The organism is Peptoniphilus gorbachii (assembly GCF_016908115.1).
GTDB lineage: Bacteria > Bacillota > Clostridia > Tissierellales > Peptoniphilaceae > Peptoniphilus_A > Peptoniphilus_A gorbachii.
Genome location: NZ_JAFBDH010000004.1, coordinates 57,672 through 115,342 on the forward strand (window position 1 = coordinate 57,672; position 57,671 = coordinate 115,342).

At 32.0% G+C, this 57,671-nt stretch carries 55 protein-coding genes (2 of these 55 cut by a window edge); 15 read left to right on the forward strand and 40 right to left on the reverse strand.

What is annotated here, in order from left to right; genetic code table 11:
* The 9 genes from JOD41_RS04870 to JOD41_RS04910 form a co-directional block, all read left to right on the forward strand.
* Positions 1-440, forward strand: the final stretch of a protein-coding gene (locus tag JOD41_RS04870; protein WP_195443494.1) for a sensor histidine kinase. It extends 1,486 nt beyond the left edge of the window; the window shows 440 of its 1,926 coding nt (coding positions 1,487-1,926); its start codon lies off the left edge, out of view; its stop codon occupies positions 438-440.
* Positions 441-620: 180 nt separating this feature from the next.
* Entirely contained in the window at positions 621-1,004 is a 384-nt protein-coding gene (locus tag JOD41_RS04875; protein WP_205051832.1) for a hypothetical protein, read from the forward strand.
* Positions 1,005-1,287: 283 nt separating this feature from the next.
* Positions 1,288-1,518, forward strand: coding sequence for a hypothetical protein (locus tag JOD41_RS04880; protein ID WP_239541043.1), 231 nt, complete (start codon positions 1,288-1,290; stop codon positions 1,516-1,518).
* A gap of 861 nt (positions 1,519-2,379) precedes the next feature.
* Positions 2,380-3,459, forward strand: coding sequence for a cation diffusion facilitator family transporter (locus tag JOD41_RS04885; protein WP_288164819.1), 1,080 nt, complete (start codon positions 2,380-2,382; stop codon positions 3,457-3,459).
* Between the two features lie 249 nt (positions 3,460-3,708).
* On the forward strand, positions 3,709-5,034 hold the full coding sequence (locus tag JOD41_RS04890; RefSeq protein WP_205051833.1) for an aspartate kinase: 1,326 nt from the start codon (positions 3,709-3,711) through the stop codon (positions 5,032-5,034).
* A complete protein-coding gene (locus JOD41_RS04895) occupies positions 5,021-6,001 on the forward strand; it encodes an aspartate-semialdehyde dehydrogenase (RefSeq protein WP_156700219.1) in 981 nt (326 codons plus the stop codon). The genes JOD41_RS04890 and JOD41_RS04895 overlap by 14 nt, the downstream gene beginning before the upstream one ends.
* Before the next feature lies 1 nt (position 6,002).
* Positions 6,003-7,184: a homoserine dehydrogenase gene (locus JOD41_RS04900; protein ID WP_205051834.1), complete on the forward strand. Its 1,182-nt coding sequence runs from the start codon at positions 6,003-6,005 to the stop codon at positions 7,182-7,184.
* The gene (gene thrC / locus JOD41_RS04905; protein WP_205051835.1) at positions 7,181-9,475 is read left to right on the forward strand and encodes a threonine synthase; all 2,295 of its coding nucleotides are present in this window, start codon (positions 7,181-7,183) and stop codon (positions 9,473-9,475) included. The genes JOD41_RS04900 and thrC overlap by 4 nt, the downstream gene beginning before the upstream one ends.
* 133 nt (positions 9,476-9,608) lie before the next feature.
* Positions 9,609-10,112 carry an ECF transporter S component gene (locus JOD41_RS04910; RefSeq protein WP_205051836.1) on the forward strand — a complete coding sequence of 168 codons (504 nt, stop codon included), beginning with the start codon at positions 9,609-9,611 and terminating at the stop codon, positions 10,110-10,112.
* A 54-nt stretch (positions 10,113-10,166) separates the two neighbouring features.
* Here the strand turns inward: JOD41_RS04910 and hslO are convergent, their stop codons facing one another.
* The 5 genes from hslO to hpt are packed head-to-tail and all read right to left on the reverse strand — an operon-like array spanning position 10,167 to position 13,988.
* On the reverse strand, positions 10,167-11,087 hold the full coding sequence (hslO, locus tag JOD41_RS04915; protein WP_205051837.1) for an Hsp33 family molecular chaperone HslO: 921 nt from the start codon (positions 11,085-11,087) through the stop codon (positions 10,167-10,169).
* A gap of 2 nt (positions 11,088-11,089) precedes the next feature.
* Entirely contained in the window at positions 11,090-11,815 is a 726-nt protein-coding gene (locus JOD41_RS04920) for a class I SAM-dependent DNA methyltransferase (protein WP_205051838.1), read from the reverse strand.
* Positions 11,812-12,549 (reverse strand): SIR2 family NAD-dependent protein deacylase, encoded by a 738-nt coding sequence (locus tag JOD41_RS04925; RefSeq protein WP_205051839.1) that lies wholly within the window; start codon positions 12,547-12,549, stop codon positions 11,812-11,814. The genes JOD41_RS04920 and JOD41_RS04925 overlap by 4 nt, the downstream gene beginning before the upstream one ends.
* 10 nt (positions 12,550-12,559) lie before the next feature.
* Complete coding sequence (locus JOD41_RS04930; protein ID WP_205051840.1) at positions 12,560-13,474, reverse strand: type II CAAX endopeptidase family protein; 915 nt, start codon at positions 13,472-13,474, stop codon at positions 12,560-12,562.
* Positions 13,461-13,988: a hypoxanthine phosphoribosyltransferase gene (gene hpt / locus JOD41_RS04935; protein WP_205051841.1), complete on the reverse strand. Its 528-nt coding sequence runs from the start codon at positions 13,986-13,988 to the stop codon at positions 13,461-13,463. The genes JOD41_RS04930 and hpt overlap by 14 nt, the downstream gene beginning before the upstream one ends.
* Positions 13,989-14,085: 97 nt before the next feature.
* On the opposite strand from hpt, the gene JOD41_RS04940 reads away from it, so the two are divergent.
* Positions 14,086-14,604, forward strand: a complete 519-nt coding sequence (locus tag JOD41_RS04940) for a DUF4364 family protein (RefSeq protein ID WP_205051842.1) — start codon at positions 14,086-14,088, stop codon at positions 14,602-14,604.
* Between the two features lie 126 nt (positions 14,605-14,730).
* Here JOD41_RS04940 and JOD41_RS04945 read toward each other — a convergent pair whose 3' ends face one another.
* The 21 genes from JOD41_RS04945 to JOD41_RS05045 form a co-directional block, all read right to left on the reverse strand.
* Complete coding sequence (locus JOD41_RS04945) at positions 14,731-17,232, reverse strand: FtsX-like permease family protein (protein WP_205051843.1); 2,502 nt, start codon at positions 17,230-17,232, stop codon at positions 14,731-14,733.
* Complete coding sequence (locus tag JOD41_RS04950) at positions 17,195-17,872, reverse strand: ABC transporter ATP-binding protein (protein WP_205051844.1); 678 nt, start codon at positions 17,870-17,872, stop codon at positions 17,195-17,197. The genes JOD41_RS04945 and JOD41_RS04950 overlap by 38 nt, the downstream gene beginning before the upstream one ends.
* 88 nt (positions 17,873-17,960) lie before the next feature.
* The gene (locus tag JOD41_RS04955) at positions 17,961-18,833 is read right to left on the reverse strand and encodes a sensor histidine kinase (protein WP_205051845.1); all 873 of its coding nucleotides are present in this window, start codon (positions 18,831-18,833) and stop codon (positions 17,961-17,963) included.
* Positions 18,821-19,474, reverse strand: coding sequence for a response regulator transcription factor (locus tag JOD41_RS04960; RefSeq protein WP_205051846.1), 654 nt, complete (start codon positions 19,472-19,474; stop codon positions 18,821-18,823). The genes JOD41_RS04955 and JOD41_RS04960 overlap by 13 nt, the downstream gene beginning before the upstream one ends.
* Before the next feature lie 196 nt (positions 19,475-19,670).
* Positions 19,671-21,746, reverse strand: coding sequence for a heavy metal translocating P-type ATPase (locus JOD41_RS04965; protein ID WP_205051847.1), 2,076 nt, complete (start codon positions 21,744-21,746; stop codon positions 19,671-19,673).
* Position 21,747: 1 nt separating this feature from the next.
* Entirely contained in the window at positions 21,748-22,059 is a 312-nt protein-coding gene (locus tag JOD41_RS04970) for a DUF6110 family protein (RefSeq protein WP_205051848.1), read from the reverse strand.
* 217 nt (positions 22,060-22,276) lie between these two features.
* Positions 22,277-23,959: a sensor histidine kinase gene (locus tag JOD41_RS04975; RefSeq protein ID WP_205051849.1), complete on the reverse strand. Its 1,683-nt coding sequence runs from the start codon at positions 23,957-23,959 to the stop codon at positions 22,277-22,279.
* A gap of 1 nt (position 23,960) precedes the next feature.
* On the reverse strand, positions 23,961-24,641 hold the full coding sequence (locus tag JOD41_RS04980; protein ID WP_205051850.1) for a response regulator transcription factor: 681 nt from the start codon (positions 24,639-24,641) through the stop codon (positions 23,961-23,963).
* A 4-nt stretch (positions 24,642-24,645) separates the two neighbouring features.
* On the reverse strand, positions 24,646-25,275 hold the full coding sequence (gene phoU, locus JOD41_RS04985) for a phosphate signaling complex protein PhoU (RefSeq protein ID WP_205051851.1): 630 nt from the start codon (positions 25,273-25,275) through the stop codon (positions 24,646-24,648).
* Complete coding sequence (gene pstB, locus JOD41_RS04990; RefSeq protein WP_205051852.1) at positions 25,275-26,030, reverse strand: phosphate ABC transporter ATP-binding protein PstB; 756 nt, start codon at positions 26,028-26,030, stop codon at positions 25,275-25,277. The genes phoU and pstB overlap by 1 nt, the downstream gene beginning before the upstream one ends.
* Positions 26,030-26,911, reverse strand: a complete 882-nt coding sequence (gene pstA / locus JOD41_RS04995; protein ID WP_205051853.1) for a phosphate ABC transporter permease PstA — start codon at positions 26,909-26,911, stop codon at positions 26,030-26,032. The genes pstB and pstA overlap by 1 nt, the downstream gene beginning before the upstream one ends.
* A complete protein-coding gene (gene pstC, locus JOD41_RS05000) occupies positions 26,904-27,821 on the reverse strand; it encodes a phosphate ABC transporter permease subunit PstC (protein WP_420825471.1) in 918 nt (305 codons plus the stop codon). The genes pstA and pstC overlap by 8 nt, the downstream gene beginning before the upstream one ends.
* A 19-nt stretch (positions 27,822-27,840) precedes the next feature.
* Complete coding sequence (locus tag JOD41_RS05005; protein WP_205051854.1) at positions 27,841-28,767, reverse strand: substrate-binding domain-containing protein; 927 nt, start codon at positions 28,765-28,767, stop codon at positions 27,841-27,843.
* A 208-nt stretch (positions 28,768-28,975) separates the two neighbouring features.
* A complete protein-coding gene (locus tag JOD41_RS05010) occupies positions 28,976-30,103 on the reverse strand; it encodes a copper amine oxidase N-terminal domain-containing protein (RefSeq protein WP_205051855.1) in 1,128 nt (375 codons plus the stop codon).
* A gap of 154 nt (positions 30,104-30,257) precedes the next feature.
* Complete coding sequence (locus JOD41_RS05015) at positions 30,258-31,268, reverse strand: aminomethyl transferase family protein (RefSeq protein ID WP_205051856.1); 1,011 nt, start codon at positions 31,266-31,268, stop codon at positions 30,258-30,260.
* Positions 31,269-31,432: 164 nt separating this feature from the next.
* Complete coding sequence (locus tag JOD41_RS05020; protein WP_205051857.1) at positions 31,433-31,942, reverse strand: transcription repressor NadR; 510 nt, start codon at positions 31,940-31,942, stop codon at positions 31,433-31,435.
* Between the two features lie 7 nt (positions 31,943-31,949).
* Positions 31,950-32,795, reverse strand: a complete 846-nt coding sequence (gene nadC / locus JOD41_RS05025; protein ID WP_205051858.1) for a carboxylating nicotinate-nucleotide diphosphorylase — start codon at positions 32,793-32,795, stop codon at positions 31,950-31,952.
* A complete protein-coding gene (locus JOD41_RS05030; protein WP_205051859.1) occupies positions 32,767-34,029 on the reverse strand; it encodes an L-aspartate oxidase in 1,263 nt (420 codons plus the stop codon). The genes nadC and JOD41_RS05030 overlap by 29 nt, the downstream gene beginning before the upstream one ends.
* A 1-nt stretch (position 34,030) precedes the next feature.
* Positions 34,031-34,948: a quinolinate synthase NadA gene (gene nadA / locus JOD41_RS05035; protein WP_205051860.1), complete on the reverse strand. Its 918-nt coding sequence runs from the start codon at positions 34,946-34,948 to the stop codon at positions 34,031-34,033.
* A gap of 183 nt (positions 34,949-35,131) precedes the next feature.
* Complete coding sequence (locus JOD41_RS09290) at positions 35,132-39,133, reverse strand: FtsX-like permease family protein (RefSeq protein WP_205051861.1); 4,002 nt, start codon at positions 39,131-39,133, stop codon at positions 35,132-35,134.
* Positions 39,134-39,140: 7 nt separating this feature from the next.
* The gene (locus JOD41_RS05045; RefSeq protein WP_205051862.1) at positions 39,141-39,842 is read right to left on the reverse strand and encodes an ABC transporter ATP-binding protein; all 702 of its coding nucleotides are present in this window, start codon (positions 39,840-39,842) and stop codon (positions 39,141-39,143) included.
* 197 nt (positions 39,843-40,039) lie between these two features.
* Here JOD41_RS05045 and JOD41_RS05050 point away from each other — a divergent pair, with 197 nt between their 5' ends.
* Positions 40,040-40,414: a hypothetical protein gene (locus tag JOD41_RS05050; protein WP_205051863.1), complete on the forward strand. Its 375-nt coding sequence runs from the start codon at positions 40,040-40,042 to the stop codon at positions 40,412-40,414.
* 21 nt (positions 40,415-40,435) lie between these two features.
* Here the strand turns inward: JOD41_RS05050 and smpB are convergent, their stop codons facing one another.
* Genes smpB through JOD41_RS05080 form a run of 6 tightly spaced genes read right to left on the reverse strand, consistent with a single transcriptional unit; the run spans position 40,436 to position 46,947 of the window.
* A complete protein-coding gene (gene smpB, locus JOD41_RS05055; protein WP_205051864.1) occupies positions 40,436-40,891 on the reverse strand; it encodes an SsrA-binding protein SmpB in 456 nt (151 codons plus the stop codon).
* Complete coding sequence (gene rnr / locus JOD41_RS05060; protein WP_205051865.1) at positions 40,884-42,986, reverse strand: ribonuclease R; 2,103 nt, start codon at positions 42,984-42,986, stop codon at positions 40,884-40,886. The genes smpB and rnr overlap by 8 nt, the downstream gene beginning before the upstream one ends.
* Positions 42,986-44,158: a D-alanine--D-alanine ligase family protein gene (locus JOD41_RS05065; protein ID WP_205051866.1), complete on the reverse strand. Its 1,173-nt coding sequence runs from the start codon at positions 44,156-44,158 to the stop codon at positions 42,986-42,988. The genes rnr and JOD41_RS05065 overlap by 1 nt, the downstream gene beginning before the upstream one ends.
* Positions 44,159-44,162: 4 nt before the next feature.
* On the reverse strand, positions 44,163-45,716 hold the full coding sequence (locus tag JOD41_RS05070; protein WP_205051867.1) for a UDP-N-acetylmuramoyl-tripeptide--D-alanyl-D-alanine ligase: 1,554 nt from the start codon (positions 45,714-45,716) through the stop codon (positions 44,163-44,165).
* A 9-nt stretch (positions 45,717-45,725) separates the two neighbouring features.
* Complete coding sequence (locus JOD41_RS05075; protein ID WP_205051868.1) at positions 45,726-46,496, reverse strand: alpha/beta fold hydrolase; 771 nt, start codon at positions 46,494-46,496, stop codon at positions 45,726-45,728.
* Entirely contained in the window at positions 46,483-46,947 is a 465-nt protein-coding gene (locus JOD41_RS05080) for a hypothetical protein (RefSeq protein WP_205051869.1), read from the reverse strand. The genes JOD41_RS05075 and JOD41_RS05080 overlap by 14 nt, the downstream gene beginning before the upstream one ends.
* A gap of 106 nt (positions 46,948-47,053) precedes the next feature.
* Between JOD41_RS05080 and JOD41_RS05085 the strand changes: the two genes are divergently transcribed.
* On the forward strand, positions 47,054-47,293 hold the full coding sequence (locus tag JOD41_RS05085; RefSeq protein WP_205051870.1) for a glutaredoxin family protein: 240 nt from the start codon (positions 47,054-47,056) through the stop codon (positions 47,291-47,293).
* 33 nt (positions 47,294-47,326) lie between these two features.
* Here the strand turns inward: JOD41_RS05085 and JOD41_RS05090 are convergent, their stop codons facing one another.
* From JOD41_RS05090 to JOD41_RS05120, 7 genes are all read right to left on the reverse strand, one after another.
* Entirely contained in the window at positions 47,327-48,232 is a 906-nt protein-coding gene (locus tag JOD41_RS05090) for a hypothetical protein (RefSeq protein WP_205051871.1), read from the reverse strand.
* Between the two features lie 202 nt (positions 48,233-48,434).
* Positions 48,435-49,421, reverse strand: coding sequence for a 3D domain-containing protein (locus JOD41_RS05095; protein ID WP_205051872.1), 987 nt, complete (start codon positions 49,419-49,421; stop codon positions 48,435-48,437).
* A 382-nt stretch (positions 49,422-49,803) separates the two neighbouring features.
* Positions 49,804-50,433: an NUDIX hydrolase gene (locus tag JOD41_RS05100; RefSeq protein ID WP_205051873.1), complete on the reverse strand. Its 630-nt coding sequence runs from the start codon at positions 50,431-50,433 to the stop codon at positions 49,804-49,806.
* A complete protein-coding gene (locus tag JOD41_RS05105; RefSeq protein WP_205051874.1) occupies positions 50,423-51,463 on the reverse strand; it encodes a patatin-like phospholipase family protein in 1,041 nt (346 codons plus the stop codon). The genes JOD41_RS05100 and JOD41_RS05105 overlap by 11 nt, the downstream gene beginning before the upstream one ends.
* Positions 51,460-51,876 carry a large conductance mechanosensitive channel protein MscL gene (gene mscL, locus JOD41_RS05110; RefSeq protein ID WP_205051875.1) on the reverse strand — a complete coding sequence of 139 codons (417 nt, stop codon included), beginning with the start codon at positions 51,874-51,876 and terminating at the stop codon, positions 51,460-51,462. Before mscL ends, JOD41_RS05105 begins: the two co-directional genes overlap by 4 nt.
* A gap of 10 nt (positions 51,877-51,886) precedes the next feature.
* Positions 51,887-52,306, reverse strand: coding sequence for a deoxycytidylate deaminase (locus JOD41_RS05115; protein ID WP_205051876.1), 420 nt, complete (start codon positions 52,304-52,306; stop codon positions 51,887-51,889).
* Complete coding sequence (locus JOD41_RS05120) at positions 52,303-52,881, reverse strand: ribonuclease H1 domain-containing protein (protein ID WP_205051877.1); 579 nt, start codon at positions 52,879-52,881, stop codon at positions 52,303-52,305. Before JOD41_RS05120 ends, JOD41_RS05115 begins: the two co-directional genes overlap by 4 nt.
* 87 nt (positions 52,882-52,968) lie before the next feature.
* On the opposite strand from JOD41_RS05120, the gene JOD41_RS05125 reads away from it, so the two are divergent.
* The 3 genes from JOD41_RS05125 to JOD41_RS05135 all read left to right on the forward strand — a co-directional run bounded on the left by JOD41_RS05125 (position 52,969) and on the right by JOD41_RS05135 (position 57,214).
* Entirely contained in the window at positions 52,969-53,859 is an 891-nt protein-coding gene (locus JOD41_RS05125) for a fructose bisphosphate aldolase (RefSeq protein ID WP_205051878.1), read from the forward strand.
* 300 nt (positions 53,860-54,159) lie between these two features.
* Positions 54,160-55,803, forward strand: coding sequence for a tryptophanase (locus tag JOD41_RS05130; RefSeq protein ID WP_205051879.1), 1,644 nt, complete (start codon positions 54,160-54,162; stop codon positions 55,801-55,803).
* A gap of 70 nt (positions 55,804-55,873) precedes the next feature.
* A complete protein-coding gene (locus JOD41_RS05135) occupies positions 55,874-57,214 on the forward strand; it encodes a sodium-dependent transporter (RefSeq protein WP_205051880.1) in 1,341 nt (446 codons plus the stop codon).
* A gap of 49 nt (positions 57,215-57,263) precedes the next feature.
* Here JOD41_RS05135 and gloB read toward each other — a convergent pair whose 3' ends face one another.
* On the reverse strand, positions 57,264-57,671 hold the 3' portion of the coding sequence (gene gloB, locus JOD41_RS05140; RefSeq protein WP_205051881.1) for a hydroxyacylglutathione hydrolase. It continues 282 nt past the right edge of the window; 408 of the gene's 690 nt are visible here — the last part of the coding sequence; its start codon lies beyond the right edge, outside the window; its stop codon occupies positions 57,264-57,266.

The window sequence follows — 57,671 nt, forward strand, 5'->3', positions numbered from 1 at the left end:
AGCTAAGCAAAAACTATGATGAAGTAATGTATGAAACCTGCTATCAACTACATAAGCTCCTAAACAAGGTAATAATATTTTATCCTGTTTTCAAAAGCTCGCTTTTGTCGCCAATAATTTATAACCCAAAAAACGTCGCAAATATGAAAGAAATATATTTGCAAGACTCCGAGAAAACTGTAGCAAAATGGGTATTTTTAAATAATGATAGTGCTGGTGCAGGCACAAATACTCTAACTAATGCTAATGGCTTATATTTTGCCATTAGAAAAAATAGTGCAGTCTATGGCGTTGTCGGCATAGATATGTCAGATAAAAGTATCGGTAGTCAATTGTCAGTAAATGATAAATCTCTGCTTATAGCCATGCTAAACGAGATCGCTCTGGCAATTGATTCATTGGAAAATAAGTCTTGCTATATAAACCTTAATAAAATTTAATATTATAACTTCATAATTTTTCTATTGAATACTTTGCTATATTATGGGGGTATTTTTATGTCCGAACTAATGAACAAATAATAAAGTATTAAGATCATTTCATAATCAATATATAAATGGACAAATCAAAACTACCAGCTCAGCTGGTAGTTTTGATTATTATATAAAAAGAGGTATGCAATGGTTATTTTAAAGAAAATTTCATTTTCAAATGAGGAAGTTGTTTATGAATATTATCCGGAAGGAAAAACTGAATTTCCGGGAATAATCGCAGCAGATTTAAAAGAAAGAAAAGTTTTCCTTAAAAAAATCTCACAAAAGGATTTCTATCGAAAAATACTTGGATCAGAACTTAATGATATGAGGGATAGCATAAATAATATGCGAGTTGAAAATGGAGAAGAACCATATACTGAAGAAGAATTGTCCCTTTATGATCCTGATAAAGATTATGGTGGTTATGTATATTCAGAAAAAGCTATATCTAAACTTGAAGAATTTCTTGAAACTAATAATTACAAAGATGAATGTATAGTTGCCTGGTATATGCAAAAATTATGTTAGTAAATTTTATAGATTTTTAAAATTTTAATTCAAATAAATGTAAAGAAAAATTTACAGATATAAGTGGAAATTCAGCCATTCAAATATTTTTTCACAAGTATATTTGTGATAAAATACTAATTAAGGATACTTTATCTTAATAAAGAGAAAGTAATGTAGGAAATTATGATTGAAAAAATTATTGACGACAATGAAAATATATTGTGGCGAGGAAAACCCAATGTCTTTCTTTATATTGTAGGCAACCCAAGCATTTATTTAATTGCATTAATTTGGGGGATTTTTGACTTCTTTTTTATTTCTATGCACAATTATCCTAGTTTATAATGGCGAAGGGGGAAATTCATCTTACAGCTTTAAGGCTGACGCAAATAAATTTATTTCCATTGAAGATCCCTACGATGTCTACAAACTTCTTAAAAAAGTATCTCTCGATGTTGCAACAGATCAAGCCTATCCTAACGCCTATAGACCAAAAGAGAATGAAGGCTACAACACAAAATATAAAAGATAAATAAAAGGCAACAAAATGGTCACTGAGAAAATTTTCATGTCAGAATTTTTATCGGTGACTTCTGATTAATGAGGGAAATTTCTGTAATATTTTATTTTAATAGAGCCTTCTTTGCCTTATTTTTTAATAAATAAGAATAAATAATAAGTTATAAGAAAGAGTTGACAGGTGATGCATATCCTATGTTACCTTCTAAATATTCTTTTACTATTTTTAGTTTGAATTCTAAATTGTATTTTGACATTAAAAAACTGACCTCTTTAAGTTGATTTTTAAATCAAGCTTTTGGGGGGCATTTCACTGCGCCGGTGGTTTTTATTATTAGCTAGATGTATTTTGGCGTTTATATAGAATCTTTATAAATATTATTAGTTTTTGTCCGGTACTGGGATTGGGACGGGACTAAAAATTTGAAAACGTCCTATAATTAGGTGGATTTAGTGATACTCTAAAAAAAAGAATTTAGTATTTTGAATGGATTGGGATGTATCGTACCTTTGGAAAAGAAGAATGGGAATAAAATTAATATAAACTTACAAGACCTTAGTTAATACTAGGGTCTTATTTATTTGTCATTATACGAAATCATAGCTATAAGAATTTTCTATAGTGTGTTATTATATATAGAAAATATAAAGCATTTTTAAAATTAAATTTTAAATGCTAAATCTTGAAGTAATTAAGCTAGATTAGCTTACTTAATAATTTTTTGAAGAGTTAATTTTTTCAAAAACAATTTTAATGTTTTCAACTTAAGTTTATATCTTGAAAATTTAATCCATCAAATCAAAAATAAGGAGTGAAAAAATGTCAAATGACAACTTTGAAGTATTAAATTAATCAGAAATCCGTGGAAAAATTATTGTAAGGACGAGTTTTATAGGAATAATAACCAATGTTTTATTAGCGGTCTTCAAGGCAATACTTGGGGTTTTGGTCAATTCCATTGCCTTAACTCTTGACGCTGTTAATAACTTGTCTGATGCTCTTTCTTCTCTTGTAACTATTATAGGAGAAAAACTCGCAAGCAAGGCGCCAGATAAGAAGCATCCTATGGGTTATGGAAGGATTGAATATATTTCTTCTATGATCATAGCTGCCCTTGTCCTATATGCTGGAATCACTTCTCTAGTAGAGTGTGTTAAAAAAATTATTAATCCAAGCCCTGCTTCCTACACCAAGCTTTCTATTTTTGTAATTGGTCTTGCTGTTGTAGTGAAGTTTTTCTTAGGCAAATATGTCAAAAGACAGGGAAAAAAAGTTAACTCAGGCGCTTTAATTGCATCCGGGTCAGATTCACTATTTGATTCAATTCTTTCACTTTCTGTTTTTCTTTCTGCCATTGTTTTTATGGTTTTTGGACTTTCTCTCGAGTCTTATGTAGGTCTTGTCATTTCTGTATTTATGATTAAAGCTGGAATAGAAATGATTCTTTCTACTATTGATGATTTAATTGGTCATAGATCCGATCCAGAAATGGTGAAAAAGATTAAAGACTTAGTAAAAGAAGAAGACCCTGTAATTGGAGTATATGACCTTGCACTTTTTAATTATGGTCCTAACAAATATTACTGCTCTCTTCATGTTGAGCTTCCAGACCATATGGATGTTGATGAAGTAGATAAACTTACAAGAAAATTACAATATAAAGTCTATAAAAAAACTGGTATTATCTTGATCGCTCTAGGTGTTTATTCCTACAACACAAGGGACAAAGAAGCTGGAGAAATTAGAAGGACAATTGAAAGAAAGATTATGAATCACGATTGGGCCCTCCAAGTTCATGGATTTTATGTTGACACAAAAAATAAAAGTATTAGATTTGATGTTATCTTGAGTTTTGATGTAGAGAGAGATGAAGCATTAAGGGTTATTGAAGAAGAAATTTCTAAACTTTATCCTGATTACAAAATTCACATTGTTCCAGATATTGATTTATAATTATAGGCCGACTCAAGTCGGCTTTTTTTATTTTTAATTTTTTAGTTTTGTTTCCTCCTTCCTCTTTAAATTCTATTCTGGAATATGTCTTTTTAACTTTCTTATAAGTGTCTTTCAATTGACAATCTGACTAAATAATTGTATAATCGAAAAAATTACTTTTTAATTTTTTCTGTTTTTTTGTATTAAACACGAATTTTTTAAACATAATTTTACACACATTTTTAAATTACTAAAAAGGAGAAAAAGATGAAAGTCGCAAAATTTGGTGGCAGCTCCCTGGCAGATGCTGTTCAACTGAAAAAAGTTAAGGAAATTATTGAGGAAGACTCTGCGAGAAAGTACATTGTTGTGTCTGCGCCTGGAAAGGGTGTTAATAACAATCACAAGGTTACTGACCTTCTCGCAATGTGCCACGAGCTAAGTGCGCACGATTTGAATTTTAACGAAGTTTACAAGATCATCGAAAATGTTTTTAAAAATATTGTTGATGATCTTCTTTTGGATATTGACATTGATAAAATTTTAGAAGATGTCAAAAGTGAAATTGAAAGTGGCGCTAGCTACGATTTTGTAATTAGTCGTGGTGAGTTTATTAGCGCACAAGTCCTTGCAAATTACATTGGTTATGATTTTGTTGATGCAAGGGATTTAATTGTATTTAACGAGGGCATTTTGGACCTTTCCAAGTCATGTGAAAACATAAAAAATATTCTTATTAAGCACGATAGAGCTGTTGTGCCGGGTTTTTATGGTTTAGATGAATTTGGAAAGGTCCATACTTTTTCTAGGGGCGGTTCTGATGTCACTGGCTCTGTCATTGCTTCTGCCCTCGATGCAGAGATGTATGAAAACTTTACTGATGTGTCTGGATTTTTAGTTGCTGATCCTAAAATTGTAAAGGACTCCTCTCCCATTGGCACTATTACTTATAAGGAACTTCGTGAACTTTCTTACATGGGTGCAAAAGTTCTTCACAAAGAGGCAATTTTCCCTCTTCGCGATAAAAATATTCCTATAAATATTAAAAACACTAATGCTCCTCATGAAGAAGGCACTTTAATTGTTTCTAAATGTCCTTTTAGAAATAAAAATATTGTAACTGGAATTTCTGGCAAAAAGGACTTCACTGTTATTAATCTTGAAAAGGTAAATATGAACACTGAAAAGGACTTTTTCAGAAAGCTAACTACTGTTTTTGAATCTAATGACATTTCCATTGAACATATGCCTTCAAGCATTGATTCCGTTTCTGTCATTGTTTCTGATTCTCAAATTTCACCAAAGTTAAATAAGGTGCTTGAAGAATTAAAAATTTATTTAAATGTTGATAATATTAGTTGGGAGCGTGATATCTCTCTTATTGCAGTTGTTGGTCGTGGCATGATAAATGAAAAGGGCGTGTCTTCAAGGACCTTTACTGCTCTTGCCAAAAATGGAATTAACATAAAGATGATAAGCCAAGGTTCTAGTGAAATTAATATTATTATTGGCGTTGAAACTAAGGATTTTGAAAAAGCTATTGAAGCTATTTATAGAGAATTTTATAAGGAGGAAAAAGATGAAGAAAATTAATGTAGCAGTTGTTGGTGCAACTGGTCTTGTTGGAAGTATGATGTTAAAGGTTTTGAGTGAGGAAAATTTCCCAATTGACAATTTATTTTTGTTTAGCTCAAAAAAATCTGCAGGAAAAATTATAAATTACTGTGGAAAAGATTACACTGTTGAAGAATTAAAGGAAGATTCCTTTGATGGTAGGGATATAAAAATTGCCCTCTTCTCTGCTGGTGGATCTGTCAGCGAAAAATTTGCTCCCCTTGCTGCAAAGGCTGGTGTAACTGTTGTTGACAACTCCTCTGCCTTTAGAATGGACCCAGAAGTTCCTCTAGTTGTTCCAGAAATTAACCCAGAGGACATAAAAAATAATAAGGGAATTATTGCAAATCCAAATTGCTCAACTATTCAATCAGTCCTTCCTCTAAAACCAATTCATGACAAGTACAAAATTAAAAGAGTTATCTACTCAACTTATCAATCTGTTTCTGGTTCTGGAATCAAAGGAATTTCTGACCTTGAAAAGGGAACAAATCTTGCTTATAAGTATCCAATTGTAAATAATTGTATTCCACAAATCGATGTATTTTTGGACAATGGTTACACAAAGGAAGAAATGAAGATGATTAACGAAACTAAAAAAATTCTTCACGATGATTCCTTACTTGTTACAGCTACAACTGTGCGTGTGCCTGTAAGAAATTCTCACAGCATTTCTATAAATGTTGAAGTGGAAAAGCCTTTTGAAATTGAAGACGTGAAAAAAATCATAGCTGATTATCCTGGCATGATTTTAAAAGATGATCCAGCTAATGAAATTTATCCAATGCCACTAATGTCTGCTGATACAAATGAAGTTTATGTTGGAAGAATTAGAAGAGACTTCACTGTAGAAAATGGCATCAACCTTTGGTCCTGTGCTGATAATATTAGAAAGGGCGCTGCAACAAATGCTGTGCAAATAGCAAAAAAACTTTTGGAGGTTTAATTTGAAAATTGCAATAATGGGCTTTGGCACTGTGGGAACAGGCGTCGAAGAAATTTTGTACAAAAAAAGAAAAGATTTACTGAAAAATAATTTTGATATAGAAATAGAAAGAATTTTAATAAAAAATAAAAATAAAGATAGAAATCCTCATGACAAGACTTTGATTTTCACAGATAATTTTGACGAAATCTTAAATTCTTCTGTAGACACAGTAATTGATGTAACTTCAAATCTAGAGGAAACTTATGAGAGAATTGTAAAACTTATTAAGGCGAAAAAAAATATTGTCACTGCCAATAAGGCTGTTGTTTCAAAATATTTTGAAGTCTTAAATGAGCTTGCTCGTGAAAATGAAGTTTATTTTTCTTATGAAGCTTCTGTCGCTGGCGCAATTCCAATAATTCATCCTCTAATGGAAGAAGTTTTCTTTAATGATATTTCTGAAATCTCAGGAATTTTAAATGGAACTTCAAATTATATTCTCTCAAAAATGGAAAGAGAAGGTTCATCTTATAAAGACGTCCTAAAAGAAGCACAAGATCTTGGCTACGCTGAAGCTGATCCCACTGCTGATGTTGGCGGCTTTGATGCCATGAGAAAAATTAGAATCCTCTCCTCTCTTATTTACAATGCAAAAATTAAGGAAGATGAAATTTTTACCTTTGGAATAAATAATGTAAAAAAATCTGATTTTGATTTTGCAAAAGATTTGGGTTATTCCATTAGACTTCTTGGAAAGTCATCTTTATGTGATGGCAAGATTAATATTTCTGTAATGCCTACATTTTTAAAGGATGATTTTTTTGCAAAAACTTTTGAAGGCACAAATGCCATAAAAGTCCTTGGCGAAAATTTTAAAAAATATGAACTAAAGGGACCTGGTGCAGGAAAACTTGAAACAGCTGATGCAATTATGCGTGACCTTCTTAGAATTCTTGCAAAAAGAGAAATAAAAACTTTTTACAATGCTGAAAATTCCTATCCAGTGGAAAATAATTTAGAAAAAAAATATTATCTAAGATGTGAAAAAGTTTCTGATGAACTTAAAAATTTGATTTCATCAGAAAAAATTCTTGATGAAAATCATCATATAATTACAAAAAAACTCAGTCTAAAAAAACTTCTTCATGCAATAGAAAACTTAGATGATGTCTTTCTTGCAGAAATAGAGGAGGAAATATGAAGTTTTTATCAACTAGAAATTCCAATTTAAAAATATCGGCAAGAGAAGCAATTGTAAGGGGAATCTCTCATGACGGCGGACTTTTTGTGCCAGAATCCTTTCCAAAATTTGACATAAGTGAAAATTTAAATTTAAAATACACAGATCTTGCCCACAAAATTTTATCCCTATACTTGACAGACTTCGACAGCCATGAACTTTTAAAAATAATAGAAGAATCCTACGCAAGTTTTGAAGATGAAATTGCAAAAGTAGCTTATAAAAAAGATTTTTATCTAGAACTTTATCACGGAAGAACTTCTGCCTTTAAGGACTTTGCCCTTTGCCTTCTTCCCAATCTTTTATCCTATGCAAAAAAATCTCTTGGCATAAAGGATAAGACTTTGATTTTAACTGCGACTTCTGGCGACACTGGAAAGGCTGCCCTTGAAGGTTTTTACAACACAGAAAATATAGACATTTTAGTTTTATATCCAACAGAGGGAGTTTCTGCCATTCAAAAAAAGCAAATGACTTCAACTGATTCTCTAAATTCAAAAGTTATTGCCATTGACGGAAATTTTGATGACGCCCAAGCTGCTGTGAAAAAGATTTTTAATGATGAGGACATAAAAGAGAAATTAAAAGAAAAAAATATTTATCTTTCCTCTGCCAATTCAATAAATATTGGCAGGCTTTTGCCACAAATTGTCTATTATTTCTATGTCTATGCCGATTTAGTAAGGGAAGAAAAAATTTCTTGTGGCCATAAAATTTCTTTTTGCGTGCCTACTGGAAACTTTGGCGACATCTTAGCTGGCTACTACGCAAAAAAAATGGGTCTTCCTGTAGAGAAACTCATAATCGCATCAAATTCTAACAATGTTTTAACAGATTTCTTTAAAACTGGGACTTATGATGCCAATAGAGAGCTTAAAAAAACTATCTCCCCTTCTATGGATATTTTAGTTTCAAGCAATTTGGAAAGACTAATTTATCACAAGTCCTCTGATGAACTTGTTAAAGAAAAAATGAAAGAGCTTGCTGAAAAGCACATTTTTGAATTTAAGGATGACTTTAGTGAATTTTTATGCGGTTATGCCTCTGAAGAGGAAACAAAATCTACTATAGAAAAAACTTTTAGAGAAGATAATTATTTAATTGACCCACACACAGCCGTGGCAAAAAATATAGTAGATAAGCTGGGTTTAAAAAATACAGTGATTTTATCTACTGCCAGTCCCTACAAATTTTCTTCATCAGTTTTATCTGCCCTTGGCGAAAATATTTCACAAGATGAATTTGAAAATATTGATGAGCTTTATAAAATTTCTGGAGTGAAAATTCCTTCTGAAATAAAAAAATTAAGGGACAAAAAAATTATTCATAAGACAAAAATTAATAAAGATGAAATTGAAAATGAAGTCTTAGAATTTGCAAAGAGACCTAAAAGAATCTCTGTGCCTGCAACTTCTGCCAATCTTGGTCCAGGCTTTGATAGTCTTGGACTTGCCCTAAACTTATATAATACCTCAGAATTTAAAATTTCTGATGATATAGAAAATTTTAAGGACAATTTAAAAAATAATTTGATTTATAAGGCTTATGCCCACACTTTTGAAGTCTACAAAGAAAAAATTGTCCCAGTGGAATTTAAACTAGAATCAAAAATACCTATGTCCCGTGGTCTTGGATCTTCTGCAACTTGCGTAGTTATTGGAATAATGGCTGCCTTTGATGTCATGAATAGGTCGCTAGACAAAAAAGAAATTTTAAAAATTGCAACAGATTTAGAAGGACATCCAGACAATGTTTCACCTGCAATTTTTGGTGGAGCGACTGCATCCCTTCTTGATGATGATAAAGTCTTTGTAGAAAAATTTAAAATTTCTGATAAGATAAAATTTTTAGCACTTGTTCCAGACTTTAAACTAAGCACAGAACTTGCAAGAAAAGCTCTGCCAGATAGTTACAGCAAAAAAGATTTTGTCTTTAATATTTCTCACCTCAGTCTTTTGATTTTATCTCTTATATCTGGCGATAAAGAAAATATAAAAATTGCCCTAAAAGATAAAATTCATGAGCCTTATAGGTTTAAAGAAATTCCAGAAATAGATGAAATAGAAAAAATTATTGACGAGAGCCCTGCTATTGCCCAATATTTAAGTGGATCAGGTTCAACTATTATGATTTTATTAGATAAAAGGGATAAAGATTCAGAAAAATTTATTAAAAATAAATTAGAGGAATTAAATGGTAAATATTTACTCTTGCCACTTGAAGTAGATAGCCGTGGTGCATTTATTATTTAAAATTTTTGAAATTAAAGATTTTTAAACATATTATAAGTATTTTTAAAAAAAGGTCGCATTGTCGACCTTTTTTTTCTTTTATTATGACGAGAAAAATGCTATTATGTAATAAATAAAATAAAAAGGAGAAAACATGAAAGAATATAAGGTAAAAGACTTAGTTATCACATCACTTTTTATTGCACTTGTTTTTGTTTTTACATGGCTTGTAAAAATTCAGCTTCCCTTTGCACCTAATGGAGGACTCATCCACCTTGGCAATGTTCCCTTCTTTTTAGCTGCAATATTTCTTGACAAAAGAATTGGTATGACAGCAGGAGCACTTGGAATGGGAATTTTTGATTTAACAAGTGGCTGGGCAATGTGGTCTCCTATGACAGTTATATCTGCACTCATCATGGGTTACATACTAAACAAATTTAATTACAAACACTTAAATTTAAAAAATTTATTAATTTCCTTTGTCTTAGTTGCAATAGTAAAAGTTTTGGTTTACTACATTGGAGAAGTTTTTATACTTTCATCCTTTGTAACACCACTTGCATCAATTCCAGGCAACATAATTCAAATTGCAGTTTCATCTGTAATTGTACTTGTAGTATTAAAGCCAATGGAAAAAGTTTTTAAAAATATTTAAGCATGAAAAAAGATAGGTCCTCACCTATCTTTTTTTTGTAAATTTTTACTTTTCTTAAAAATTATCCTCTATAATAACTTTTCTATTTTTATTTATGTCCTCTGCTTTTTTTAACATTCTCTCTAGATCTTTTTCGTCAAAATCATAAACCTTGTCGCAGAAGTAACAGCTAACTTCAGCCTTCTTATCTTCTTTAAGGATTTCTTCAATTTCCCTTGGACCAACTGAAATAATTGCATCTTCAACTTTTTCACGAGAACAATTACATTTGTAGCTTACTTCTCTCTTTTCAAGAATTTTAAAATTAATGTCCTTCATGAGAATTTCAATTAATTTTTCTGCGTCGTGATATTCATCTAAAATAGATGTTACACTTGGAAGGCCCTTTAAATTTTCTTCAAGTTTAGAAATTTGCTCTTCTGTGGCATCAGGCATTAGTTGAATAATAAATCCACCAGCAGCTTTTATTGAATAGTCCACATCAACTAAAACTCCCAGACCAACAGCTGATGGAACTTGATCTGATTGAAGAAAATATACAGCCAAGTCTTCTGCAATTTCTCCAGTCGTAAGATTTACTGTGCCAGTGTAGGGCTTTTTCATGCCCGTATCCATTACAAGAATTAAATTTCCCTCGCCAACAATTCCTGCAACATCAATTTTTCCATCAGTTTCTCTTGTTGGAAGATCAGCCATAGGATTTGTAACATAACCCTTTACATAACCATCATTTTTACAAGTTGCAACAATTTTTCCCGCAGGTCCATTGCCATTAATGGAAAGAGTTATGGAGTCCTTCTCATTTTTTTGCCAGGAACCAATAATTGCTGCTGCAGTTAAAACTCTACCTAGGGCAGCACTTGTAGTTTTTGATAATTTATGAATTTTAGCAGCCTCTTCCACTACATCTGTAGTAATTGCTGCAGAAATTTTTATAGTTTCAGTCTCATCTATTGCTCTTAAAATATATCCCAAATTTACCTCCTTGTGATAAATGTGTACCTAGAAGTTTCATCCCTTACTTCTTTAAATTCGTAATCGTCATAAACTTCTATATCTTTAAATCCTGTTTTTTCCAATAAATTTTTCACGAAGGATAGGTCATATGCCCTTTCTAAATGTTCTTCGTAAAATCTTTTATAGTCATTGTCCTTAATATTTCTAAAAAAATTAACTCCGTAGGTGTTTAATTTTTTCTCTTCATCGTAAATATTTTCCCAAAGGTATAAAACATCTTCCACTTCGTCTACAGTAACTGGAGGAATATTTTTAAATTTGTATTCTGTATTTAGGTCAAAAATAAAAATTCCTCCATCTTTTAAGTGATCGTAGGAAGATTTTATTGCAGCTTCAAAATCTTTAACATCAGTTACATAATTTAGACTGTCGCCAACGGAAAATATTGCATCATAAGATGCTGGTGCAGAAAATCCAACCATATTTTGTTTAAATAATTTTAAATTTTTGCTTCTTATTTTATTTTCACAAACACTTAACATGTCATCAGACAAATCAAAGGCATGAATTTTGTAGTCTCTTGCCAATTTCTCTGTCAGTCCACCTGTGCCACAAGCCATCTCTAAAATTAATTCAGGTTCTAGAGACTTTTTCCCTAGAACCTCTTTTATAAATTTATAAATTTTCTCGTAGTCAAGATCGTACATGAGCTTGTCGTAAAAATAAGCGAAATCTCCATACATCATGATCTTTTTTCAAGCTCCTTTAAAATTTCTTGTAAGACAAGTGAAGAATTTTCGTGAATAACTACATCTGCTCTCCTATCCATTGGCGTAGGGTCGTTATTTATTATAATCAAGTGATCAACATAATTTGGCAAAAAGTTTACTGGAGAAACTGTAAGTGATGAGCCGACAACTATTAGTGTGTCTGTGTCATCAAGCTCTCTTGCTCCCCTTTCAAAATCGTCAGGCATCATGTCGCCAAACATTACAACATTTGGACGAATTGTGCCGCCGCATTTATCGCACTTAGGTGGAATTTCTCCCTTTTCAACTTTTTCACGCATTATAGCAAAGGGATATTCATGTCCACATTTCATGCAGTGAGTGCCACGAGTTTCCCCATGAACTTCGTAAATATTTTTTGAGCCAGCCTTGGCGTGAAGATTATCGATGTTTTGTGTAATAATTCCAGAAAGAAATCCTTCCTCTTCCATTTTTGCCAGTGCCTTGTGTCCTTCATTAGGTTCTTGATCATTTAAGTCCTCTAAAATTTTATAACCTTCCTTATAAAAAATTTCTGGATGATTTATTAGTCTATCCTTGGAAAGGGCAAGCATGGGGTCCATTTTGGAATAATAGCCAGAGGAAGATCTAAAATCAGGTATGCCTGAATCTGTAGAAATTCCTGCGCCAGTTAGGGCAAAAACTTTTTTTGATTTTAAAATTAAATCAGCTGCTTCTCTTATCTTATCCATATCCTACCTCCTAAAAAACAATGTAGTGATAGATGAAATACAAAATCACAAGGGCAATTATTGGCACAAAGTTAAATAAATCTATGCCCTCAACATCTCTATATCTAATTTTTATTTCCACATCCTCATTATTTTCCTTCTTCAAATTTTTAAGAATTAATCTAATTAAAATCACAGAAAAAATTGAAACTACAATTAATAAAATTATAATTGAAAGCTCAAGGGATCCAATTTCACGAGAAAGTTTTGTCTTTCTCAAAAATTCAAAGAGCCTTTCATTTACATATCTTGCCGTCAAAACTGCAATGACATTATTAACAAAGTGAGCCACAATAGCCGGAATAATAGAACCAGTAACTTCTATTAAAGTTGAAAACAAAAGTCCCAACAAGAAGGGGGCTATAAAATTTTGTATGTCAAAGTGAAATAGGGCGAAAACAAGAGCCGATACGATAATGGCAAATTTTTCTCCATAGACATTATAGGCATTAGTTAAGGTTCCTCTAAAGAAAACTTCTTCGCAAATTGCAGGCACAAGGCACATAAATATTAAATAATTAAAAATTGGAACATTTTGTAGCATTAATTCCATTGGAAAATTTTTGTATTCAATAAAATTTGAAAGAAGGGACAAGAAAATTCCATTTAAAAGCAAAATAAGAGGGTAAGCCAAAATCACAAGGATAATAGCCTTTAAAATATTTTCAAAAGAAATCCTTTTTACTTTTAAAACCTCTTTAATATTTCCCGTTGAAGAAATAAAAATTGCAGGAAGTAAAATTATAAAAATTTCCGTTATAAAAGTACCCCAAAAGCTGTATTTCTCTTGAATATTAAAACCAATAGTTAAAAAAATTATTGCTAGGACAAGAGTCAAGGTGTTTACACTCATGACATTTAAATTTTTCTTTTTATATCGTCTCATTTTTTTCCTTATAAGTGTAAATGTATGGCACATTTCTGTAGTAATCGCCATAATTTAAACCATAGCCAACAATAAAAATATCATCAATTTCAAAGCCAACATAATCAGCAGATACATCTGCTTCTCTTCTTGAAGGCTTATCTAAAAGGACACAAGTCTTTAAGGATTTTGGCTTATAACTTAAAAGTTTTTCCTTCACTGCATAAAGAGTGTTACCTGTGTCTAAAATATCATCAACAACAAGAACATCTCTTCCCTCTATATTTGTTCTAAGTTCTGTTAAAAATCTCACTTCTCCACTAGAAGATTCACTATGTCCATAGGATGAAGTTGTGAGAAAATCTATCTCAATTAATTTATCAATCTCTCTAACTAAATCTGCTGCAAAAATAAAGCTACCCCTTAAAAGAGAAATGACTACGAAATTATCGTCGAAGTCTTCTGTAATTTTTTTGCCCAGACTTTCTACTTTTTCCTTTATCTCTTGACGAGAAAATAAAATTTGTCTTTCCATAATTCCTCCAAATACATTATATCAAAAAATGGCAAAAATTCATCTTTAATTGATAATAGAGCCCTAGCTTTGGTATAATTTAAAAGAAGGTGATACTATGGAAAAAAGTTCCTTTGAACTTGCATTAAATAAATTATTAATTCTATACATTATAGATAATTTCAACCATAAGCTAAAGGAAAATGACCTTTCCTATTTTGTACTAGATATAGAGCTTTTTAATTACTTTTACTTCAAACAGTATTTAAAAGAATTAGAATCAACAGGTCTAGTCCTTTTTGACGGCGACAAAAAATATTATCTATCAGAAGATGGAGTTAATACCCTAAATATTTTTTATGAACAAATTCCTGAAGAAAACATAAAATTTTTAGACGAAAAAATAGAAATTTATGGCCACGAACTAGTCCTAAAAAATTCAGTTTTAGCAGAAACTTTTGAAGAAAAGGGTGCAAACTACGCCAATCTAAAAATAAAAGACGACGAAATAGATATTTTAGACTTAAAAATTGAAACATCAGATAAAATAATGGCAAAAAAAATTTCTGCAAACTTTAAAAAGAATGCAGAAAATATTTATTCGGAAATATTAAAAATTTTGACAGAAGAAAATTAGAATCGGAAGGCTCATTGAATTATGGATTTTAGAAAAATTGATTTAGAAAGTCTTTAGGTGGCAAGATAAAAGGCTATGAGTTTTAATACTCACAGCCTTTTTTATTTCTGGTTAACATAAAAATTGTTATTCTAAACTTCTTATTCTATCTACAAGACTGTTATTGCTATGCTTTTTATAGAACCTACCTGTAAATATTATCCCAATAATTATATTTACTGAGTTTACAAGTATAAGTGGCAGAATTACAAATTTATAAGAAGTCCACTGAGTCTGTTCCATAAAATCCATCAAGATAAATTTATCTACAAGAAGCATAATGAGAAAAGAAAATATTAAGCCACATAAAGAATAAATCAAATTCTTTTTCACTAAATATTTTTTAATATTTTTCTTTGTCATTCCAATTGCTTCAAGGATTGATAAGTTCACCATGTTTCGTAGTATTTCAGTAGCAATAACGTTAATAAAGTTAAGCACCGATATTAAGAACAATACTATAGACAAACTATATCCAGCAAATTCTATTAGGCTTTTGAATTCCATTGTAGATTTGATCTGAAGATCCCTTGAATCGTAGGAAAAGTCTGGCTCATTTTCAAAAGTTTTTAATAGATTATCAAAGTTTTCCTTTTCACTATCCTCTACATCAAATCCATAGGACATTATACTCTTATCTCCTGTGAGCTCTTTATACTCATTCGGCTTCATATAGATGTATTCCAAACTTAAAGTAGGACTAGATTCGTCATTTATATCTTCCTTAATTACAGTGAAATATCTAAGACCATTTGAAAAATTATATTCAACTTTCCCCATAACTTGGACTTCTTTGACCTTATTATTAACATTGATTTTTATTTTATCACCAGCTTTAAATGCAGATTTTTTATCTCCATATTCTCCTATGATAACATAATTTCCTGTTTTCCATTTGTCTTTATCAAATTCTACATCTATAAATTTTTGTTTGTTTATTAAATAATCATCTATTCCTAATAATATTGGAGCAACTTTATTATCTTCTATTTTTATATCTGGATAATCGTATTCATAACCATAGTAGTATAAAGCTCCCCCAGCTTTAAATCCCTTTTGATTTTCTATTTCATCAATGAAATTATCCTTGATACCGTCCTCACTTCCTGAGTACATATACCTAAAATATTTTGGGCTTGCTATATTATAGTCCGTTACAATTACATCAGAAATTCCCTTTTCTAGATCAATATTACCAGTATAAGTTAAAACACTGTTTAAAATAACAGCGGATAGACTCATAGATAGAATAATTGAAATAAATCTAAATTTATTGGAAAATACTTGCCTTCTAGCAAGCTTTCCTAGAGAAATATCCTCGCTTTTATATTTCTTTTTTATCGTGGTCTCATTGTATCTGCTGGCATCTATTGGAGAAACTTTTGCCGCATACCTTGCAGGTCTCATAACTGATAGAAATACTGTAAGCAAAGTGAAGGCTGTCGAAAATAAGATAATTAAGATTATTACCATGAGTGATAATTTTACATCCGTTAACATCTCATTATTTGCAAATATTTTATTTAAAATAACTTTTCCAATAGAAATCCCTACTATATCTCCAACTATTATTGCTGGAAGTGCGACTGCTAAAGACTCTAGATGAACAAGTTTTTTGATTTGTGGCTTTGTCATTCCAATTGTTTTTAAAAGGCCCAGAAGTTTAATATCTTCATTTACGGATATCTTAAAAATATTGTTTATTATTAAGTAGCCTGCGACTATTACCAAAATCAAAAAAGCTAAGAAGGGTAGAAATGTTTTAAAATCAAAACTACTATCACCAGATAAAAGATATGCAAAGTTAACACCAATCCTTATTTCTTTGTCGGATAGATTTCCAGGGTCATCTACCACTTTATAACCATTTCTCTCTGCAATTTTTAAAAGTTTATCCCTTATCATAAAGGAATTCTTTAGCATTACTTCCACGTCATTATTATTTTCTGGAAGGGATAATTTATCTACATAAGCTTTTGATAAATAGATTTGTCCTACACCAACATTTGAGTCAATAGGATTTTGAAAGGTTCCAGATATAATAAATGTTCCTATTTTCTTTTCTATAATTTCACCTGTGTAAGGTTTTTCAATATTGAAAGGAACTTCTATCTCTTCACCAATTTCTCCTTTATAACCTAATTTTTTAGCAGTTGCTAAATCTATAAATACTTGGTTATCTTTTTCTGGAAACTCCCCCTTAACTTTTTCTATTAGAGACCATTCAAATCCTTTTTTGTCCATATAGGATAGTTCCGCAGTCACTTTTTCATCATCAAGTATTCCAACTTTCTCTCTTATTGAAAATTCCTTTATGTCTTTATCCTTGGATAAAATACTTATGTCTTTGTCAGAAAGTTCTTTAAAAGAGCCATGGCTGATTGTGCCAATAGTTTTCATCGTTTGAGTTTCCATGCTTTTTCCTAAACCTATGGCTACGGAAAACAGACTTGTAAATAGTATAGAAGTCAAAGCAATTGCTAATAAGAGAATATTTCTCCTACTTTTATTTGCATTTAAAATACTTTTTGACAGACGTGCTATATAAGCTTTATTTTTGACTTTCATTATTTTCCACCAGCCTTCCATCTTCTATCCTTAAAGTTTTTTCTGCAGCTTGAGCGACGGCATCATCGTGAGTAATCATAAGAATAGTATTTCCAAGCTCTTTATTAATCTTTTTTAGTAAATAAACAACTTGGGAAGATGATTTTGAATCTAAATTTCCTGTAGGTTCGTCAGCTAGAATTAAAGATGGTTTGGTAACCAAGGCTCTTGCTATGGCAACCCTTTGTTGCTGTCCACCTGATAATTCATTTGGCATTTTATTTTTTTGATCACTTATTTCAAGTATATCTATTACGGAATCAACATATTTCTTATCTACTTTGTCCCCATCAAGACCAAAGGGAATAATTATATTCTCATATACATTTAGCATGGGCAAAAGATTATATGCTTGAAAGACAAAACCAATATTTCTTCTCCTAAAAATGGTTCTCTCATCATCTTTCAATGCATAAATGTCGGTATCATCAATTAAAACTTTTCCGCTTGTAGGATAATCGAGTCCTCCTAATAAATGTAATAGGGTTGATTTACCAGATCCGCTTGCTCCAATTATAGAAATAAATTCTCCTTTTTCCACATCGAAAGATACTCCGTCAAGAGCTCTTACTTCCACGTCATTTGTTTTATAATATCTTTTTAAATTTTCTACTTTTAACATATCTATCACCTCTTTACATTTAATATAACATTCATATCTTACAAAGTGCTTACAAGACTTCTTACAGTTTTGTAAGAAAAAAGACTTCTCACAAGGGGAAGTCTACTGAAAATTTTATTCTATTTTCGTCTAAAGACGCTCTTATATTTCCACCATGTTTTTCTATAATTTCTCTGGCTATAAAAAGGCCTAAACCCAAACCATCCTTTGAAACGGAATTTTTTCCTCTATAAAATCTTTCAAATATCTTTGGCAAAGTTTCTTCTGATATGTCTTCGCACTCATTTTCTATGTCTAAATTATAGTTTAGGTAAGATTTATAAACTGAAATATTAATAGTAGATCCCTTTGGCGAGTATTTTATAGCATTATCTACAAGATTGTGGATGGCTTCTTTAAGCCATCTTTCGTCCAAATTGAAAATTAAGTCTTCGGCTTTTAAATCTATGATTATACATTTTTCATCTAATATTACTTTAAATTCTCTCAAAACATCTTCTACTAGGTCTTTTAAATTTGCTTGATGTTTTTGAAGTCCTATAATATCCGATTCAAGCCTAGATGATTTTACTAGGTTTTGTATTAAAAATTCTAGTTTATTAAGCTCATACTTTATAATTTCAAGATACTCATCTTTCGGATCATCTTCTAAAAGACTAATGTATAAAGAAAGGTTGGTAATGGGTGTCTTTGTTTGGTGTGATATATCTGCTATTAAATCTTTTGTTTTGTTTTTTTCTGTACTTATCTTCTTTTCTTTTACTTGATTTGAATATAGAAATTTAATGAGCTTTGATTTTATTTTAGATAATTCCTTTTCATCAAATTCTGTAATTTCTAAATTTCCATCCAAAGCCTTATCAATATAGTCTGAGAGTTCACGCATTTCACCTATCAAGACAATATATTTATATAAAAGAATTCCGATTACAATTACTAGAATGCCTACTAAAAATTCCATTTATATCCAACTCCAAAGACTGTTTCTATTGGGTCATAGGGTTTTAATTTATTTCTTATTCTAGAAATGTTGACACTAAGAGTATTCTGATCAATAAATTCATCATCTATTCCCCAAACAAAATCAAATAGTAATTCTTTAGTAATAACTTGAGACTTATTTTTTATCATGTAGTATAAAATTTTTGTCTCTGTTCTTGTGAGATCTATATTTTTATTATCTACATAGAAAGTATTTTCATTGAAATTAAAGTCTAGACCATCTTTCTTATAAAGATTTAAATCACAAGATGCTATTTTTTCAAATGCTCTTTTTATCTTTGCCTCTAATATTCCCAAAGAAAAAGGTTTTGTTAGATAGTCGTCTGCCCCTAAATTTATGGCTGAAATTATATATGCCTCAAGATCTATAGCAGATAAAACTATAATAGGAATTGATGAAGATTGTCTAGTATATTTTATTATTTCAAGCCCATCTCCATCTGGTAAGTTCATATCAAGTAAAATCAAATCCGCATCATCAATAAAATTTTTAGCCTCACTAATTGTGTTTACAGAAAAAATTTCATATTCTTTATTTAAGGCTATGGAAATTCCTTTATTTAAATTTATATCATCTTCAATTATTAGTATCTTCTTCATAATCTATCCCTGAAAATTTTTTTACTCCTCAAAAAAATTCTGCCTTATAACTCTTATAAAAAATATTATACAACATTTTAAAAATGAATATTTGCAAATTGTTTTATTCTGTAAATTTAAATAAATATTTGTAAAAAAATAAAGCCGCTGGGACTTTATTTTGTAATTTGATTTTTAAATTTTTTAAATTCTAATTTTATACTCTATAGGCCCTCATATTTCTTCCTGCAATGGCAACTGTTGATGCGTTGTGAAGGAAGGCTGAATTTGTATTTGTGAGATGTCCTGTTACTCCAAGGGCAATTAAAGCACTATTAAAGGAAATTATCTTTCTGTAACTTCTATGAACTCTCTTTTCCAATTCTTTAGAAATTTTTATCACATCAATAAGTTCTTTTAGGGAGTCGGACTTTATTGATATGTCTGCAATTTCTTTTGCAATATCTGCGCCTTCATGCATAGATATTCCTACATCGGCTGATGATAGTGCAATGGAGTCATTAATTCCGTCGCCAATCATGACAACTGTTCTGCCCTCTGCCTTTTCTCTATCCACATATTCTTTTTTTTCTTCAGGTAAAACTTGAGCCTTATAATAATCTAAGTCAAGTTTTTCTGCCACTGCTCTTGCAGAATTTTCTGCATCGCCAGTTAGCATGGCAATTTTTGTGAATCCAAGCTTTCTCAAGGAATCAATTGTATATTTTGCATCTTCTCTAAGAGGATCGTCTATGCAAATTACTGCAATTAATTTTTCATCAAAGGCAAGATATAAAAGTGAATAGTCTTCCTTTAATTTGTCAATTTTATTTTTTTGCGCTTCATCTATTTTTATATTTTCATCTTCTAAGATGAAGTGAGCTGAACCAATTAGGGCTTCCTTTTCGCCAATTTTTGATCTTATTCCATGAGCGACAATGTACTCAGGCTTTGAGTGCATTTCTTCATGATTTAAATTTTTATCTTTTGCTGCTTTTACAACGGCATTTGCTATTGAATGTGGGAAGTGCTCTTCAAGACAAGCTGCAATTCTTAGACATTCGTCTTCATCATTGTCATAAAAAGCTATAACTTTTTCAACTTTTGGCTCTGACTTTGTAAGAGTTCCTGTCTTGTCAAAAATTATTGAATCTGCTTGGGCAAGTTTTTCTAAATACCTTCCACCCTTTACTAGGATTTCTCTTTCTGATGAAGAAGAAATTGCCTTCATAGTTGCAATTGGTATTGTAAGTTTAAGTGCGCAGGAAAAATCCACCATTAAGAAGGATTTTGCCTTGATAAAATTTCTAGTCAAGAGATAAGTTATTCCTGCTCCAAAGAAAGAATATTTTACAATGGAGTCTGCTATGGAGTCTGCCTTTTTCTCAGCAAGAGATTTATTTTTTTCGCTCTCGCCAATTAATTCAATTATATGATTTATTCTGGATTCGTCATATTTTTTCCTTGTCCTAACTAGTATGGCACCTTCTTCTAAAACTGTGCCTGCAAAGACAGTCTTGCCTTCCTCTTTTTTAACAGCAAGGGACTCTCCAGTAAGAGAAGATTCATTTACCATGCCATAGCCCTTAAGAATTTCGCCATCTACTGGTATTGTTGAACCCATGTTGACTTCTACAACTTCATTAATTTCAAGGTCTTCTAATTTTTTAAGATATTTCTTGTCGCCTTCAATGACAAAAACTTTTTCTACATTTAGTTTAAGAGATTGTGCCAGGTCGTCCTTTGATTTTTTTAGAGTGTAGTCCTCTAATTCTTCTCCAAGTTCTAGGAGGAACATAATATTACCTGCATCGCCAAATTCCCCATCAAGAATAGAAATTCCAATTGCCGCTGCATCTAAGACTTCAACCTTTAATTTTCTATCTCTAAGACTTTTTATGCCAGCCTTAATATAAGGAAGAGCCTTTATAAGAACACCAATTGGTCTAAGTGGCATAGGCAAAATATGGGCGAAGAAAATTCTCCTATAAATTGCGTCACGAAAAATGTGGAAAAGCTCTCTATCCTCTTGTGGCACAAAGTCTGCATCATCAATTTCAAAATCTCTTAAATCTTCTAAATCAAAGTCTAAAATAAATTTTGCAATTTTTGGCAAGTAACTTTCTTCATAATTTACTGTAATTGAATTTGCAAGAGGAGAAATCTTGCAAGATTTTACACCAGATAATTCTTCAATTTTATATTTTAATTTATTTACATCGCAGTCTCTAAGTTTGTCTATATATAAAAATCGACATCTGCCTAGAGTTCTACTGGCAATACTTGCTTTCATATTAGTCTTCTACTTTTACTTCTACTTCTTCTGAAACTTTTTCCTTTTCTTCTGCTACTTTTTCAATGTCAAGTTCAGCTTTTCTTTCAGCTTCTTTTCTTTCATCTTCAGCTTTTTTTACCTTAGCTTCTGCAACTATATCTTCAGTTGAAACTTTTAAATTTTCAACGCTTTTATCTATGCCTTCTTTAATTTTAAGTCCTTGTGTCACTGTAGATACAGCGAGTTTTTTTGCACTTTGTGATGAAAGAATTTTTCCACCAAGAGCTCCTGCCACAAAACCCAATCCTAAATTAATTAATTTTTTGTTCATTTCATAACCTCCTATATTTACAATAATATTATCATTTACCGCCATTAATAATTAAAAATATTACTTTCGGAAATCGTAATATTTTTAAAATTCCAAGAAAAAGACTGGCTCATAAAGCCAGTCTTTAAGGAGTTATTAAAATGCAAGAGCAAATTATTTCTAATTATATTTTACCTTTCTCTTTTGTCTTTTTATTTAACATTTTCACTTTATATTTTTAATTTTTTTCCATTCTGTCTTTGCTTAAAATTATTTTAAAGCTTGTTCCCATGCCAAGCTTTGATGAAATTTCAAGTTTTCCGTCAATGGACTGCAACACGTGCTTTACTATGGAAAGTCCAAGTCCTGTGCCGCCAATTTTTCTTGACCTTGACTTGTCTACTCTGTAAAATCTTTCAAAAATCCTTGCAAGATTCTTTGATGGAATGCCTATGCCTGTGTCAACAATTAAAACTTCATAATGTTTTTCGTCTTCAGAAATTTTTATGTCTAGCTTACCGCCGTCTTTGTTGTACTTTAAACCATTATTTATAATGTTGGCAAAAAGTTCCCACATCATAGTCTTATTTTCAAATACAAGTCCATCGCCATCAAGACTAACAGCAATATTTTTTTCGTCAATTAAATTTCTTTGTGCCCTTAAAATATCTTTAATAAGTTCCTTTAATTTTATTTCTTCACGAGAAAAAGTTTCTTCAGTTTCCAGTCCAGATATTTTCATGATGTCTTCGATTAAATTTAAAAGTCTCTTAGAATCGTCATAAATTAATTTATAAAATTCTTCTTTATTGGCATCGTCTACCATTCCATTTACAAGAAGTTCTGAAAAACCACAAATTGATGTAAGAGGTGTTTTTAATTCGTGGCTTACATTGGAAGAAAATTCTTCACGAAGTCTCAAGGCCCTTATTTCTTCTGTTTCATCAATGAATAATATTACAACGCCTCTAACTTTTTTGTCTTCAAAAACTGGATTTACATAAAATTTAAATTCTCTATCTCCAATATTTGTAATGGATTCAACGGAAGAACCCATAAGGGCATCGTCAATTAACTTTAAAAGGTCATCATCTCTTATTAAGTTTAAAATATTTTCTCCAATAAGTTTTCTTTTGGAATTAAAAAGTTCCTTTGCAGAATTATTTACAGATAGCAAGTTTTTATTTTCATCTATAATTATTAGTGACTCTTTCATATTTTTTAAAATTGTCTCAATGGTATCCCTTTCTCTGCTAATTTCTCTATAATTGTCCTTTATAGTTTTATTTTGCTTATTTATTTTGTTGATAAAAGGACTTATCTCTGGAAACATTTCTGTATCAATTGTTAACAAATCTTCATTTAAATTATTTAAGGGTTCAAAAGTTTTCTTAGTAAGTCTACGTGAAACTGCTGTTGCTATTATAAATATTAAAATTGACATTAAAATATCTATTGGAAAAACTTTTCTAAAGGCACCAATGAGGTTATCCATCTCCCTTGACACTCTTAAAATACTACCATCGTCAAGTCTTAAACTTACATAGTAAAGGTCCTTGGAAAGAGTATTTGAAAATCTTTCAACTTCTGCAAAACCATTTTTTTGTGCCTTTATAACTTCAGGTCTATCCTTGTGACTAGGCAAAAAATTTGCATTTTCAGCTGAATCGTATAATACATCGCCGTCATCTTTTATAAGAGTAATCCTAAAATCTCTCTTCTTTTTTGCCACGCTATCTAAATAATTTTCGTCATCATCTATTCTCTTTAAAGTTTCGCTCATAGTAATGACTATATTTGAAAGGTCTCTGTTGGATCTGTCTACGTAGACAGAATAATAGATAAACATGGACACAATTGTTGAGAGAAAAAGTGTGAGAAGTGATATGCCTAGTAGGTATCTAAAAAATCTATTTTTCATATCAATCCTTCGTTGAAAGCATATAGCCCACGCCTCTTATTGTTTTTATATAATTTCTCTTGTCCTTTAATTTGTCGCGAAGAAGTTTTATGTGCATATCCACAGTTCTTGTTTCGCCTTCATAATCGTAACCCCAAATGTAGGTTAGAAGTTTTTCACGAGAGATGACTATTTCTTTATTTAAAATTAAATATTTTAAAAGTTCATATTCTTTAAAGGTGAAATCTACCTCTTCACTATCAATTGTTACAACTCTCTTTAAATTATTCATGACAATTCCGTTAAATTCCAAAATATTTTTATTTTTGTCGGAATTTGTTGCACGTCTTGCTATGGCACCAACTCTTGATAAAAGTTCCATTACAGAAAAAGGTTTTTTGATATAATCATCAGCACCACCATCTAGGGCAGAAATTATGTCATATTCAGAAGTCTTTGCTGTAATCATCATGACCCAAATATTTTTTGTGTCTTCTTTTTCCTTTAATTTTGTCAAAATTTCTGTTCCCTCAATGTCAGGAAGCATTATATCAAGAAGCACAATATCTGGTTTTTTTTCACTTAATTTTTCAAAAAAGTCGTTGCCATTCTCAAAGCAATAGACATCATAGCCCTTGCTTCTCAGCGAATATTCAATTAATTTTAAAATCGATGTGTCATCTTCTACTACATAAATTAACATTAAATCATCCTTCTATAGAAAACATTACCCACTTTGCAATATTTACAGCATGATCTGAAATTCTTTCCAAATATTTTGCAATCATAATAAAATCTATCGCAGCTGCGGGATCAAAATCTGATTTAATTATATCAATTAATTCGTCTCTTATCATTACAAAATAATTGTCGACAACATCATCATCGTCATCAATTCTTTTTGCTGATTCAAGATCTAAGTTTACAAAGGAATCAATAGATTTGTTTAAAAGAGCAATAGTTGATTCTGCCATTTGTTTTATAAGTGGAAATCTAGAAGTGTCATATTCATCAGGTAACATCATGCAAATATCTGCAATGTCTCTTGCATTATCTCCAATTCTTTCCATGTCAGTAATCATTTTTAGTGCAGAGGAAACTCTTCTTAAATCCCCCGCTGCTGGTTGTTGCTCTACAAAAATTTTTAAACATTGTTTTTGAATTATTCCTTCATAGACATCTGTTCTCTCTTCATAATTTGAAACTTCTTCAGCTACTCTTTCGTCTTTTTCATCTAATAGAGATATTGCTTTTTTTATTGAGCTTTCATTTAGCATCGCCATCTCTAAAAGTAAATTATTTAAATGTCTTAATTCTTCATCAAATTTCTTTCTCATTAGCCGAACCTTCCTGTTACATATAATTCTGTCTTTTCTTCCCTAGGATTTGTAAATATATCTACTGTATTTCCATATTCAACAATTACTCCATGAAGGAAAAAGGCAGTTTTATCAGAAATTCTTGAAGCTTGTTGCATATTGTGAGTAACCATTACAATTGTGTATTGTTCCTTTAATTCTTGTGCAAGATCTTCAATCTTTCCTGTAGAAATTGGGTCAAGAGCAGATGTTGGTTCGTCCATTAAAATTACTTCAGGATTTACTGCAATAGCTCTTGCTATACAAAGCCTTTGTTGTTGTCCACCTGAAATTGAAAGGGCAGATTTTTTTAAATCGTCTTTTACTTCATCCCAAATGGCAGCTTGTTTAAGTGATGACTCAACAATTTCATCAAGCTCAGCCTTATTTTTTATGCCGTGGGTCTTTGGACCATAGGCTATATTTTCATAAATACTCATTGGGAAAGGATTTGGTTGTTGAAATACCATTCCCACTCTTTTTCTAAGTTTATTTACATCATAATTCTTATCGTAAATATCTTCTCCATCAAGAGTTACTTCTCCCTCTATTCTACAACCTACTACTAGGTCGTTCATTCTATTTAAACATTTTAGTAAAGTTGACTTACCACAACCAGAAGGTCCAATAAAAGATAAGATCTCATTTTCCCTAATGTCTAAATTAACATTGTGAAGTGCCTGAAAATCTCCATAGTATAAGTCGAGATCTTTGACATTCATCTTAGATTGCATTATTCTACCTCCTTGAGTTTGTCTGCAAGTTTAGTTGATGACCAGTTGATTAAAAGAACAAGTAGCAAAAGTACCATGCCTGTTGCATAAGCTTCACCCACATGTTTACCTTCAGATGATAAAACATACATGTGTAGGGCTAGTGTCCTTGATGATGATTTAAGTGACGCTGGAAGGGATGTTGCTGTTCCCAAAGTGTACATTAAAGCAGCTGTTTCTCCAACTACACGACCAACTGATAAAATTATTCCTGATAAAATTCCTGGAATCGCAACTGGAAGTACAACCTTAAAAATTGTTCTAAGCTTGCCTGCTCCTAGTGCAAAGGAACCTTGTCTAATTGATGGGTGAACTGACTTTAGGGCTTCTTCTGTTGCTCTCATTATAATTGGAAGAATCATAATAGAAACAGTTAAAACACCAGAAATTACAGAGAAACCCATTTTTAATTTTAAGCCAAAGAATAACATACCAAATAGCCCATAAACAATTGATGGAATACCGGCAAGGGTTTCTGTTGCAAGTCTTATTGCCTTTACAAGTTTGTTTTCCACATCTGTGTATTCAACTAAGAATATGGCTGTGAAAATTCCAATTGGTGATGCAAATAAAATTGCAAGAACAACTGTAAGAAGGGTTGTAATTATTGCAGGTCCCATGGACACATTTTCTGTTGTGTAGTTTAGGGAAAGCATATCTGGTCTAAAGGATAAGGCTCCCTTAAAAACAACAAAGGCAACAATAAATACAAGGACTGCAAAGGTCATGGCTGAAAAAAGTCTTGTTGTAATTCTATAAAAGGATAGTCCCTTTATAAAGTGAAGTCCCAATACTAGAGCGACAAAAAATAATAATACGCCTATTGTAATATATTTAACCATTGTTTTCGCTCCTGTTCTTTACTATAAAAAATCCAATATTAATTAGAAGAATGAAAATAAATAGGACTGCTGCAGTCGCTATAAGAGCTTGTCTGTGTTCTCCAGCTGCATAAGCCATTTCAAGTACAATATTTGTAGTCATAGTTCTAATTCCCTTTAGAGGATTAAAAGTTAATCTGGTTTGATTTCCTGCAACTAATATTACTGCCATTGTTTCGCCAATTGCACGACCAACTCCTAAAATTATTCCAGCAAAAATACCAGACTTTGCAGCAGGTACCATTACTCTTGTAATTGTTTCATCATGAGTTGCACCAAGAGAAAGAGAGCCTTGGTAAAAAGACTTAGGAACAGTTCTAAGAGATGCTTCTGCCATAGAAATTATTGTTGGCAAAACCATTATAAGAAGTAGTATTGATGCAGATAACATATTCATACCTGTGCCGCCAAAAAGTGATCTGTTAATGGGCACTATAACTGTAAGGGCAAAAAAGCCATATACAATTGAAGGTATGCCTGTCATAAGATTTAGGGCAGGTTTTAAAATTTTATAAATGTTTTTTGGACAATCATAGGCCAAATAACAAGCTACCATTACAGAAACTGGCACTGCTGCAATACAGGACATTGCAGTTATTAAGATAGAGCCAATTACCATTGGTAGAATTCCATAAGAGGCTGGCACATTCATAGGTGCCCAGCTGTCATTAAGGACAAAGTTTTTTACTCCAATTTTTCCAATAAAACCAAAAGAGTCTTTAAAGATAAATATACATATCAATAACAAGAAGAAAATTGACAGTATAGAGCAAATTAGGAAGAAATATTTAAATACTTCTTCCTTTGTAAATGCTTTTTTTTGGTTTTCTTTATGGAGTACTTTTTTACTAGTATCTTCCATTTTATTCATTCCTTATACCTATTTACTATTATTTGCTAGCTTCTGCCCAGTCAGTTAATTTACCAGTAAAGATTTGTTGAAGTTGATCCATTGTTAAGTTTTCGCATCCATTTTCATTATTTACGATTACTGCAATACCGTCTCTTGCTATTACTGTAAATTCAAGAGCTTTCTTTTCTTCGTCCTTAAGTTCTCTTGATGCCATACCTAATTGTGCTGTTCCTTCCATTGCTGCAGTCATACCAGCAGAAGAACCATTAGATTGGATGTCAATTTGAACCTTAGGGTTTTTAGCCTTGTAAGCTTCAGCAAGTTTTTCCATTAGCGGAGAAACTGAAGTTGATCCAGCGATTGTAATATGTGCATCATTGTCAGTAGCTTCGTAAGCTGCACCAGTTGCATCTCCAACATAACCTTCTTCTTCACAAATTTTTTGTCCTTCGTCAGACATAATAAATGTGATTAAGTCTTTAGCCTTTGCATCTACATCAGCCTTGTAAGCAACATTAAAAGGTCTTGCAAGTTTGTAGTCGCCAGATTTGATGTTTTCAGGAGTAGCTTCAACGCCTTCAACTTTAACTGCCTTAACAGTTTCGTTTAAAGATCCTAGAGAAATATAACCAATAGATGCCTTGTCATTTTCAACAGTTGTAAGAACTGCATCAGTAGAAGATTGAACTGCAGCTTCAGCATAAGTGTTGTCAACTTCTTTGTCGCCGTCTTTTACAAGAACGCCAGTAAGTTCTGTGAAGGCAGATCTTGTACCTGAACCTTGTTCTCTTGAAATAACATTAATAGTTCCAAGATCAGCTGCGTTAGATCCCTTTTCTTCTTGTTTAGCATTTTCTTTAGGAGCATTAGCTGTTGCTTCTTCCTTTTTGTTTCCTCCACAAGCAACAAGAGATGCTGCTAAAGCAAGAATCATTCCAACTTTACCAATTTTTCTAATTTCCATTATTATCTTCCTTTCAAATATAATTTTTTATTTCAAAGACATTATAAGAAGCCTTTGTAAATTTGAAAGATTGCTATTGTAAATTTCATGTAAAATATTTTACAAAGTGTGAAAGAATGGTGAAAGTTTGTAAATTTTTTATAAATTATAAAGAGACCCGAATTAACGAGTCTCTATAAGTTAAAAAGTGAACTAATCCTACTAAATTTTAATACTTAACCATATAATTTGGAGATCCTACATTATCAGAATATAATCTCGTGTAAGAGTTGTTAGGATACAGTACTGTTGAGGATGTATAAGAATCTGTTCCAATGAAAAATCCTGTTTCACCATAAGTCTTGTGAGATTTTTCTACTACTAAAGCATTTTTATTCTTATCATAATATCCATATGTTTCAGTAAAATATTCAGAATTTCTATCTGATGCCAATATAATTCTATTAACAAGTTTATATCTTCCATTTCCTAAACTTGAAATATATGTGTACATGTCTACAGGATAATCTCCGTCATATTTTGTACTTCTATACCATGATCCTACAAAAATATCATCTGTGGATACAACATAATATGCATCCCTAAGTTGTTTTTCTTGAGCAACATTAGATTCTGTTTTTTTAACATATACAGTTTCTTCTTTTGCTTGAGTAGTTGGTTGAACATAGGCAGTCTTATAAGTTGTTACGCCATATCTTGATACTCCACTTACTCTATAATCGTAGAAATCATCGTAAACAGCATTAATAAGTTCATCTATTGTTCCAAATCTTGAAATATTTCCATTTACATTCATCTTGTAAGTTGCAATATTAATTGTGTATTCAGAAATAACTGTTTCTCTCTTTTCATAATAGTAGACAACTTTGTAGAAGGCATTGTACTTAGGATTGTCGCCAATATAAACTGCTTTATAATCACTAGAATAATCTACCTTTTCGCCAAAGGCTTCAGCAATTGCTCTTAGTGGTACGAAAGTTCTGTCGTCTCTTATTTCTGCTGGTGCATCTAAAAGAACTGTCTTACCATTTACCTTCATTTTATTTGAGCCAATAGTAAGTTCAACTGTTGTGCCGTCATTAGTCATTGTTACTTTTCTATTAGCTCCATCCCACTTAACATCATATCCAAGCTCTTCAGCTATAAATCTTATAGGAACATAAGTCCTATTATTTTTAATATAAGGATATACGTCACTATAAACAATATGATCATTTACAATAATACCATTTAAAGGTATGTCTCTTTCCTTATGCCTAACAGCAAATACATTTACTGTTGAAAGCAATAATAAAAAAGACAAAAATAAAACTAAATATTTTTTTGATTTTTTCATGTTTACTCCCTTCATTATAAAATATTTTAATTACTGCTTACCTATATTTCAATTGTAATAAACTCTTAATATAATATCAATACACTAATACGGTAAATTGATTAAGCTTATTCTTTAAATAAAAGTTAAAAGGAGCCAGTAACTGACTCCAATTTTATCCTCTTACTCTTTCATTTTCCTTGTCATAGAAAACTCTGTCGCATAATTTTGCTTTTACATTTCCAGATTTTGTCTTAATTTCAACAACTTTTCCTTCAAATGCAAAGTCTTTTTCAATTAAGCAGTAGCCAATGAATTTTTCAAGAGTATATCCATAAGTGAATTTTGTAACTTTACCAATTTCTTTGCCATCACAAAAAACAGGGTCCCCTGCTTCAACTTCTGCTTCTCCATCTAGTTCAAAGCCAAATAAATCTCTCTTAATATTTCCCTTTGCTTTTAAAAGAGCATCCTTTCCTATAAAGTCGCTGTCCCAGTGAACAGTAAAGCCATAGCCAACTTCAAGAGGATTTGTGCCTTCAAGTTCACTCATTAAAACATATCCCTTTTCTCCTGGCAAACTTCCAATAATTACATCAGTGGTAATATTTACTAGACCAAATTCTTCGCCTGCTTTTTTAATTTTTTCTTCTAATTTTTCTTTTTTATCGCTTTCAACATAAAGTTCATAGCCAAGTTCACCAGTAAAACCTGCTCTTGCAACCATAATATCTAAGTCGCCAACAGTATTTTCATCAATCGTGAAAAATTTCATAGAAGAAATATCCTTATCTACAATTTTATTTACAAGATCCTTTGATTTTGGTCCTTGGATGGCAAACATAGTTAATTTTGAAGTTATGTCCTTGTATTCCACATCGCAGCCATCTTTAAATTTGTCAAACCACTTAATCATCTTGTCGATGTATAAAGTTGAAATTAAAAACTTGTTTTCTTCTAATCTAAAGACAATTACATCGTCAATGATTTTCCCATCTTCATTTAGCATTGTAGTATAAAGTGCGTGACCTTCTTTCATGTTTTTTATGTCATTTACAAAAACTTTATCTAAAAAAGTTGCCGCATCCTTACCCTTGACATCTAAAACTTGGTGGGTAAAATCATAATAGCCAACGCCCTTTCTTACAGCTTCATGCTCTTTTCTTCTTAATACATCATTTTTCATAAAATCACTTTCCTTTATCGCATTATAACAATAAACTCCTTATAAGAAATATACCCCCTAAAAGTTTTTAAAAACAAAAAGCACAAGACATAAATCCTGTGCTTTTAAATAAGAATTATTTTTAAATTTTTATAATATTATCTTTACTGAAGTTAATTATTATTTTAATCCTCAATTAAGAATCCAAGTTCCTTTAAGACCACTTCAATTTCTTCAATTACTTCTTCATTATCTGCAAGGACTGTGTGAAAATGAACTCCACCAGTCAAAACATCTAAGGGTTTTGATTTTTCTTCCTTCATCTTTTCTATAAATATTTTTACATCTCGCCTAGAAGAACAATTTAAATCCTTTTTAATTTCTCCATAAACCTTGTGATGAACTATGACATCTTTTACTCTTCCACCTAGGTCTACTATGGCATTTAATTCTTTATTTATGTCCCTATCGCTGTGTTTAACTTTGAAAACTTTTTGAGTTCTCTCTTCATTTAAATAGTAGCCCCTATTAGTTGAGACAATATCTTTTCCACTAGCTCTAAGTATGGCTATATCCTGAACTATTACTTGCCTTGTTACATCAAATTTTTCTGCCAAACTTTCCCCAGACATAGGCTTTTGTTTTTCATATAAGATTTTTAATAGTTCCTCTCTTCGTGTTTTTGGATCCTTCATATTTTCCTCAATAGATTTTTAAATTCTTCATAGATAAGTCTAGGACTCCTGCCTGGTAAGTTATGGCACCAGATGAAATATAATCAATGTCAAGGTCCCTATATTCATTAATGTTTTCAAGGCTAATATTTCCTGAGCACTCAATTATTGCCCTTTTATTAATAATATGGGCAGCTTTTTTTATTTCTTCTATTTTCATGTTGTCTAACATTATTATATCAGCTTTTGCTTCTAGTGCTTCTTTCACTTGGTCAAAATTTTCTACTTCAACTTCAATTTTTTTGACAAAGGGATTTAGCCTTCTTACTTTTTCTATGGCATTTTTTATTCCGCCAGCTGCATCTATGTGATTGTCCTTTATCATAATTCCATCAGACAAATTATATCTGTGATTGTAGGCACCGCCAAGAGTTACTGCATATTTTTCAAAAATTCTCATGCCTGGTGTAGTTTTTCTTGTATCTAAAATTTTTACAGAATCACTATTAAGGGCAGTTACCATTTTTTTAGTATAAGTGGCAATACCACTCATCCTTTGTAAATAATTTAAGGCAGTCCTTTCGCCTTCTAAGATTGCCCTAGCCTTTGCCTTTACTATACCCACTAAGTCAGACTTATTTACCTCATCTCCATCAGAAAAATTAAATTCAAAGCTTGCATCTTCATCTAAGATTTCAAAAACTCTCTTAAATACATCAAGGCCTGCAATAATTCCCCTATCCTTTGAGATTAAACTTACCTCTCCCTCTTCATCTTTTAAAATTGCATCTGTTGTGATGTCGCCACTAGTCATGTCTTCTCTTAGAGCAGAAATGATAAACTCATCAATTACTATTGGCTTTAGCTCTCTCATCTTCTCTTATCCTTTCAAAAATAATCTTAGAATCTTTTTCTCTATCAAGCTTTTTATCATCAATTTGAAAATCTATTTCCCTATCTTCAAGTTTATTTTCATTTAAGTAATCTGCCAAAAGTCTTCCAAAAACAACGCACTCTAAAAGTGAGTTGCAGGCAAGTCTATTGGAACCATGAATGCCAACATTTCCTGCTTCTCCAACTGCAAAAAGTCCCTCTAAATTAGTTCTTCCAAAGCTGTCACATTCAATGCCGCCCATAGTGTAGTGTTGACATGGAACAATTGGTACATTTTCATGTCTTGGATCTATTCCTCTATCTTTTAATTCCTTAAATATCATTGGAAATCTCTTTGGAATTCTATCTTCTCCTAATGCTTTCATGGATAAATATTCAAAGTCTACCTTTTCTTTTTCCATTTCCCACAAAATTGCCTTTGCCACAATATCTCTAGGCTTCATTTCGTCGGTGAATCTCTCTTTTTTGTGGTTTAATAAGAGAGCGCCTTCACCTCTTGCAGATTCAGAAATCAAAAATTGTCTCTCTGCCCCTTCTTCATATAGGGAAGTTGGATGAAACTGAATGTAGGAAATATCCTTTAACTTGACACCATTTTTTATAGCCATGGCATAGCCATCGCCACATATATGAGAAAAATTTGTACTCTTATCAAAAATTCCACCTAGTCCACCAGTTGCAAGAACAACATTTGTAGAAATAAAAATTTCATCAAGAGACCTTGCTCCATAACACTTGCCATCTTTTACAATTAAATCAACAATAGGAGTGTCTTCAAATATATCTATATTGTCTCTTTCTCTAAGCCTTTTATAAAGGACATCTAAGATTCCCTTACCTATTTCATCATCAATGTGAAGACCTCTGGCTATAGAGTGACCTCCTTCTCTTGCATAATCAAAGTCACCATTTTTCATGTTGAATTTAACTCCAAGTTCAAGTAAAAAATTTATGGCATCTTGGGACATATCTACCATTTTTTCTACTGCCTGCAAATTATTTTTGTAGTGGCCTGCCTTCATTGTATCTTCAATAAAAGTTTTTCTATCAGATTCATCCTTTAGGACATTGATGCCACCTTGAGCAAGATAGGAGTTTGAATCTTCTAACTTTTTTTTAGTTACAAGGGCAATTTTATATTTTTCGCTTAATTCTAAGGCTGTGCTAACTCCTGCTAGTCCAGAGCCAATTATTAAAATATCATATTTTTTCATCTTATGCACCTAGCTCCAACATTCTTTTTAGAGGTATTAAAGCTTTTTCTCTAATTTCTTTATCTACCTCAACTTGATTTTCATTATTTGCAATTACCTTAATGACTTTATCAATATTTAATTTTTTCATGTCATTACAAATTGGACTTTTTCTCAATTTTCTAAAATTAATATTTGGATATTTTTTCTTTAGCTCAGTAAAAATTCCTTCCTCTGTAACAACTAGTACATCATCATATTTTCCAGCTTCATTAATAATGGCCTTTGTAGAACCTATAAAATCTGCTAAGTCTAAGACTTCTTTTCTGCATTCAGGATGAGCTAAAATTTTAACCTTGCCCTTAAAAGATCTCACATCATCAAGGTCGATTTCATCGTGAATAGGACAATAACCATCATTTAAAATAACATTTTTATTTGGAAGTGATTTTTTTATGTAGTCGCCAAGATTTTTATCTGGAACAAAAAATATATTTTTTTCCTTTAATTTATTTACAATTTTTGCAGCATTTGAAGATGTAACGCAAATATCTGAATAAGCTTTTATCTCAGCAGTGGAATTTATATAGGTTACAACTGCTAAATCATCATATTTTTCTCTCATCTCTTTAATTTTTTCTACACTTACCATATGTGCCATAGGACAATCTGCTCCAAGGTCTGGCATCAATACATTTTTACTTGGATTTAAAATCTTTACACTTTCTCCCATGAAGTAAACTCCAGCCATGACTATTGTCTTTTCTTTAAGCTCAGTTGCCTTTTGAGCTAGAAAAAAAGAATCTCCTATGTAATCAGCTATAGCTTGTATGTCCTCATTTACATAATAATGAGCAAGTATAACTGCATCCTTTTCTTCCTTTAATTTTTTTAAGCTTTCTACTTTTTCATCAAAGTTTAATTTTTCTAAATTTTCCAATTTTATCCAATCTCCTAATAAATTTTAAATAAAATTATATTACAAAGAAGAAGATGAGACAAGCCAAGTGTATATACACTTAAATTTTGAAAAATTTTTTTGTCTTAATTTTTATCAGATTATTTTTTTATTGAAGATAATAGAAGATAAAAAAAGACCGAAGATTTTTTCTTCGGTCAATTTTTATTCATTTGATTTTAAGGCGTCTATGGCATTTATTTTCTTTATTCTAAAGTGGAATATTACCATTATAAAAGTGTTTATAAAGGCTGTTATTATGCCTGCTAATATAAAGGGTCTTGCCGTTAAATCTTCTGGCAGCATTGCCATAAAAGGTACAACAATTTGTAAGACTGAGTAGTGTAAAATTTTTCCCACTACAAGTCCAATTAATATTCCAATTATTGCAAGGATATAAGTTTCCTTGTAAATATATGCTGTTGTCTCCTTTGGATAAAAGCCAAGGACTTTTATTGTTGAAACTTCTCTTATTCTCTCTTCAATATTTATATTTGTAAGATTATACAAAACTACAACTTCCAAAAGTGTTGTAACAATTAAAATTATTATTTCCACCTTTGTTATTGAATATAAAAATTGATTTAGGACATCTTTCATGTCGTCAATATTTGTAATGTTAAAGACTGCCTTATTTTCTATTGTCTTCTTTGTAAAGTCATCTTTGTTAAAATTATGAGGGACCTTTATTAAATCTGTGTTTGCCGCAAATTTTGAACCTGTTACTTTTTCAAAGTAATCTTTATCCATGTAGACATTGTGACCAAGATAAAATTCTGTTATGCCTGATACTTCTACTTCAAATTCATTTCCGTAAACATCGCGAAGGTAAAGGGGATCGCCAACTTTTATTTTTTTAAGCTTGGAAAGTTTTTCTGTTATTATAACTCCCCTCTTTCCTATTTCAAGTTTCTCTCCACTGTCCTTGTCCCTTAATGCAACAAAATTTTTAAATTCTTCCTTGTTTTCTGGCACAACCACATTTACATTTTGGTCGATTTCATTGTAATCCACAGTAAATATTTCTTCGTAAGTCTTTGTGTAGTCTAAATTTTTCTCATCAATGGATTTTCTGTAAGCTTCATAGGCATCTTCGTCAAATTTGCTGTCATATAATACAGACATATCATATTTTAAAATTTCTCTAAACTGCAATTTTTCTACATCTTTTACTGATTCTGATATTCCAAAGCCTAGGACCAAAAGTGCTGCGCAGCCCATGACTCCAACTACTGTCATAAACATTCTCTTCTTTGACAAGAATAAATTTCTTGCAGTAACCTTTGATAGAAAGCTCATTTTGTTCCAGATAAAAGGAATTTTTTCTAGCATTATTCTGTTTCCCTTGGCTGGAGCTTTGCCACGAAGTAGGTAGGCTGTCTTTTCCTTTAAGTTTTTATTTACAGTTATTATTGCTGCCACTGTAGTAAATAAAAATCCAAGAAAAATTGCAAAAATCATCCTAAGTGGAAAGGCCTCTATAATTAAATGATTTTCAAAAATTGTCTTTGTTGAATAGGCATTGCCAATTATATAGGTCAATAAGTAGGATCCTGTTATTGCTCCAAGACTTCCTCCAATTATTGATGCCAAAGATCCATACAAGAAAAATTTTCTTCCAATTTCTCTATTTGTATAGCCAAGGGCCTTATAGGTTCCAATGACGAGCCTATTTTCATCAACCATCCTTGTCATTGTTGTGAAGCAAACTAAAAGTGCTATGGCAAAGAAAAATATTGGAAAGATAAAGGAAAGTCCGTCAACTCTTTTTCCGTAGTCAATGTAGGTATTAATGTCAGTAGACATGTGTCTTGGTCTAATTGTGTAGCGAGGCTGTTTTATTAGACTTAAATATTTTCTTCCGTCAGCAATTTTTTCTCTTGCATCAGAAATTTTTTCTTCAGCTTCCTTGGACTTATCTTGGTATTCATTTTCGCCCTTTTTTAAATCTTTTTCTGCCTTGTAGAGTTTACCCTTGGCGTCATCTAGCTTATCTTTTCCCTTTTTTAACTCCTTATCAAGCCTTTCTTCTCCTCTTTGGAGTTCATCTCTGCCTGATATATATTTTTCCTTGGCTCTTGATAATTTTTCTCTGCCTTCTAGGTATTGGTCGTACTTTTCATCATATTCCCTTTTTCCGCTTTCGTAGTCGGCACTTCCCTTGTCTAATTTTTCTTGAGAGTCATCAAGTTTCTTCTTAGCCTTATTAAGTTCTTCTTTTGCATCAGCAAGTTTCTTTTTATTTTTTTCTATTTCATCCTTGTTTTTTGCGTACTCAGCTTCACCCTTTTCCGCTTCAGCAATTCCCTCTTCAATCTGCTTTTTACCTTCTTCAATTTGTTTTTTACTTGCATCTAGAGTCGCTCTTGCTGCAAGAAGTTTTTTCTCGCTTTCATTTATTTTTTCTATGGCAGATTTTCCTTGCTGAACTTTAGCTTTTAAATCCTCTAAATTTCCAGTGATGCCGCCAGGCACTTCTTTATTAATTTCAGCAATGGCTTTATCAATTTCAGCCTTAGAATTATTTAAAAATTCTAATTTTTTATTTAAGCCTTCCTTATTTTTTTGAAGTTCAGCCTTTTTTGCCTCTAAGCCTTGAAGTTTAGCTGCAAGTTTTACCTTATCTTCATCTGATAAATTTGGGTCCTTAAGAGCAGAATTTGTGCTTGCAATTTCAGCATCAACTTGAGCAATTCCCCCATCAACTTGGTCTATTTGTGATTTTGTATTTGCAATTTCACTTTCTATACTTGGAAGTTTATTAAAAATTTCTCCTGCTGTGCCAAGAATTTCATCAAGGGCATAAATTTTTTTAACTGCATCTTCATAGGATGATGCACCCATTTCACTTACAAGCTTTTCTTTTCCAGCTTCAAGCTGAGCTTTTCCGCTGTCGTATTCTCTTTCGCCTTCCTCATATTTTTTCATGCCAACAGAAAGTTTTTTTCTTGAATCTTCAATTTTTTGCCAGCCATCATCTAGTTTTTTTCTGCCTTCAAGGAGTTTATCTTCTCCCTCTTTTAGTGCCTTTTCTGAAGCTTCAGTCTCGCCAAGTCCCTTTTGGTATTTTTCCTTACCTTCACTTAATTTTTTTCTTCCAGAATTTAATTCATTTTTTGCATCTTCTAGTTTTTTCTTGCCTTCTCTTAACTTATCGTAGCCATCTACAAGTTCTCTTTCGCCATGGTCAATTTCCACAGATGCCTTGTAAAGTTTGTCTCTATTTTTTGAAATTTCAGACTCTGCATCACTTTTTTCTTTATTGTACTTGTCTATGCCTTCTTTGTAGTCCTTTTTGCCCTTGTTTAAATCCTTTCTTCCTTTTACAAGTTTATCCTTAGCGTCAGTTAGCTTACCTTCTGCATCAGTAATTTTATCTTCAGCATCAACTATTTTTCCAGAAATTTCATTTTGGATAGAAGCAAGTCTCTCTTTGGGGCGACTTTTTAAATCGATTTTTAGGCTGCGAGTCTTTTTATCCATGTAGTCCACATATTCTTTGTCAGAAGTCATAAGTCCTTCTGTTCCTAAGAATTTAATTTTGGCAAGAGTCGGTTCTCCAGAAAAATTCCCATCGTCAATATAGGCAAAGTAAGAAATTTTTCCATAGCCTCTTTCAGAATATGTGTTATTTTTGTCTTGGATAAAGTCAAGAGAATTGGCAAAGCCAACCACCTTGTAGGAAAGTCTCTTTAGGTCATTGTCATCATCGTCGTCGTTATCCTCTTTAAAGGAAATGATGTCGCCAATTTTTTTGCCATCTCTTTTCATTCTTGCATCAAGAACAATTTCGTCCGATGATTTTATATTTCGCCCTTCAACAATTTCAGGTTTAGAAATTTCATAGGGCATGTTAAGAACTTTTATGACAATTGAGTCTCCCTCCAAGAAAACATCCTTGTCATAGCCGTATTCAAGCTCAGAGATGTCATCTTCGCCCTCAATAATTTTTTTATCCTCATCTTCAAGACCAATGGGCACAGAAATTTTTAGGTCCTCTTGATTTAATTTTTTTATCTTGTCGTCAATGGTGTTTCTCATAATTTTGCCTGTAGAAATTAGACCAATTAAGACAAAAACACCAAGAAAGACAATAATCATAATTGAGATAAATCTAGGAAGAGAATTTTTTATCTCCCTAAAATTATCTTTGTCGCCAGATTTCACTCTGCACCTACCATTCTATTTCCATAATATCCCTTGGATTTTTATTTATAATAACATCTTTAACTTTAGCATCAGAAATTTCAATAAGTCTATCTGCTGAATCCTTTATTGCAGAATTGTGAGTAATTAAAACCACTGTAGTGTCCGTATTTCTAGTTAAATCTTGCAAGAGTTTTAAAATTTGCTTTCCTGTGTGATAATCAAGAGCTCCCGTTGGCTCATCGCAAAGGAGAAGCTTTGGATTTTTTGCAATTGCTCGAGCAATAGAAACCCTTTGTTGTTCGCCACCAGAAAGTTGTGATGGAAAATTATCCATTCTCTCGCCAAGTCCCACAGATTTTAAAACTTCCTCTGGATTCTTTGCATTTTTTACAATTTGCGTTGCAAGCTCTACATTTTCTAGAGCCGTTAAATTTGGAATGAGGTTGTAAAATTGAAAGACAAAACCCATGTCATTTCTTCTGTATGCTGTAAGATCTTTTTCATTATAGAGGGCAATATTTTTGCCATTAACTAAAAGCTCACCACTTGAAGGGCTGTCGAGACCTCCTAAAATATTTAAAAAAGTGGACTTGCCAGCACCAGATGCTCCAAGAATTATTGCAAATTCATTTTTTTCTATTTCAAAATTTAATTTATCATTTGCCATTACTGTTCTCTCGCCAATGTTATAGACCTTGGAAAGATTTTTAACTTCGATAAAAGACATATAATCACCTGGCTTTATTATACCAAAAATAAAATTTCTTTTAATCAATTACTAGTAGATTTAAAATTTTTAGATGAATCTAATTTTCCCTTTCATTTACAAATTTCTCTCTTTTATTGTAAAAGATTATTTTATTTTATATAATTATATTATAAAGAGATGATATAAGATGTAATTCTATATTAGGAGTGATTTATGTGAAAGACAAAAGCAAAAAATTTTTAAAATACCTATCTATCTTTATAATACTTTATCTACTTTTTAAAGTATCTTATGCAAGCAGAAGTCACATAGTTTTTAACGAATTTGACGGAAAAAATCATACTCTTAATTATTTCATAAGCTTACTTACATTTAACATAGTGGGAGTAATTTTAATAAAAAAGTCTATAATAGGACATGATTTTTATCTCATTTTAATTTCATTTAATGTCATAGATGCAATAGGTGCATCAGGTGATATCGCTTATTCTCAAAATGACAATTATTTATTTTTTATAATTCCATTTGTATTTATCATCTTTGAATGTTTTCAATATTATAAAGAAAACAAAAAATTAAAATTAAAATAAATTTTTATAAAAAACAAGCACTCAGTATTTGAGTGCTTGTCTTAGTTTCTTATCTACTTCTTTTTTCTTAATTGTCTCTCTCTTGTCCCAAAGTTTTTTACCCTTTGCCTTGGCAATTAAGACTTTTACCTTTCCACGAGATAAATAAACTTTTAAGGGGATAATTGTGTAGCCATCTTGAGTTTTAACTTTTTCCAAGCGAAGAATTTCACTTTTGTGCATCAAGAGTTTTCTCTTTCTCATAGGGTCTACATTATAAATATTTCCCTGTTCGTAGGGAGAAATGTGCATGCCATAGACAAAAATCTCGCCCTTATTTATGTCGCAGTAGGAATCTTTTATATTTACCTGACCTGCTCTAATTGATTTAACTTCAGTGCCAAAAAGTTCAATGCCAGCTTCATAAGTGTCTTCGATAAAATAAAGATGGCTTGCCTTTTTATTATTGGCTATTGCATTATCTTTTTCTTTACTCATCTTCATCACCTACTAATTTAAAATCAATGTTCCCCATATTTAAGTCCACATTTACAACTTCAATTCTAACTTCGTCGCCAATGTGAAATTCATTTTTTGTATCATAGTCAACAGCCTTGTAGTGGTCCAAGTCAAATTCGTAATAACCATCCATAGATCTGTAGCTAACAAGACCTTCAATTAAATTATCTAGCTCAACAAAAATTCCAAAATTTGTGATGCTAGAAACTCTACCATCATATCTTTCGCCAAGACGTTCAGACATATACTCTGCCATTTTAATATCTTCAACTTGTCTTTCTGCATCTTGAGCAATTTTTTCTGTCCTAGAAACTTGCTCTGCAATTTCTGGCAAAATTACCTTTAAATTTTTTATTATGCCCCCAGAAAGTTTTCCCTTTAGATGTTTTTTTATAATTCTGTGAATTGTTAAATCAGCATATCTTCTTATAGGAGATGTGAAGTGTGAATAGTAATCAAAGGCCAGACCAAAGTGAATGTCATTTATTTCAGAATATCTTGCCTTAGTCATAGAGCGAAGGGTCATAGTTGAAATAAACATTTCTTCCTTAGATCCCTTTGCCTTTTCAAGAACCTTTTGCACATCCTTAGGCTCAACTTTTTCATCAAAGTTTATCATGTAACCTAAAGGTCTAAGGTAAGAATTAAGTTCTGAAATTTTTTCTTCCTTAGGTCTTTCGTGAATTCTATATAAAAATGGAATGTGTTTAAAATAATATTCTTTAGCCACGCAGACATTTGCCATTAACATAAAGTCTTCAATTAGTTTATTGGCTGTTCTTCTGTCTCTCTTGTGAATATTTTGTGGCCAACCTTTCTCATCAACTTCTATAATGACTTCTGGTATGTCAAAGTCAATGGCGCCGCCTTCTTCTCTCTTCTTTTGTAAAATTTTTGAAAGCTCAAACATTTTGTCTAGAGTTTTTTCTAATCCCACTAGGGATTCATGAACTATATTTTTTTCCAAATAGTCAGACACATTTTCATAAACAAGTCTTTTATTTGAATTTATTACAGATTCGCAGATGTCATATTTTTTTACATTTCCCTCTTTGTCAATTTCTACAATGACAGAAAGAGTTAACCTATCTACGCCCTCGTTAAGGGAGCAAATCCCATTAGAAAGTTCAAAGGGTAACATTGGTATTACTTTATTTAATAAATAAACTGAGTTGCCCCTCTTAAAGGCCTCTTCATCAAGGGCACCAAGTTCTTCAACATAATGAGCCACATCGGCAATGTGAACTCCCAAAATATAAGATCCATTTTTAGAAATTTCAAGGGAAATGGCATCATCAAAGTCCTTTGAATCTGCACCATCAATTGTAAAAGTTAGAAGATCTCTAAAATCACGTCTTCCCTTTATTTCATCAGGAGAAACTTCTTGTGGCAGGCTTTTTGCTTCAGATAGAGCTGCCTTATTAAATTCCATAGGAAGATCAAGGGATGCTGCAACAGACATTATGTCAACATGAGGGTCATCGGGATAACCTAAAATTTCTACAATTCGCCCTTCAGGTTTTTTATTTGCCTCTGGCCATTTTTCAATTTTTACAACAACCTTTTGACCATTTCTTGCCCCATTTATTTTTTTCTTTGGAATGTAAATATCCATTGCCATTTTGCTTTCATCAGTGATTACAAAACCAAAATCTCTCTTATTTTGAAAGACTCCAACAAATTTTGTGTTCACTCTTTTTACAATGGCAAGGACCTTTCCCTCTGGTTTATCGCCAAAGGAATCTTTGTACCTTCTCACAATGACTTCATCGCCATTTAGTGCGAAGTTTAAATTATTTTTTGATATATAAATGTCTTCGTCAAGATTTTTACTTATCAAAAATCCAAAACCCTTGGCATTTGTTTGAAGTTTTCCATAAAAGAATTTTTCATTATCAACAAATCTATATTTTTTTCTGCTGTCTTCAAAAATAAGTCCTTCACTTTCAAGTTCTTCAATTATTTTTAAAAACTGCTTCTTTTCTTTATTTTTAATTTTAAAAAATTTAAGGAGTTCCTCTCTTGACCTTGGTGTTGTCTTTTCGATAATTTCTAAAATCTTTTCTTTAATCATTAAATCTTTGCTCCATAACTTGTCATATTAAATAAATTTGAATCGATGGAATAGCTGTTTTCTGATCTTTCGCTGTATCTAAGTTTACCTAGTTCAATTAATTTTGAAATTAAATCCTTTATCTTTAGACCATTAACTTCATAGAGGTAAAAGGCAATAGAACCAGGAAGGGTGTTTATTTCATTGACATAGGCCACGTCGCCATCAACTAAAAAGTCAATTCTTGCAACACCTGCTCCGTCAATTGCAGAAAAACTTTTCTTGGCAAGGTCTTTAATTTCCTTTTCAAGTTCTGGTTTTAGTTCTGCTGGAAGTTTTTTATTTTGGTGTTTTTGTGAAGATTTTGCTCCCTTAGAGCCAGAAACATATTTGTCTTCGTATTTTAAAAGATCTTTAAAGCCAAGAGGTTCTTCAGCTGCAGAAACTTCAAGGTCATTTTCATAACCAAGGACTGCAACATTAATTTCCCTAGGATTTACCACTGCTTCTTCCACGATTATTTTTCTATCAAAATGTGATGCAACTTCAAGTGCCTTTGAAAGGTCAAGGGCATTTTCTACTCTTGAAATTCCAATAGAGGAACCTAAATTTGCTGGCTTTACAAATAGAGGATATTTCAAATCCTTGCACTTTTCAACAACATTTTGTAAATTTTTAAGCTCATCTTTGTAAAAATACTTATATTTTGTCATTGGAATATTTTCTGATTCAAAAACTTTCCTCATGATGACTTTATCCATACCAACAGCAGCAGACATTACGCCACAGCCAGTGTAAGGCATGCCCATAAGTTCAAAAAGACCTTGAGTACATCCATCTTCGCCAAAAGTTCCATGAAGGGCAAAAAATATTGCGTCGATTTTTTCAAAAACTTCAACAGAATCATATTCTGGCTTAAATAATTTCTTTTCATTGTGTCTTATGCAGTAAAGATTTTTGTCTCCGTGAATTGGCTTAAAGAAAACTTCAACTCCATCATGAAAATCTTGATTTTTATAAGCTTTAAAATTTTTTAAACTTTCGCCAGATAAGAATTTGCCGCTCTTTGTAATATAAATTGGAATAGGATTATACTTTGTCTTATCCATATTTTCAATAATTTGCATTCCTGTGATTACAGAAACTTCGTGTTCAACGGATCTTCCTCCGAAGATTACTCCTATATTTTCCATTTTTTCACTCCTCATTGTAGTTGTCAGGTAGGTCATTTTCAAAGAGAACGACATCTCCCGGCACAGAAATTTTTGCAAGCACTTCAGTAGCTTCTGCTAGCGAAGAGACTCTATAAATATTATCTTCATTAAAACTTTTATTTTTTAAACCTTCATAAATTGGCATAGTCCTCTTTTTGCCAACTAAAATTGGAAAATCTATTACATCTGCCATGACTTCGCCTATTTTTCTATTTTCCTCTTCTTCCATGGCGCCAAGTTCAACCATGCCTGGTGTAATAATAATTTTTCTGTGGTCTTTAAATTCTCTTAAAACATCAAGAGCTGCCCTAAAGCCAACTGGATTTGAATTAAAGGCATCGTCAATTATTATTGTGCCATTACTTGATGGTATAAGTGAAAGTCTGTGTTCCACTGGCTCAACTTTTTTTATGCCCCTTTGAATTTCTTCAAGGCTAAGTCCAAGTACATGAGCCGCTGTTGCTGCTGCCAGTAGGTTTGAAATATTGTGAAGACCAAGAAGCCTTGTCTCGCATTTTATTTCGCCTACTCCCTTTATGTGCAGCATAAATTTTGACCCTTCTTCATTTACTTCTATTTCGTCAGCATAGACATCTAGCTTGTCAAAATCCTTTGTGCCATATCTATAAGTTTTCTTTTTAGTCTTATCTGCAAGAGGTTTTACATAATCGTTGTCGTAATTAAAAATTGCAATTCCATCTTCTGGCAGATCTTCAATTAACTCATACTTAGTCTTTTGAATATTTTCTATTGTCTTAAAGAGATGCATGTGAGTTGGTCCAATAGCTGTAATTATTCCAATGTCTGGTTGGACAAGCTGTGCTACTTCGTGAATTTCTCCTGGCACTTTGGCTCCAAGTTCTGCAATAAAAACTTCTCTGTCACTTTCAAGTTCGTTATTTATAATTTTTGAAAGTCCCATAGGTGTATTAAAGGAAGATGGCGTGTTTTTAACCCTTAGTCCCTCAGATAAAATCGTATCTGATATGAATTTTACAGAAGTTTTACCAAAGGATCCTGTTATGCCAAGGACCTTTAAGTCATTTTCTTTTTTAAATTTCTTTATTTTTTCTTGGGCAGAAGTATAAAAGCCCATGTTGATTTTATCTTCAGTAGGTTTTGCCCACTTATTTGTTAAAATCAAAAGTCTGTATTGGAAAAAATAAATTAAAAATGAAAGTACAAGTGTTGAAATAACTGAAATCACATAGGATTTTGTTAAGTCAAATAAGACTAGTGAAATTACAACTACAAGCACAAAGAAAATGTAATTTACAAGCTTGTGTTTTTTTAAAAGTCTTTTTGCCCTATCAGTCCAAACTATGGGAGTTTTTTGATTTTTCTCAAGCTTATAGACTAATTTATTCATCTTTTCCTTGTTGTCTTTTAAAAATATTTTGTATTCATCATTGTCATAGCCCTCTAATTGAAGCATGTGAATTGGAAAATTGCTTCTAATTAGAGAATAATACAGTGCTAGGCAAATCACTACAAAATCTATTAAGTAAATTGGTAATCTCTCTAAAAAATATTCCATTAAAATCTCCTAATCTAAAAATGAATTAATAACTGCACTAAACTGAGGAAATTTGTCAAGATAAGAATAGTGACCAGCATCTTCTAAGACAACAAGTCCAGAATTTTTTATCTCTTCCTCAAAAATTTTTCCCATATAAAGTGGTGTTGCTTCGTCTTTATCGCCCCAAATAAGAAGAGTTTCTGCATCAATATTCTTAAACTCATCTCTTGTAGATTCATTTACAACTTTTACAAAGCATTTTCTCATAATTCCATCTGCTGCCTGGTAATCATCAGAGCCGCGATTTTTGTAAAACTTTTCCATGGCTTTCTCATTATTGCCATGAGTTAACATATATAATTTTTTTGCCGCCTTAAAGGAATATACTTTAGTGTAATAAGAAAGTTTTCTCTTGGGAAGAACTCCAGATGCATCAATTATTACAAGTTTATCTATTAAATCCTTATTTCTCGCTCCCAAAATAGTAAGAGTCTTACCACCAAAGGAGTGGCCAAGAAAAGTCGCCTTCTTTATATTAAATTTCTCTAAAAATTTTAAGAGAAATTCATAATAATCATAGGTCCCCATGACTTCTTTTGGATTTTCAGAATCTCCAAAGCCTGGTGCATCATAGGCATAAACTGTGTAAGATTCTGGTATGGCATTAAAAATCGGCATAATTGATTCAATATATGCGCCCCAACCATGAAGAATTACAGCAGTTTTTTCGCCGCCCTCTCTCTTTATATATGCAGTTTTAATTCCATCTATATCAATAAATTTTTTATCTATTTTCATCTTCATCTTCTTCTATAAAAATTATGGAGCCTTCATCTTTGTCTAAATTATTTTCTTTGTAAAAATCTTTTTCCACATAAAGTCCAGAAAAATTACTTTTTTGAAAATTTTTGTCTAAATCTTTTTTAGAATCACTTTTAAAAATAGTTCCAGAACTATCAATTGAATCAAGACCCATTTTTAGGGAAGAAAGTCTAGCCTTGTGCCTTTCAATTTCTCTTAAAGTCTCATCAACATCGAGATCTGACTTTATTTCCTTTAAAATATTATATTCATGACGACCAAGAGCTTCAAAAAGTTCAGATAATTTTCTCTCTTCATTTAAAATTTCGTACTTTAATCTTGCCGTCTTCTTAATTTCTTGTGATTCACTTACAATTTTTTTCTTTAAATAATTTAAATTTTCCATAATTTCATTTACATTGCCATCGAGACTGTCAAAAAATCCCACAATATCACCTCGAATCTATGTTATTATATCAAAAAATGCCCTTCTTTTAAATACTGCTCTTGTTTTCTTTGCCATTAATTGGGTAAATCTATTTTGGAGGGATATTATGGAAAAATTAACACTATATGTAGGAACTACTTGCCCATTTTGTAAAAAAGTTGAATCTTTCATGGAAGAAAAGGGCATTGAGTCTGTAGAAATAAAAAATATTGACGAAGACAAAGAAGCTCGTGAATATTTAATTGAAAAGGGTGGCAAAAAACAAGTGCCATGTCTATTCATTGGCGAAAAACCACTTTACGAATCACTAGATATTATTAAGTATTTAAAGGAAAATCTAGCATAAATTTTAAATTAAAATAAAAAAGACAGGGAGACTTTAAAAGTTTTCTCTGTCTTTTTTGTTTCTTCTCTTATATTTATTTTTCTTTCTCTTTTTTCGCGATAATAAAATATTTTTGCTCTTAGAAATATTATAAGTATTTAAAATTAAATTAAGGCAGCTTGAAAGCATTATTATCTTAATGATAAATACCTTTGGTATAAAATAATTAGTCATAGTTATAAAACTAATTATTGTAAAAATATCCACAAAATATTCCAGATACATAACTTTTGAGACAAGGGTATTTTCAGAAAGTTTAATATTTGCCCTTAAAGCATTAATAAAAAATAAAAACATAATAAAAGTGTAAGTCACCATGGAAATATCTATGCTAGATGTAATTATATAAATTTGTAGCATAAAAAACATTGAAAAATTTAATATAAGAAGTCCAATTTCATATTTTTCAATTTTAAGATCCTTAGGCTCATACAAATTATCTATGTCCCAATCTTCAGTAAGTGCTTTTAAAATCTTTGTAGTCTTAATTTTTTCACAAATCCATGATGGAAGTAGGCTCAAGACAAAAATACTAATGACTATGGTCTTTAGTAAGTCAAATAAATTTGCGCTTATAAATCTGTTGAAGTAATTGAAAATAAATAAAAATACTCCAATTGCAGCTGAAATAGAAAGCAGCTTTAAAAAAATGACAAAAATTTCATAATTTTTCCCACTTAAAAGAAACTTGCCAGCTTCAGAATAAGCACCTGCAAATTCGTAGGGATTGCCCATTTTATTTAATTCTTTTTTTATATCATCTTCCGTATAAATTTCTGGAAGTCTATCTTTTAAAATTTCTAAAAAATCATCCCTTGCAATTTTTTGTTTATCATAGGGGATGTATCTTTGCAAATAATATATATATCTATCGACGAGTTCATGCTCAATTAATTTCATAAAATCATCCTCATATATATTATAAAGTAAATAAAGGTTCTTTTAAATGATGAAGTCTTTATTTTTTTAAATTTTATTTTTTCTTAGATTTTCTTTTTAATTTTAGATTTCTATTTTAAAAAATCTAAAAAATTATCTAAGCTATCTAGTAAATCTAGTAAAAAATTTTTGCAATAAAAAAGTCCTGTTGCCAGGACTCTTATTAATCTAATACATAAACTTTTACATTTCTTCTGCCAAATCTATTGGCTTCAGCATTTGAATTATAAAATAAATCAATTCTATTTCCCTTAATAGCTCCGCCAGTATCTTCTGCTGTTGCATATCCGTAGCTTGCGAAACCATCCATTGATTCAATGTAAAGTTTTGAACCAAGTTGAATTACTCTAGGGTCAACTGCAACTGCCCCAACTCTTGCACGAGTTCCCATGGCAGTTTTTGAACCAGCACTTGGATCATATGCAGTAGCTTGCATTACAATAACTCTTTTTGCATTTTTCCCATTAGGTGCTGCTGCAGCCTTTTTCGTTCCAACTTCTACAACTTCTTTAACTGGATCCTTAGTAATTTCACTTTTTATAACTTCAGTTGTTTCAAGAACTCCATTTACATAAGTGTTCTTTAGGCTTTCAGTCTTTTGTCCAACTTCGCCCTTAGTGATTACATTTTTATCTCCCTCAAACATGTCTTTGTTTTCACGACTTTCTGTTTCAAAAGGAATTTCAATTTTGTTTTCAATATTTTCTACAACAACTCTATCAATTTTAATTTCCATTCCCTCTTTTGCAATTTCATCAAGAGAAAGAGAAACTCTATCAAGTTTATTTAACTTGATATTTAAATTTTCAAGCACATCAGCAACTGTATAGCCACTTGCTTCAGCAATTATTGTCTTATTTCCATCCTTAATGTGATAAGATTTAGGAGAAGAAATAGTAATTTTCATATCCGTTTTAATTTTTTCATCAAGGCTTGGACTTACAAGATCCTTGTTTTTAAGTACGATGCCTTCTTTTTTCAAGAAGTCGCCTACAGTCTTTTCATATGTAAAAACTGTCTTTGTCTTACCATTAATATTTAATTCAACATCATTTCCCAAAGCTGTGCTAAAACCCATTGTAAGTACAGACACAAGCGCTAGGACGATTAAAATAAATTTCGCATTTTTAAAAATGTTTTTTCTATTCAATATATAACCTCCATAACGTTACAAAGTTGTAAATTTTGTTACGATTTTGTAACCTCTTCTAACCTCATAAAAGTATAATAGAAAAAACTTAATTTGTCAATTTTTTGTAACTAATTTGTAATTCTTGCCACAAATCCAGTTATTTAGCCATTTTAAAAATTTTATTAAATGTATCATTTTTGTATATAAAATTAAAATAGCTCTAAACCTTGAAATTTAGAGCTTTAAAAAAATTATTACATTTGTGTTACAATTTTTTATTTACTTTTTTGTCCTTTTTTTATAAAAAATCATTAAATTTTTCATTTTTCGTGAAAATTTTTTTCCTTTTGTTGTGCTTTGTGAAATTTTTGAATATTATTTGTACAAAATTTACTTAAGTCTAAAGGCTTATCCTTTCTATAAATCTTCTCGCCATTTTTGCAGTAAAGCCCCAGATAATTTCGCCCTTATACTGGTAAAATAAAACTTCTTCCCTTCCCCTTTTGAACTTGTAGTTTTTGCCATTGGGAATCAAGTGGTAGGGAAAGTCATCACTCCTATTTACCTTTAAATTTATGCTATAGGCTTTTGGCTCAGTTTCCATAAAAAACTTTAGGGGCACTGTAAAAATACTTTCAACTTCTGCCTTTGAGGGAGTGATTTCAAAAAAATCTTTTTTTATCTCGCCAATAAAGCTGTAGATAATTGCAGCATAGGGATTTACCAAAAAATCTCCTTCAGAATAGATTTCTAAATCTTTTTCTTCTATTAATAGCTCCTCGCAAGTTTCTCTAATAGCAGCATCCCAGGGGCTCTCATTTTTCTCTATTCTGCCTCCAGGAAAGGAAATCTCTCCTGGTTGATTTCTAAGAGTAAGAGCTCTTTTTTCAAACAAAAGATGAATTTCTCCCTTTCTCTTTATTAGAGGAATCATGACAGAAAATCTATTTTTCACATCAACAGGTAAGGGACTTTTTTTCTGAAGTTTAGCTTTAATTTTCATTAAGTCAAAATCAGCATTAAAATCCATTTTTTATTTCCCTCATAAGTTCATCAACTGTATAAATTTTAAATCTGTCAATTTTCTTTTTTTCTGCTTCTTTTTCAAGTAGTTTGTAAAGAAGCTCGTCATATCCAAAATTTTCTGGCAATTCTAATTCCTCTGCAATCTTTGGAACATGCTCCTCAAATACTTTTCTCACAAGTTCATTTTCAGAATTTTCAAACTTGTCTTTTAAAATTCTGTAAATATATTTTAAGCTTTCCTCTTCTTCCACTGGATGTATATAATAATCTTCCCCCCTTAATCCTTTAACTTCTCTAAAGGCGTCAAAGTAACCAGTTTTTATGAGTTCGTCAGCCTTTTCTTTGTTAAAATCCATGCTTGAACCAAGCTTCTTATTTGGCTTTATTATATATTTTGCCTTTATTTCAGTTTTAGGTGGAGTGTTGTGAAGTCTTATAACTACAGCGTCCCTGCCTGTCTGGTCAACCATGTCCACTGGCAATTGTGAGGCAAAGCCACCATCTAAATAATACTTTCCGTGAAGGGGCTTCAATTTAAATACAGGCAAGTAACAAGATGCGATAATATAATCCTTTAAAAGTCCCTCTTCAATATCATCTTTAAATAATTTCTCAACTTTAAAATCAGAGATGTTGACAGTACATAGACCGAAATCAACATCAGACTTTCTTATTTTTTCTTCATCAATATATTCATCAACTAACCTAAATAGTGGGTCTGGGGATTTCTTTATCTCAGGAATTTTTATATTGCGATCCCTTAGCAATTGACTTATCTTGTCTAACAAGTCATAATCGTCATTATTATCAATTTCTTCCATTTCATTTACAAAAGATGAAAAATCTAAACTCTTCCAAGCTTTAAAACATTCATAGGCGTCACCTTGAGAAAACATGGCACCATTAAAAGCGCCAATGCTTGTCCCAACAATTTTTGAAAAATTAAAGCCCATTTCCATGAGGGCAAAATAGGCGCCCACTTGGTAAGCGCCCTTTGCTCCACCACCTTCAAGGACTAAAGCCCACTTTTTCATTTTACACTTCCAAGTTCAGATGTGCAGTGCGGACATCTAGTTGCATCAATTGCAATAGTTGACTTGCAGAAAGGACACACCTTTTCTGTAGGCGCTGGTTCTTCTTCTTTTTTAAATTTGTCAGTAACCTTTGAAATTTGTTTAATCATAACAAAAATTACAAAGGCAATAATTAAAAAGTCAAAAACAGATTGCAAAAATACACCGTATTTAACTTCAGCTGTGCCAACAGTTACACTTAAATCTGAGAAGTTTACTCCGCCAAGAATTATACCAATAAGTGGCATTAAAATATTTTCCACAAGGCTTGAAACGATTTTACCAAAAGCTCCACCTATGATGACACCAACGGCCATGTCCATGACATTTCCCTTGGCAATAAATTCCTTAAATTCTTGCATAAATCCTTTCATCTTTTACCTCCTAAATCTGTTTTAAAATAATATTATTCTTCTCGATTAACTCCATTGCATAATCGTCAACCCTATAGGCTTCGTGATAATAAATGGCTCCTATTCCTGCTTGTATAAGTGCCTTTGTGCAGTTAAGACAAGGAAAATGTGTTACATAGGCCTTGGCCCCTTTTACAGAAATCCCTTCCTTTGCACAGTAAAGGAGGGCATTCATTTCTGCGTGAATAGTTGCTATGCAGTGTCCGTCACGCATTGTGTGACCAACTTCGTCGCAGTGAGGGTTTCCTGTAACTGAACCATTATAGCCAGTAGAAATAATTCTGTTGTCAGAATTTACTAAAACGCAGCCCACAAAGGCACGATCACAAGTAGATCTCGTCGCCACCATTTCAGTAATTTCCATAAAATATTCGTCCCAAGATTTTCTCATTTTGCCTCCTTTGCAAGCTTGTCTACAAGTTCGTTATATTTGACGCCAGTATGTGCTTCAACTTTTATAAATTTGACTTGAAGTTTATCCTTTATGTCGTCGTAAAACTTTTTATAGGCAATAGTTCCCTCTTTATTTGTCTTCCAAAATCCTAGAGCCCATGACCTTATGCCTTCGTAATCGTAATGAAGATATATTTTTCTCTTTCCAATAGATTCTGCATATTCCATAGCCTTCATGGCGCCCTTAATTTCTCCAGAAACATTTCTCATGTCTGAATCCTTAAAAAATCTCTTGGAAAAAGAATATTCCTCCTCATCATTGTACATATATACCCCATAGGAGTGACTCTTATCAGAATTTCTATAAGAACCGTCAACATAAACTATGAGTTCATCTTTTTCTGCCTGGTCCTTTTTTTCTTCTTCAACTTCATTCATAAAGGCCTCTGCATCTTTTAAGCTAGAAAATTTTTTAAAGCTTGCTCCCTTAAATCCCATGGTCTCTTTTTTACATTCGTCCCAAGTTTTATATATGCCAGGATTTCTCCCAACTCTAACTGCGTAATAATTCATATTCACCTCAAAATTTTGTCATTTGTCAACTATGTCTACTTATTATATAATTAGAAGTAATTAGAAGTCTAGACTTTGGAGGTAAAAATGAATAGAGAACAATTTGATAGAATGAAAAATGGCAAAGGCTTTATAGCTGCCCTTGACCAATCAGGTGGCTCAACACCTAAGGCACTTTTAAATTATGGGGTTACAGAAGACAAGTATTCCAACGATGAAGAAATGTTTAAGCTCGTTCACGAAATGAGAAAGAGAATTATAACAAATGAAGCTTTCACATCTGATAGAATTTTGGCTGCAATTTTATTTAAGGTTACAATGAATTCAAAAGTTGGCGACAAGTACACTGGCGACTACCTTTGGGAAGAAAAGGGCATAGTTCCAATCCTAAAAATTGACGAAGGTCTTGACGTCGAAAAAGACGGTGCTCAACTTATGAAGCCTTTCAAACATCTTGACGAACTTCTTGAAAATGCCAAGGAAAGAAATATTTTCGGCACAAAGATGCGTTCTGTTGTAAAGGAATTAAATGAAGAATCAATTAAAAAAGTTGTAGATCAACAATTTGACTACGCAGTAAAAATTTCTGAGGCTGGCTTTGTTCCTATTATAGAGCCAGAAGTTGACATCCACGCAAAGGACAAGGCTGAAATCGAAGAAGTCCTTAAAAAATATTTAATTGAAGGACTAAAAAAACTTGGCAAGGAAAATTATGTAATGTTTAAGCTCACTCTTCCTGAAAAAGAAAATCTTTACGAAGACCTTTACGACTTTGACCAAACAGTTCGAGTTGTTGCACTTTCTGGCGGCTACTCAAGAGAAGAAGCCAACGAAAAACTTAAAAAAAATAGGGGCGTAATTGCATCTTACTCAAGAGCCTTAACTGAAGGACTAAATGTAAATCAAACAGACGAAGAATTTACAAAAATGCTTGACGACTCTATAGAAAAAAATTACTCAGCTTCAGTTGAAAAATAAATAAAGACGAAAAGATCTCCTTTATTGGAGATTTTTTTATTGGAAAATTAAAAATACCAAAGACTTTTTCCCTTAAAAATTTATTTATTGGAAAACTTCTATTATTGACTTTGATAAATTGGTAATGTAAACTATTTCTTAGATAATACATATTATCTTGGAGTTCTGACCGCTCATCAAGAAAGAAATTTTTAAAATTTTGATAACCGGGGTTCTCTATAGGATACTGTCCGCTAGTCGACTTTTGTCGATGACCGGGGTTCCTCTATAACTTTTTTTATTTTTATATGGAGGTTTTTTATGAAAAAGTATCAATTAGATGTACCTACACCACATTCCTACACTTATGTTACAAAGAATATTCCAAATGTAACTGTGGAACAAAGAGAAAGAGCCCTAAAGGCTACTCACTACAATGAATTTGCTTTCCCTGCAGGAATGTTAACTATCGATATGTTATCTGACTCAGGAACTACTGCCATGACAGATGTTCAATGGTCTGCAATGTTTTTGGGTGATGAATCTTATGGAAGAAACAAGGGCTACTATGTTCTCTTAGATACCTTTAGAGATGTCTTCGAAAGAGGCGACGATCAAAAGAGAATTATTGACCTTGTAAGAACTGACTGCACTGATGTTGAAAAAATGATGAACGAAGTTTACCTTTGCGAATATGAAGGTGGACTATTTAACGGTGGCTCTGCTCAAATGGAAAGACCTAATACTTTTATAATCCAACAAGGCCGTGCAGCAGAATCAGTTTTATTTGAACTTGTAAGAAATATTTTAAATGGAAGAGAACCTGGAAAGACTTACACAATTCCTTCTAATGGACACTTTGACACAACTGAAGGAAACATCAAGCAAATGGGCTCTATCCCAAGAAACTTATACAATAAAGAACTTTTGTGGGAAGTTCCTGAAAATGGTCACTATGAAAAGAATCCATTTAAGGGCAACATGGACACAGAAAAGTTGGAAGAATTAATTGAAAAATTAGGACCTGAAAATGTTCCTCTAATTTATACAACTATTACTAACAACACAGTTTGTGGTCAACCAGTTTCTATGGCAAACATGAGAGAATGTTCAAGAATTGCTCACAAATACGAAATTCCTTACATGTTTGATGCTGCAAGATGGGCAGAAAATGCTTACTTCATAAAAGTTAATGAAGATGGCTATGCTGACAAATCAATCCCAGAAATTGCAAAGGAAATGTTCTCTTATTGCGACGGTTTTACTGCATCTCTTAAAAAAGACGGACACGCAAACATGGGTGGCGTTCTTGCCTTTAGAGATAAGGGCTTATTCTGGAAGAAGTTCTCTGACTTTAACGAAGACGGCTCAGTTAAAACTGATGTAGGAATTCTTTTAAAGGTTAAACAAATTTCTTCTTACGGCAATGACTCCTACGGTGGAATGAGTGGTAGAGATATTATGGCACTTGCTGCTGGACTTTATGAAGCAGCTAAGTTTGATTATCTTGATGCCCGTGTTAAACAATGTGAATACCTTGCACAAGGCTTCTACAAGGCTGGCGTAAAGGGCGTTGTACTTCCTGCTGGTGGTCATGGTGTTTACATCAACATGGACGAATTTTTCGACAACAAGAGAGGACCAGAAACTTTTGCTGGTCAAGGTTTCTCTGTTGAATTAATTAGACGTTATGGAATTAGAACTGCAGAACTAGGCAACTATTCAATGGAATATGACCTAAAGACTCCAGAACAACAAGCTGAAGTAGCCAATGTAGTTCGTTTTGCAGTAAACAGAAGTCAACTTTCAAAGGAACACATGGATTATGTAATTGCAGCTGTAAAGGCTCTTTACGAAGACCGCGCTACTATTCCTGATATTAGAATAGTCAAGGGCAAGAACCTTCCAATGCGTCACTTCCACGCCTTCCTTGAAACTTATGAACCTTCTGAAGATGAAAAATAAGTTTTAAATTTTTAATTTAAGATTAAAAAAACCCCTTGCAAGAGGGGCTAGCCTATTAAGGAGAATGACTATGGATAATAACTTAAAAGCTCGTGATGGTTTTAAAAGTAAATGGGGTTTTATACTTGCTTGTATAGGCTCTGCAGTTGGTATGGGTAATATTTGGAGATTTCCTATAATGGTGTCTACTTACGGTGGGATGACTTTTCTAATTCCTTACTTTATATTTGTAACTCTTATAGGCTCCACTGGAGTAATTTCTGAAATGGCACTGGGAAGATCTGCAGAAGCTGGTCCCGTTGGTGCCTTTGGAAAATGCACAGAACTAAGATGGAATAATAGAAAGCTTGGAGAAATAATTGGACTTATACCAGTAGTTGGTTCACTTGCCCTAGCCATAGGTTACACTTGTGTAATGGCTTGGATTTTTAAGTACACTTTCCTTTCATTATCAGGCGGACTTTATGCCATGGGTCAAAATATGGATGTCATTGGTGGAACTTTTGGACAAACTGCTTCAGCCTTTGGCGCAAATATTTGGGTAATCATTGCAATTTTAGCAAGCTTTGCCATTATGGTAATGGGAGTATCTGGCGGAATCGAGAAGGCAAACAAAATTATGATGCCTGTCCTCTTTGTTTTATTTGTAGGACTTGCAATTTACATCTTCACCCTTCCAGGTGCAGCTAATGGATACAAGTACATCTTTACAGTAAACCCTGAAGGCTTAAAAGATCCTAAAGTTTGGATTTTTGCCTTCGGACAAGCCTTTTTCTCACTATCAGTTGCTGGAAATGGAACAGTAATTTACGGCTCCTATTTGCCTAAAAACGAAAGCATTCCATCCTCTGCAAGAAATGTTGCAGTCTTTGATACTCTTGCAGCTCTACTTGCAGCCTTTGTAATTATCCCTGCCATGGCAACAGCAAATGCACCTCTTGACACAGGTGGTCCTGGGCTTATGTTTATATACTTAGTAAATGTATTTAACGGCATGGCTGTTGGTAGAATCATAGGAATTATTTTCTACATCTGCGTGCTCTTCGCAGGCGTATCTTCAATAATAAATCTTTATGAAGCACCAGTTGCCTATTTGCAAGATCAATTTAATTTTTCAAGACCAATTGCAACTACAACTATTCACGTAATTGGTTGTATCGTAGCTATATTTATTCAAGCTATAGTCGGCGGTTGGATGGATGTAGTTTCCATTTACATCTGCCCACTTGGAGCAGCCCTTGCAGGCATAATGTTCCTATGGGTTGCAGGAAAAGATTATGTAATCCCTGCAGTTAGTCAAGGTCATAGAAAAGAAATCGGCGGATGGTATTATCCACTTGCAAAATATTTATATGTAACAGCTGCCATAATTGCCCTAATAGCAGGCGCAAAATTTGGCGGTATTGGTTGATATAATATAAAAAAATTAAGTGTTGGCTTTTTTGCCAACACTTTTTCTTTTAAAAATTATCTTTTTTATTTCTAAATTGAGTAAATTCATCTAAATCCCTTGCCAAGAAAAAGGTATTTATTTTTTTCTCTTTTCCAATTGTAGATGGAAGAGTGATTTTTTCTTCTTCACGCAGTTTTTTCACTCTCTCAAATTCTCTGTCTAAATCATCATTAGAAATTACAGACTTTGCAAATTTTAAATTTGCAAGAGAATATTCGTGAGCTGGATAAACATAAGTGTCATCATCTAAATTTTTTAGTTTATTTAAACCCTCATAGGCTTTTTTGTAGTCTTTAGTAAAAACTCTGCCGCAGCCTGCAAGAAAAAGGGCATCTCCACAAAATAATTTATCTCCCACTAAATAAGAAATGTGCTCTTCTGTGTGACCAGCAGTTAAAATAACTTTAAAATTTTC

Excerpts from the sequence above, each read along its gene's own strand:
- JOD41_RS04875 (WP_205051832.1), top strand. The coding sequence starts at position 621 with ATGGTTATTTTAAAGAAAATTTCATTTTCAAATGAGGAAGTTGTTTAT.
- JOD41_RS04890 (WP_205051833.1), top strand. The coding sequence starts at position 3,709 with ATGAAAGTCGCAAAATTTGGTGGCAGCTCCCTGGCAGATGCTGTTCAA.
- JOD41_RS04895 (WP_156700219.1), top strand. The coding sequence starts at position 5,021 with ATGAAGAAAATTAATGTAGCAGTTGTTGGTGCAACTGGTCTTGTTGGA.
- thrC (WP_205051835.1), top strand. The coding sequence starts at position 7,181 with ATGAAGTTTTTATCAACTAGAAATTCCAATTTAAAAATATCGGCAAGA.
- JOD41_RS04910 (WP_205051836.1), top strand. The coding sequence starts at position 9,609 with ATGAAAGAATATAAGGTAAAAGACTTAGTTATCACATCACTTTTTATT.
- JOD41_RS04920 (WP_205051838.1), bottom strand. The coding sequence starts at position 11,815 with ATGATGTATGGAGATTTCGCTTATTTTTACGACAAGCTCATGTACGAT.
- JOD41_RS04925 (WP_205051839.1), bottom strand. The coding sequence starts at position 12,549 with ATGGATAAGATAAGAGAAGCAGCTGATTTAATTTTAAAATCAAAAAAA.
- JOD41_RS04930 (WP_205051840.1), bottom strand. The coding sequence starts at position 13,474 with ATGAGACGATATAAAAAGAAAAATTTAAATGTCATGAGTGTAAACACC.
- hpt (WP_205051841.1), bottom strand. The coding sequence starts at position 13,988 with ATGGAAAGACAAATTTTATTTTCTCGTCAAGAGATAAAGGAAAAAGTA.
- JOD41_RS04940 (WP_205051842.1), top strand. The coding sequence starts at position 14,086 with ATGGAAAAAAGTTCCTTTGAACTTGCATTAAATAAATTATTAATTCTA.
- JOD41_RS04945 (WP_205051843.1), bottom strand. The coding sequence starts at position 17,232 with ATGGAAGGCTGGTGGAAAATAATGAAAGTCAAAAATAAAGCTTATATA.
- JOD41_RS04950 (WP_205051844.1), bottom strand. The coding sequence starts at position 17,872 with ATGTTAAAAGTAGAAAATTTAAAAAGATATTATAAAACAAATGACGTG.
- JOD41_RS04955 (WP_205051845.1), bottom strand. The coding sequence starts at position 18,833 with ATGGAATTTTTAGTAGGCATTCTAGTAATTGTAATCGGAATTCTTTTA.
- JOD41_RS04960 (WP_205051846.1), bottom strand. The coding sequence starts at position 19,474 with ATGAAGAAGATACTAATAATTGAAGATGATATAAATTTAAATAAAGGA.
- JOD41_RS04965 (WP_205051847.1), bottom strand. The coding sequence starts at position 21,746 with ATGAAAGCAAGTATTGCCAGTAGAACTCTAGGCAGATGTCGATTTTTA.
- JOD41_RS04970 (WP_205051848.1), bottom strand. The coding sequence starts at position 22,059 with ATGAACAAAAAATTAATTAATTTAGGATTGGGTTTTGTGGCAGGAGCT.
- JOD41_RS04975 (WP_205051849.1), bottom strand. The coding sequence starts at position 23,959 with ATGAAAAATAGATTTTTTAGATACCTACTAGGCATATCACTTCTCACA.
- JOD41_RS04980 (WP_205051850.1), bottom strand. The coding sequence starts at position 24,641 with ATGTTAATTTATGTAGTAGAAGATGACACATCGATTTTAAAATTAATT.
- phoU (WP_205051851.1), bottom strand. The coding sequence starts at position 25,275 with ATGAGAAAGAAATTTGATGAAGAATTAAGACATTTAAATAATTTACTT.
- pstB (WP_205051852.1), bottom strand. The coding sequence starts at position 26,030 with ATGCAATCTAAGATGAATGTCAAAGATCTCGACTTATACTATGGAGAT.
- pstA (WP_205051853.1), bottom strand. The coding sequence starts at position 26,911 with ATGGTTAAATATATTACAATAGGCGTATTATTATTTTTTGTCGCTCTA.
- pstC (WP_420825471.1), bottom strand. The coding sequence starts at position 27,821 with ATGAATAAAATGGAAGATACTAGTAAAAAAGTACTCCATAAAGAAAAC.
- JOD41_RS05005 (WP_205051854.1), bottom strand. The coding sequence starts at position 28,767 with ATGGAAATTAGAAAAATTGGTAAAGTTGGAATGATTCTTGCTTTAGCA.
- JOD41_RS05010 (WP_205051855.1), bottom strand. The coding sequence starts at position 30,103 with ATGAAAAAATCAAAAAAATATTTAGTTTTATTTTTGTCTTTTTTATTA.
- JOD41_RS05015 (WP_205051856.1), bottom strand. The coding sequence starts at position 31,268 with ATGAAAAATGATGTATTAAGAAGAAAAGAGCATGAAGCTGTAAGAAAG.
- JOD41_RS05020 (WP_205051857.1), bottom strand. The coding sequence starts at position 31,942 with ATGAAGGATCCAAAAACACGAAGAGAGGAACTATTAAAAATCTTATAT.
- nadC (WP_205051858.1), bottom strand. The coding sequence starts at position 32,795 with ATGAGAGAGCTAAAGCCAATAGTAATTGATGAGTTTATCATTTCTGCT.
- JOD41_RS05030 (WP_205051859.1), bottom strand. The coding sequence starts at position 34,029 with ATGAAAAAATATGATATTTTAATAATTGGCTCTGGACTAGCAGGAGTT.
- JOD41_RS05045 (WP_205051862.1), bottom strand. The coding sequence starts at position 39,842 with ATGTCTTTTATCGAAGTTAAAAATCTTTCCAAGGTCTATAACATTGGC.
- smpB (WP_205051864.1), bottom strand. The coding sequence starts at position 40,891 with ATGAGTAAAGAAAAAGATAATGCAATAGCCAATAATAAAAAGGCAAGC.
- rnr (WP_205051865.1), bottom strand. The coding sequence starts at position 42,986 with ATGATTAAAGAAAAGATTTTAGAAATTATCGAAAAGACAACACCAAGG.
- JOD41_RS05065 (WP_205051866.1), bottom strand. The coding sequence starts at position 44,158 with ATGGAAAATATAGGAGTAATCTTCGGAGGAAGATCCGTTGAACACGAA.
- JOD41_RS05070 (WP_205051867.1), bottom strand. The coding sequence starts at position 45,716 with ATGGAATATTTTTTAGAGAGATTACCAATTTACTTAATAGATTTTGTA.
- JOD41_RS05075 (WP_205051868.1), bottom strand. The coding sequence starts at position 46,496 with ATGAAAATAGATAAAAAATTTATTGATATAGATGGAATTAAAACTGCA.
- JOD41_RS05085 (WP_205051870.1), top strand. The coding sequence starts at position 47,054 with ATGGAAAAATTAACACTATATGTAGGAACTACTTGCCCATTTTGTAAA.
- JOD41_RS05090 (WP_205051871.1), bottom strand. The coding sequence starts at position 48,232 with ATGAAATTAATTGAGCATGAACTCGTCGATAGATATATATATTATTTG.
- JOD41_RS05100 (WP_205051873.1), bottom strand. The coding sequence starts at position 50,433 with ATGGATTTTAATGCTGATTTTGACTTAATGAAAATTAAAGCTAAACTT.
- JOD41_RS05105 (WP_205051874.1), bottom strand. The coding sequence starts at position 51,463 with ATGAAAAAGTGGGCTTTAGTCCTTGAAGGTGGTGGAGCAAAGGGCGCT.
- mscL (WP_205051875.1), bottom strand. The coding sequence starts at position 51,876 with ATGAAAGGATTTATGCAAGAATTTAAGGAATTTATTGCCAAGGGAAAT.
- JOD41_RS05115 (WP_205051876.1), bottom strand. The coding sequence starts at position 52,306 with ATGAGAAAATCTTGGGACGAATATTTTATGGAAATTACTGAAATGGTG.
- JOD41_RS05120 (WP_205051877.1), bottom strand. The coding sequence starts at position 52,881 with ATGAATTATTACGCAGTTAGAGTTGGGAGAAATCCTGGCATATATAAA.
- JOD41_RS05125 (WP_205051878.1), top strand. The coding sequence starts at position 52,969 with ATGAATAGAGAACAATTTGATAGAATGAAAAATGGCAAAGGCTTTATA.
- JOD41_RS05130 (WP_205051879.1), top strand. The coding sequence starts at position 54,160 with ATGAAAAAGTATCAATTAGATGTACCTACACCACATTCCTACACTTAT.
- JOD41_RS05135 (WP_205051880.1), top strand. The coding sequence starts at position 55,874 with ATGGATAATAACTTAAAAGCTCGTGATGGTTTTAAAAGTAAATGGGGT.